This window comes from Rheinheimera sp. KL1 (assembly GCF_001275035.1).
Classification (GTDB): Bacteria; Pseudomonadota; Gammaproteobacteria; order Enterobacterales; family Alteromonadaceae; genus Pararheinheimera; species Pararheinheimera tangshanensis.
In genome coordinates this window covers 1-57,671 of the sequence record NZ_LAMX01000003.1, presented here as the reverse complement: position 1 = coordinate 57,671, position 57,671 = coordinate 1, and the positions used below count along the sequence as shown (strand labels likewise).

The following is a 57,671-nucleotide window of genomic DNA, read 5'->3' as shown; positions in this document are numbered from 1 at the left end:
GCCGGTTTGGTATAAGCATTAGGACCTAACCGCGTTACACTATCCGATTGGGTCATCACTGGTTCTTGCTGTTCACTTTTCATGTAGTCAGTGATATCGCGAGCTTCTACACCCCAAGGAATTTGTGGGTCCCACTCACGACCTGCTATACCATCCAAAAAGCTGTTCAACCCCTCATCCATCCAGGTCCACTGCCGCTCGTCTGAGTTGACCACCATAGGGAAGTAAATATGCCCTACTTCGTGGATCACGACGCCAATCAAAAAGCGTTTTTCTGCTTGCGAGTAGGTGCGGCTGCCATCCTTTTGCAGTTCAGTCCGGGGGCCATTAAAGGTGATCATCGGGTATTCCATGCCACCGACAGGACCATTCACCGACTGAGCAACCGAATAAGGATAATCAAAAGAGAAACGGGAATAGACTTCCAGTGTATGCACAACGGATTCTGTGGAGTATTTTTTCCACAAATCACCACCTTCTTTTGGATAAAACGACATCGCCATGACAAAAGGCTGATCGGCGCCGCCTTGTTGATAGCCTTTGGCATCCCAGATAAATTTACGCGAAGAAGCCCAGGCAAAATCACGCACATTGTTGGCTTTAAAACGCCAGGTCTTGGTGTCGTCTGTGTCGTCTTTTTCGTTCTCCAGCGCTTCTTGCTCAGTGACAATAAACACAGGGCGTTTCGCTGTTTTGGCTTGTTCTAAACGCTGCTGCTGCTGTTTGCTCAGCACTTCTGAGGCATTGGTTAAATCGCCTGTGGAAGAGATAATATGATCGGCAGGCACCGTCATCTCGACCTCATAGTCACCAAACTCCAGGGTAAATTCACCTGAGCCTAAAAACTCTTTGTTGGTCCAGGCTTCATAATCTGTGTAGGCCACTAAACGCGGAAACCATTGAGCAAACAAGAAAATATCATTGCCGCCTTTGCGTGGGTCATCAGGGAAGTGTTCATAACCAGAACGGGCCGAAACCGCGTCTTCTTCAACGATATTAAAGGCAAAATCCATAGAAAATTGCACTGACTCACCCGCTTTCAGCGGTTTAGGTAAATCAATCCGCATCTGGGTACCAACCACCACAAACTTAAGCGCAGTTCCATCGGAAAGTTTAATATTATCCAGCTGATAACCTAATTCGTGATCCGCCAAAAATTGCAGATTACGTAGCTCACTCAAACTAATTTTGGCAGGCTGCTCGTTGCTCGGTACTGAACCACCACCAAAGGTGCTGGTGACTTCCGCCATAGAATCGGATTTAAAAATGTTCTGGTCTAACTGCAGCCATAAATACTTCAGGGTATAAGGCGAGTTGTTTTTGTACTCTATGGTCTGACTACCGGACAAACGACGTTTTTCTTCATCAAGACTGGCTTTGATTTTGTAATCCACCTGCTGTTGCCAATACTGCTGACCGGGCTCACCTGCGGCATTACGATAGATATTGGGCGTTGGCAAAGATTCATCCAGTTGACGGAATTTATCTTCAAACTTGCCTTTAGTTTGGGCAATAGGATCGGCGAATGAGACCTGAGCACAAAGCATCAGAGCCAGAGCAACACAGCTTTTTTTATAGGACATCGTTTTTGGTGCTTCTGTTGATGAAAAGAAATGGGGTTCTGCTCCAGTATTGACTGTTACTGTCAGACTTAAGTTGGAATTACGACAACAGGCGGGAAAAATAAGATAGAAAAATCAAAGGGTCAGAGCATTGCTCCGACCCTGAGTTCAAACATTAGATTTTCTTAAACAAAATAGAACCGTTAGTGCCGCCGAAACCAAAGGAATTGCATAACGCGTATTCCAGTTTGGCATCACGGGCCGTATGCGGCACATAGTCTAAGTCACAACCTTCATCCGGGTTATCCAGGTTAATGGTTGGAGACACTTTCTGATCAATCAGCGACAAAATCGTGATAATAGATTCAACAGAACCTGCAGCACCCAATAAGTGCCCCATCATTGATTTACTGGAACTGACCATTAAACCTTCTGGCTTCGCACCAAAAATTGATTTAATAGCCATAGTTTCAGCAATGTCACCTGCAGGAGTGGAGGTGCCGTGCGCATTAATATATTGCACTTGATCCGCATTAACACCGGCATCACGCAAGGCGTTTTTCATTGCCAAAGCTGCACCACGACCATTTTCTGGTGGTGACGTCATATGGTAGGCGTCGCCACTCATACCAAAACCAACCAGTTCAGCATAGATTTTTGCGCCACGGGCTTTGGCATGTTCGTACTCTTCCAGCACCACAACACCAGCGCCATCGCCTAACACAAAACCATCACGGTCTTTATCCCATGGACGACTGGCCTGTTGTGGCGCGTCGTTACGGGTAGATAAAGCACGAGCCGCACCAAAGCCACCCATACCCAAAGGAGTAGAGGCTTTTTCTGCACCACCTGCAATCATAGCGTCCGCATCACCGTAAGCAATCATACGAGCGGCCTGACCTATGTTATGCACACCCGTGGTACAAGCGGTGACAATACTGATATTTGGACCTTGCAGACCTAACATGATGGATAAATGGCCAGAAATCATATTGATAATGGTAGAAGGTACAAAAAACGGCGATAAACGACGTGGACCGCTGTTCAGTAATTTGGTGTGGTTTTCTTCGATTAAACCTAAACCACCAATACCTGAACCTACAGCAACACCAATACGTTCAGCATTTTCTTCGTTAATTTCCAGTCCGGAATCTTTAAAAGCCTGCACACCGGCAGCCACTCCGTACTGGATAAATAAATCCATTTTTTTGGCTTCTTTGGCCGGGAAAAACTGTTCGACGTCAAAATTTTTGACTAAACCAGCAAATTTGGTGGTGTAAGCCTCTGGATCAAAATGATCAAACAGCGCTATTCCACTTTGACCTTGTAATAAAGCCTGCCAGGTCGACGATACATCGTTCCCCAGGGGCGTTAGCATACCTAAGCCCGTCACAACCACTCGACGTTTTGCCACAGAATCCTCCGCAGTCTAATTTATTCTTTATTGCTGATCTGCTTCTGCTTTCACTTCGTAGCAGACAGCTTCAGAAACAAAAACGGGTAGCAGAGGCTACCCGTTTTGTCAGCTTAACGCTTACTCAGCGTGGGCTTTGATATAGTCGATAGCAGACTGTACCGTTGTAATTTTTTCAGCTTCTTCGTCAGGGATCTCTGTGTCGAATTCTTCTTCCAGAGCCATAACTAATTCTACTGTGTCCAGAGAGTCAGCGCCTAAATCGTCAACGAAAGAAGATTCGTGCTTCACTTCTTCTTCTTTAACGCCTAACTGCTCGATGATAATTTTTTTAACGCGTTCTTCGATGTTGCTCATCTTTTCTTCCTTTTTCTCATGTAAATCGCAACAATTGGTGCAATTTTGTGTGGCGGCTAGTTTATGCGTAAGCCCGGTTTGTTGCAAGTAACGACTTAGTCTTTTCCTGCTGGTCAAACCATTTGCCTTCGTCTTCGAAACCACAGCTTCGTTCACGAAGACCTTTGGCTTACACCATATACATACCACCGTTGATATGGATGGTTTCACCCGTAATGTATGCTGCCGGACCTGAGGCCAAAAAGGCTACAGCGGCCGCTATTTCTTCCGGCTTGCCCAGGCGATTTGCCGGGACCTGGCTGAAAATGGCTTCTTTTTGCTCGTCTGACAATTCTTTGGTCATATCGGTGTCGATAAAACCTGGTGCAACAGCGTTCACCGTGATACCACGGGAGGCCACTTCTTTAGCTAATGATTTAGTAAAACCTAACACGCCTGCTTTGGCTGCAGCATAGTTAGTCTGACCCGCATTACCCATAGAACCTACCACTGAACCTATGCTGATGATCCGGCCGTGACGCTTTTTCATCATGCTACGCAGCACAGCTTTACTTAAACGGTACACTGATGTCAAATTGGTTTGCATGATGTCGAACCATTCTTCTTCTTTCATGCGCATCAACAGGTTATCGCGGGTAATACCAGCGTTGTTCACCAGAATATCAATCTCACCAAACTGAGCTTTAATAGTCTCTAAACACTGCTCAATAGAAGCTGTATCGCCGACATTTAACACCAGGCCTAAACCTTTGTCACCTAAATAAGCAGAAATAGCTGCTGCACCTGATTCAGTTGTTGCAGTTCCAACCACTTTGGCGCCTAAAGCGGCTAATTGTTCAGCAATAGCACGACCAATACCACGACTTGCGCCTGTAACTAAGGCCACCTGACCTTCTAATGAAATAAATGGGGTTGTCATTGTTTCTAAACCTTTTATTCTGCAGCTAAAGCGTCTTTTAACGACGCTACATCTGTCACTGAAGCTGTGTTCAGCTCTTTATTGATACGTTTAATTAAGCCACTTAATACCTTGCCAGCACCCAGTTCAATCACGCTGTCGACGCCTTGCGCAGCTAAAAACTCAATGCTTTCTGTCCAGCGCACCGGACTATACAGTTGACGAACCAACGCATCTTTGATTGCAGCGGCATCGGCAGCAGCCACCACATCGACATTGTTCACTACAGGTATGACAGCTGTATGAAACGAAATACTGTTTAAATCAGCTGCCAGTTTGTCTGCCGCAGGCTTCATTAAAGCGCAGTGCGACGGCACTGACACAGGTAAAGGCAGCGCTCGTTTGGCACCAGCTGCTTTACAAAGTTCATTGGCTCGTTCAACCGCAGCTTTATTACCGGCAATTACCACCTGGCCAGGAGAATTGAAATTGACAGGAGACACCACTTCACCTTGCGCAGCTTCTTCGCATGCTTTGGCGATCAGTGCATCGTCCAGACCAATAATGGCGGACATAGCGCCAGTACCTGCCGGCACTGCAAGTTGCATATACTGACCACGTTTTTCCACCAGTTTGACGGCATCCGACAAGCTCAGTACACCAGCACAGACTAAAGCGGAGTATTCACCTAAAGAGTGACCTGCTAAATAAGCAGGAGTAGCACCGCCCTGCTCCAGCCATACCCTATACACAGCCACAGAAGCTGTTAATAAAGCAGGCTGAGTACGATGGGTTTCGTTTAATGCGGTATCGGGACCATTGGCCACTAAGGCCCATAAGTCATAGCCTAAAGCTGCTGAGGCTTCAGCGAAGGTGTCACGAACTGTTGCAAATTCAGCATGAAGTTCGGCTAACATACCGACGCTTTGTGAACCCTGTCCTGGAAATACCAATGCAAGTTTGTTATTCATCATTTTTCCTGCAAATATTGTCGCACTATCGTTAATAACGTATTAATGCCGAAGCCCAGGCAAAACCACTACCAAAGGCTTCAAGCAATATAGTTTGTCCACGCTGGATACGGCCATCACGCACAGCTTCATCTAAGGCTGTAGGCACTGTCGCAGCAGAGGTGTTGCCATAACGGTCGAGGTTAATGACCACCTGATCCATCGACATCTCCAGTTTACGGGCTACTGCCGAGATAATACGCAGATTGGCCTGATGTGGCACTAACCAGTCAACTTGCGATTTATCCATCTGATTAGCCGCCAGAGTTTGCTCGACCACTTCAGATAAACGAGTGACCGCAACCTTAAAGACTTCGTTGCCTTTCATCGAGCCCCAGGACGTATGCACAGAAGCTTCAACACCCCGTGTAGGATTGTCGACATACAATAATTCGGAGTGTTTACCGTCAGCATGAATATGAGTGGATAAAATACCTGGTTGCTCAGACGCTTCTAAAATAACAGCTCCAGCGGCATCACCAAATAAAATCACCATGCTGCGATCTTCAGGGCTCATTAAACGTGACAGACAATCCGCGCCTATCACCAGCACTCGTTTTGCCATACCACTTTTTACATACTGATCAGCAATACTTAAGGCATAACAAAAGCCGGCACAAGCTGCAGCGACGTCAAAAGCAGGAATGCCAGGAATATCCAGCTCACGTTGCACTTCGCAAGCTGCGCTTGGCAGAGCGCGGGAGGCGCTGGTGGTAGCCATCACTATCATATCGATGGAGTTTTTGTCGATGCCGGCGGCTTCAATCGCTTTTAGTGCAGCCTGAGCCCCCATTGTAGCGACAGTTTCGTTGTCAGCTATAATGCGGCGTTCTTTGATACCAGTACGTTCGATGATCCACTCGTCTGTGGTTTCAACCATGGTTTCGAGATCAGCATTGGTTCTGATCTGAGACGGAAAGTAACTTCCGGTTCCAATAATGCGTGAATACATTGGGCCCTACGCTTTGTCAATTAATACGTGTTCCAGCCTGTCTTTGATCTTCACCGGCACCTGGCGTTCAACCTCGCGCACGGCCTGACGGATGGCACTAAGAAATGCTTCTTTTGTCGCATTTCCATGACTTTTCACTACAATTCCGCGCAATCCTATCAGACTTGCCCCGTTATACTGGTCGGGGTTCACGCCTAAAGACATACTTTTCAGAAAAGGTTTGATTAGCCAGCCGAAAAGTTGAGCAGACATGGAGTTTTTCAGCGCAGTTTCTAAACGTTTTAAGATGAGTTTCGCCACACCTTCACAGGTTTTTAGCGCAACATTGCCAACAAAGCCATCACAGACGATGACGTCGGCTTTGCCGGAAAAGATGTCATTGCCTTCGATATAGCCAATGTAATTAATATCCGCACATTCGGATAAGAGTAAAGAGGTTCGTTTGATTTGATCCGAACCTTTGATTTCTTCTTCACCCATATTCAACAGAGCGACTTTAGGCCTGGAAATACCCTCCACTTCTTCAGCCATCACCGCGCCCATCACAGCAAACTGGAATAAAGTGTCTGAATCACAGTTGACCGTCGCACCCAAATCCAGCATAAATACCGGACTGCCGACAGTAGAAGGCAGGCTGCTGATTAAAGCAGGTCGTTCAACGCCGTTGAGCATCTTCAAGACAAAATGTGCCATAGCAATCAAAGCTCCGGTATTACCGGCGCTAACACAGGCGGCCACTTTATTTTGTTCAACCAGATCCAGCGCAATACGCATCGAGGACTGGCGTTTATTACGCAAAGCCACCGAAGGTTTGTCTGTCATCAGTACGGTTTGAGAAGCATGCGAAATAGAAAGCTGTGGATGATTTAAATATCCAGCCTGCTCTAATTCGTGGGTAAGTAGTTCGGAGTCGCCGCAAAGGACGAGATCTACATGAGGAAATTCACACAGCGCTTCTATGGCTGCAGGAATAGTTGATTGGGGGCCATGGTCGCCCCCCATCATGTCTAAAGCTATTTTAAGTCGTAGTGGTTGCAACGAGTGCATCCAAACTTACTTAATTACTTTACGACCTTTGTAGTAACCATCTTCAGTGATGTGGTGACGACGGTGAGTTTCACCTGAAGTTGCGTCTACAGACAACGTTGGCCCAGTCAACGCATCATGAGAACGACGCATGTCACGTCTTGCACGAGATTTTTTGTTTTGCTGTACAGCCATTGCCTTTCTCCTAAAAAAACTATTTTTTCTTCAATTCTTGCAATATTGCAAATGGGTTCGGTTTTTCTGGTTCTGGTTCTATTTCTCCCCAGCTCATCTGCACTTTGGTTGGATCACAGGATCCTTCGTCGTGCATCGGAAACAAGGGTAAAGCCAGAATTAATTCGTCCTCAACCAATTGCCTCAAGTTAACTTCGCCGTGTTCGTTTTTTTCGACCACTTCGTAGCGCTCTGGAATATCGTCGTGAGCCGAATCTTTGTCACTCCGGATGGGAGTGTATGCAAAACTGCTGTTCAGTTCCAGATTCATATGTTCGCTACAGCGTTCACACTTCACTTGTACCTGACAAAGAGCTTGAGCCTCAATAAAGACCAAACCTTGTTCATCAGTTCCGCAATGTACTACTACGTCTACATCACCCTCAGAACTTACTAACGACTCCGTTAATCTGGTTAAATTCACCAGCGGAATAATGCCATCAAACGTAGAACGTTTTTGTGCAGCACGTGTTGGATCAAGGGTAATTGGAATTTTTACCTTTTGCATAAGGCGCGCATCATATAGATCGAGGCTAAAGCTGTCAAAGGATTCCTGCCTCTTTTTTGTTAATTTTTCCGGTCTAAACCGCCGTTCTGAAGGCCATTGTGACTTAGATAAGCTCAAGGCACTGCTGTTTTGATATACAGAGCCGACAAAGTTGCAACTTCATGCAGGAAATGTATAGTGCGACGCATTGTCCCAACGAGGTGCTTTTATGTCAACCCAAGCTTTGTATTTAGCCTCTACATCTGTATATCGTAAGGCTTTACTGGAGAAACTTACACCGAACTTTTCTACGGCCAAACCTGAAGTCGATGAAACCGCTCTGCAGGGTGAAACACCAGAGCAACTGGTGAGTCGTCTGGCTGTCTTAAAAGCACAAGCAGTGGCTAATCAATTGACTGAAGGGCTAGTTATAGGTTCAGACCAGGTAGCTGTGTTTAACGGTCAAATACTCGGTAAACCTCATACCTCTGAAAATGCTTATAAACAGTTAAAAAGCTTTAGCGGTCATTGTGTGACTTTTTTAACTGGCCTGGCTCTGGTCAACGCTCAAACCAAACAGCATCAGCTCTGTGTTGAGCCCTTTAAAGTGCATTTCCGTGAATTAACCGATGCGGAGATCCTTGCATATATAAAAAGAGAACAACCGCTGAACTGCGCTGGCAGTTTTAAAAGCGAAGGTTTGGGTATTAGTTTGTTTGAAAAGCTCGAAGGCGACGACCCAAACAGCTTAATAGGCCTGCCATTAATTCGTTTGCTTGAAATGCTGAGATTGGAAGGCGTAGATTTATTAACCCAGCCCTGATTTGAACCTGACACGGGCAGGGATAAAACCTGCCCCTACAATGATTTACGGTATACCAGGTATCGAAATCGATATAGATGAAAGATCAAAGCGCTTTTAATAACTCTGGCAGTGAATCAATAATCGCCTTAGGCTGATAACGACTTAGCTCTTCCCTGCCATGCACACCGTGAGTCACACCAATGCGTGGCATTTCTATCGCTTGTGCCATCGCCATATCGTGAATCGTATCCCCCACCATCACAGCACGATGAGCCGGTAAGTTAAGCTCTGTCAGAATTTGCTTCAGCATGTCAGGGCTAGGTTTGGACTCTGCTTCATCAGCACATCGACTGGTGGTGAAGTAAGGCTCCAATCCGGTTTCTGCAAACATCCGCTTTAAGCCTTTACGTGCTTTACCTGTGGCAACAGCCAATATCAAGCCTTGTTGCTTTAACTCCTGCATCACTTGCTCTGCACCTTCGAACAAAGGTGTAGGCGGATGCTCATGTGATAAATACTGGTCGCGGTAATGTTCAAATACCCTCTGGCGCTGTGTGGCATTGATGCCAGGGAATAAAATATCAAATACAGGGTCCAGACTCAGGCCAATAATTTGCTTTACCTGATGTTCTGTTGGCACCACTAAACCAGACAGCTCTGCAGCAGAGCGCATCGAGGAGACAATACGGCCTACCGAGTCCATCACAGTGCCATCCCAGTCAAATACGACTAAAGCTATATCCGAACTCATTATTTTCTCTTCAGTTTTTCCAGTACACTACTTAATGCATTGTCCAAAGGTGCGTCACAGGTGAGTAACTTGCCTGTACCTGGATGAGTGAAAGTCAAGGTTTTGGCATGCAAATACAAACGGTTTAAACCCAGCTTCTGCATTTGTGAGGTAAATTCGTTATCACCGTATTTGTCATCACAGGCAATGGCATGACCTTTACAGGCGGTATGCACACGAATTTGATGAGTGCGTCCTGTAACAGGGAAAGCTTCTACCAAGGTACCTTCTTCGTAACGCTGCAGAATTTTAAAGCGGGTTTCCGAAGGTTTACCTAAAGCCTCATCGACTTTCACCACTCGCTCACCACTTTGTAAGGTGTTTTTGCGCAGAGGTTCTGTCACTTTTTTGATTTTGCTGTCCCACTGCCCTGCCACTAAAGCCCAGTATTTTTTCTCTACTGTTTTTAGCCTGAGCTGTTCGTGCAGATTAGTCAGCACAGAACGTTTTTTCGCGATCAACAAACAACCAGAGGTATCTCGGTCTAAACGGTGTACCAGTTCCAGATGACGGGCTGTTGGACGCAAGGCGCGTAATGCTTCAATTACACCAAAAGATAAACCGCTACCGCCATGCACTGCCATGCCTGTAGGTTTGTTCAGTACTATTAAATCGTTGTCTTCAAAAAGAATATGGCTTTCGAGGTTTTTCACCATTGAGAGGCCCACGGACACTGGTTCTTTTTCCGGCTCGTCATGAACCACCAAAGGCGGCACACGCACCTGATCGCCGGCTTGCAGTTTGTACTCAGGTTTAATTCGTTTTTTGTTAACCCGCACTTCACCTTTGCGCAAAACCCGATAAATCACACTCTTTGGTACGCTCTTAAGCCGCGCCATTAAGAAGTTATCTATGCGCTGACCAGAATAATCTTCTTCTACATCAATATATTGCACTGGAGTTTTGATATTTTCAGTCATGCGTTTCAGTTACTCTGCTAAGCTTAAATTAAGTTGCTATTGGTCGTATATTAGTGGGATAATCACCGGGCTAATTATGCCAAAAACGGCAATTAGGGCGCTCATAGTGACGTAAGAGAAAATGTGAGGCACCGTTCGGGAGGCAGATCATACCGAATTCGTTGGGAAAACCAACGCATTTATCCTCTGCGAACGAGAATAACGCTATTTGTCTGAAGTAATGCTGCGTAATTTATTACTGACAGAGACAAAACACAGCTTCCGGTCACTTAGGCAAAAAAAAATTGCGACAACGCAGCGCGGTATCGCGCGATCTCTGTGTCAGATCACAGCAAAAAACATTTAAGTGCGGCCCTGACAAGGCGGCGCCAAAAATACCTGGACTGTTTTAGGTTCGAGTAAGGTGATAAGCAGGCTAGCCATGAAGGACTAAGATCCTCAGAGCAAGTCGCAGCAAGCAACCCGAAGTAACACAACGGTAAAGGTATTAAATGAGTTAGCTCAAGCATCCCCCAGTCGAGAGACTGCAGCATTGATATGTTTGACCATCTGAAACGCGGACGCAGGATGTCGTTGCGTTGTGGCCTATGTTATAGAGTCACAAAACAATGAAAAGAATGTTAATTAACGCCACGCAGGAAGAAGAAATCCGCGTAGCACTTGTCGATGGACAAAAATTATACGACCTGGATATCGAAAGCCCAGGACACGAACAGAAAAAAGCAAACATTTACAAAGGAAGAATCACCCGGGTTGAGCCCAGTCTGGAAGCAGCTTTTGTCGATTATGGCTCTGAACGCCATGGCTTTTTACCTCTGAAAGAAATCTCCCGCGAATATTTCCCTGCCGGTTATACCTTTGATGGTCGCCCCAATATTAAAGAAGTGGTCAAAGAAGGTCAGGAAGTTATTATCCAGATCGATAAAGAAGAACGTGGCCAAAAAGGCGCTGCCTTAACTACATTCATCTCTTTAGCTGGTTCTTATTTAGTACTGATGCCGAACAATCCTCGCGCCGGTGGTATTTCCCGTCGTATTGAAGGGGATGAGCGTCAGGATTTAAAAGACTCTTTGGATCAATTACAACTGCCAGACGGCATGGGTTTAATTGTTCGTACCGCTGGTGTGGGTAAATCTCACGAAGAGCTGGATTACGACTTAAAAGCCTTGTTAAAGCACTGGTCTGCTATTACTCACGAAGCGCAAAACCGCCCTGCACCATTTCTGATCCATCAGGAAAGCAACGTGGTATTCCGCGCTATTCGTGATTATCTGCGCCGCGATGTCGGTGAAATACTGATCGACAACCCACGCATTTTCGAAGAAGCCAAAGTCTATATTCAGCAGTTCCGTCCTGACTTTGCTCACCGCGTCAAAATGTATCAGGGCGAAGTACCGCTGTTTATGCACTTCCAGATTGAAACTCAGATTGAATCCGCCTTCCGCCGTGAAGTGCGTTTACCTTCTGGTGGTTCTATCGTGATCGACAGCACCGAAGCCTTAACTGCGATTGACATCAACTCGTCAAAAGCAACGAAAGGCGGTGACATCGAAGAAACAGCCTTTAATACCAACTTAGAAGCCGCAGATGAAATTGCCCGTCAGTTACGTTTACGTGACTTGGGCGGTTTGATTGTGATCGACTTCATCGATATGACGCCAGTGCGTCATCAACGTGAAGTAGAAAACCGCTTAAAAGACGCCGTAAAACAAGACCGTGCCCGCGTGCAGATTGGCCGTATTTCACGTTTTGGTTTACTGGAAATGTCACGTCAGCGTTTACGTCCTTCACTGGGTGAATCGGCCACTCACGTCTGTCCACGTTGTCATGGCCGCGGCACTATCCGCAGCACTGAGTCTTCCGCTCTGTCGATTTTACGTTTAATCGAAGAAGAAGCCATTAAAGACAACACCAGTCAAATTCATGCTCAGGTCCCGGTTTCTGTGGCCACTTACCTGATGAATGAAAAACGTGATTCAGTGCGCCGTATTGAAAGCCGTCACGGGATCCGGATTTACATCATTCCTAACGAACATATGGAAACGCCAAACTATGAAGTGACGCGCATCCGTATCGACGAAGAGATTGAAGAGTCCAGCTACAACATGGTGAAAGCTCCTGCTATTGGCAGCGCTGTCTATCACCCTATCGGTGAAAACGTTAAAGAAAAGCCAGCAGTCTCTGCTATTAATATGGCTGAAGCTTCTGCCTCTGCCGCACCAGCTGTGGCTGCTGCAGCTCGCAAAGTTGAAGTGGCTGAAGCCAAAGATACAGGCCCAGGCCTGGTTGATTCTGTGGTGGGTTGGTTTAAATCTTTATTCGCTGCTGCACCTGCACCAGAGAAAAAGGTGGAAGAGGCACCACGCCGCAGTAATAATCGTGATAACAACAGACGTCGTAACAACAAGAATCGCCGCCGTCAGGAAGGGGATGATAAAGTTGCAAAAGACGATAACGCTGCTCCAGCGAAAGCTGAACGCTCAAATGAACGTAATCAGGAACAACGAGGCCCAAGACAGGATAAACCTCGTCAGGAACGTGGTGAGCGCCAGGAGCGAGCTGAACGTGGCGAACGAGCCGAGCGTCCTGAACGTACCGAGCAGAAAAAAGCTGTATCAGAACGTCCAGCGCCGGTTAAAGCCGTAGACCACGACGAAGAGCACAGCACTAAGATTGTGGAACGCCGTCAACGCCGTCAGATGCGCAAGTCCGTGCGTCATGAAAAAGAAGGCGTTGAAGCAGTCGCGGTTTCAACAGCTATCGAAGTAGCAGTTATGGCTACATCAGTGGTTGAAACTCCGGTCGTTGCACCAGTCGCCATTGATACTGCGGTAGCAGAAATTGCTGTGGCAGCGCCAGTTCAGACCGATGTTGCAGTGACTGAAGCACCGGTTCAGACCGATGTTGTTGAAGCTGAAACTGTTGAGACTGAAGCAGAAAGCGCTGATGCAGAGAAAGAAGCCGCCGAAGGCCGCAGCCGCAGCCGTCGTTCTCCTCGTCATTTACGTGCTGCTGGTCAGAAACGTAAAAAAGAGCAACAGGATCAGGAAGCTGAAGAGGCTTTAGCAGCTCGTTATCCTGAAGATCAAAACGAAGCGGTCAGCACTGAACAGCAACTGGATTTGCCAATCGCAGAAGCCGTTGAAGTGACAGTGGCTGCATCTGTCGTAACAGAAACTGCTGCTGTAGAAACACCTGCAGAAACAGCACCTGTGGCAGCAGAACCTGCTGCGGTGGAAACACCAGTAGAAACAGCACCTGTGGCAGCAGAACCTGCTGCGGTGGAAACACCTGCAGAAACAGCACCTGTTGTAGCAGAAACTGCTGCGGTGGAAACACCAGTTGAGACTGCTGCTGTGGAAACAGAAGAGGCACCAAAAGCCAAAACACGTAAAGCTCCTGCCAAAAAAGCAGTAGCGGAAGTGCAGGCTCCAGTGGCTTCAGGCAATAGATACGCCAAAATGATCACTGCGGATATGACCAAACCAGTAGTGAAAGCTGAAACTCAGGCTCAGGTTCAACCTACAGCTATGGATAACAGCGAACGTCCACTGGTGATCAGCTCAGAACGTCCGGCAGGTTCAGCGTCTGCCCGCCAAATGAGTGTCGCTCCTATGACCAAACCTGGTTCAGTGGAATAAACCTCTGTTAGCACAGACGAAAAGGCCACCGCGAGGTGGCCTTTTTTTTAGCTTTTGCTGAGTCAGTTGGCTCAAGCACAGCCAGTTTAATTAGCAGAAAAATGCACTAGCACTTTGTCTAAAACCTGCTGACGAATATGATCCTGCTCAAATAAAAGTTCATGTTTTGCACCTTTGATCAGCTGTACACCACCGACACAGCCTGAATCCGCATTGCTTTCTAATGCTGCACAAAACTGCTGCTGAGCTGACGCCGACACTATGCTATCCAGTTCTGCCTGTAGCACCAACACTGGAATTTTGATCTTGTCTGTCTGCTGCTGCATATCAGGTAAAACAGCACAAGCTTGCTCCAGCCAGCCCCAGGTAGCACCTCCGAGTTGCAGCTGCGGGTTGTGCTGATATAAGTCCTGCATCCACTGGTAGCGCGGTTCTGATCCCGTCAGGTCATTACCAGCAAAAGGCCTCGCGCTATAGGCTTTATCCGCAAAACCAGCATAGCCTTCTGTGGAAAACAACGTAACTACACTGGCCAGACGGCAGGCATCGCTCTCGTCATAAAACAACTTACCATTGATACCATGCATAGGGGCGGACAAAGCCGCTTTTTGAAATACTTGCGGGTGCTGCTGTAAATACAAAGTACTGATAGCGCCGCCCATAGAATGCCCTAACAGATACAAGGACTGCTTTGCCGGCACTGTCGTCAGCACAACACGACTGATCAGCTGATGCATATCATCCACATACTGCTGAAAATCTTCGATATGACCTTTCTGTGGATTGTCAGTCAAACGGGTCGACAAGCCCTGCCCTCTATGGTCAAACATCAGTACCTGATAACCTTGCTGTATCAGCTCATACGCCAGTTCCTGATACTTCAGATAAGATTCGGTCCGACCGTTCACTACAACGACAGTCGCTTTTGGCTTTGTTGTGCTTTGTGCTGGTGACAGCACAACATAATGGATCTGACTACCGTCCTGCAATTTCAGCTGTTGTGGCTGTACATTCTGCCAAAAAGGGGCGATCTGCTGCTGATAACGCTGGCTAAAATCGTCTGCCCCCTGCAATTGAGCTGCAAATAAACTACCGGTCAGCGCGGCACAGACTAAAGAATACTTCAGTTTCATAGATCATCCTTTTTGATTTTGGCTCAGCACTCTGATCACTACTTCTCTTAAACTGTCGTGATAATAAACCGCTCTGGCAAAATCGGCCGGGTCCAGCGATTGATTCTCTAGCACGACCAATGTCAGTTGCTGTTTCGGAAAATGGTTAAATACCGAAACATAACCCGGAATATAACCTCCATGACTCCACTCGGTACCCGCCGCAGTTTCTGTCACCTGCATACCATAACCGTAATAGACCTCGCCCCATCGATGTTGACGCAGCACTCTGGGCCAGGTCATCTGCTGCACGCTGGTTTGACTCAACTCTTGCTGTATACATAAAGGCAATAATGCCACATCTGAGGCTGAAGCAATCAAACCACCACTAGGCTCGGCTTCAACCGGCATAAAACCGCGGATAGATTTCAGTTGCCCCTGATCTTCATGCCAGCCGTCACTGGCGCTGGACGCTTTGTCAGCAAAACCAGAATGATTCATCTGACATTGCAGCAAAAATTGCCTTGCTAAGTCAGCATAGGGAACTTTTGTGACAGCACTCAGAATATCCCCGAGCAACTGGAAATTTAAATTGTTATAACGAAACTGGCCATAGTGTTGCTGAGTACTCATATCGACCAGACCAGAGCTATGGCTCAACAAATCAGCTAGCCGCACTGAGCTCGCCCAGGGCTGTCGCAATTCAGGCAGATACAATTTTACCGGAGCCTGTAAATCCAAAGTACCTTTTTGTACCTGTTGCATCAGTAGAGCTGCGGTCAGCGTTTTACTGATGGAACCTGCGAAGAATGCAGTATTTTGATCAAAAGGCTCCCCTTGCGACGTGCGCCCCTGTTGATACTGCCATAAAATCTTTCTGCCTTGCATCAGTAGCGCTGTGCCCTGAAAAACAGGCCTGCCCGCTACCTTGGTCTTCGCCTGTTGTGTGAGCAATTCAACGTCTGATACTGAAAACACGGTACCAGTTGCCAGCAAAGAGCCTGAAAACAATAAACAAGGGATCACTAAAAATTTAAGCATAAGCGACTGAACTCTCGAACTAAACCATTGTGAAAACGCATTAAAATTCGCACAGAGTCTACCTTGGGCCCATAGTTTTGTAACCAGAATAAAGCCTGAGCTATTCTGTTCATGCCATAAAGTGTCAGAAAAGCCAGCTCGCAGAACGCTAGCTGACGCCTCTATCGAAAAATGCAGCAGGAATACAAGAGTTTCGGCTATTTTTGTGATAAAAAGCTTAGCCTTAAGCTAAGCCAGTTTGCGGATTTTTAGAATATGTCTGAACACCACTCCCCTCAGCGATTTTTGCTTGGTCAACTGACCCTTGACTGCTTCAGCCGCGAGCTTAGCTCTGCGACTGAAACTTTGACTCTGGAGCCGCAGGTCTTTCAGTTGTTATCCCTGTTTATCGACGCAGAGCAGCACCAGTTGAGCCGATTACAAATCACAGAGCAGTTGATGATCAGCGAAAGCACCCTGACTAAGTCTTTGTCTTTATTACGTAAGGCTTTTGCACAGTTAGATCCCCAAACAATCTATATTGAAACTTTACCCAAAGTAGGTTATCGGCTGTGCCAGACTGTAATACCTGATGTTATAACTGCAGCCGAAAAAACAACGGCACAGCATACTCACATGCATTCAGTGACAACTCCTGCACCTTCGCTTCAGCCGGCGGCGCTGCAACATACAGCACCACCACGCGCCGGAGTTAAAACAAAACTGATATTGGCTGTACTGTGGACGGCCCCTTTGTTGTTTTTTGTCCTGTGGTTTTTTATTACGCTCGCGCCTGCTCCCGAAAAATTACCAACCCCATATATCAACCCGCCTGTCCCCATCAGTACAGCACAAGGTATTGACTATGATCTGAGCCTGAGTAAAGACGGCACGACGTTGATGTATCTGTCCAAAGATGCAGAAAAAACCCAGCTGCTCCTGCAGCAGAATCCAGGGAAACCAAAGTTATTAGCTGAAGATAACGCGCTGTCTACCGCCGTGATCAGCCCTGACGGTTTGCAGGTGTTGTCGGTTAAACAAAACTCACAAGACTGCGTCGTCGAGTGGTTTATGCCGGAAAATCCACAACAGAAAAAAACCGTAGCGCAGTGCAGTACGGATGCAATGGTAAAAATTGCCTGGCAAAGCGATAGTAAGGGTTTTTACCTGCGTGACAGAGCAGACAAAACTCAACCTTACGCATTAAGCCGCTATCGATTAGATACCACAACCAAAGAGCAAGTGACCAGACCGCAGAGTGCAGAGAGCCCAACAGGTGACTTGGCTTTCGCCGAATCCGATGATGGTAAAACACTGGCCGTTGTGCGTGATTTACCACAGCAGCACAGCCAGTTATTGCTGCTCGATAGCAGCAGTTTTACTGTTTTGCAGCAAAAAAGTTTCCCCTTTCCGATCAGTAACATCGACTGGTTAGCCACTCACTTAGTCGTAAGCAAAGATGCCGAATTGCTGCAATACAACACCACCACTGATCAACTGGAGTTTTTATTTTATACAGGCCGGACCGTTCAGTCGCTTGCTGTGGTGAACCAACAGATTTACTACGCTGACTATGAGCAGGATGCTGATATCTGGCAGTATGATTTGGCAGCCAACACCAACAGAATTCGTATTGGTAGCAGTAAAGCCGATCTGATGCCTCGTGTGAATCATAAAGGGGATCTGGCCTTTTTGAGCAAACGCGGTGGCAAAGAACAGATCTGGTTGCAACCTGCTGGACAAAACGAATACCAACTGGCTGATGTACCGGGTTCTCCCGCCCTGGTCCGACTGCAATGGTCACCGGATGGCGAGTCACTGCTCTTTAGTAAAGACGGCGCATTATGGCAGTTGATGATTGCCTCAGGTCAAAGCCGTGTACTGGTTGCAGCGGATAAACAAGTGGACGTTGCCAACTGGATGACTGATGGTACAGGCATTATTTACAGCAGCAAACAAAGCGGCGACTGGCAGTTGTGGCAACTGGATTTGAACACCGCAAGCAGCACGCAGCTGACTCAACAAGGTGGTTACAGTGGCTATCGACTTGGTAACCAGCTGTATTTCAGTAAATTTCATCAGGACGGTTTATTTATGCTGACTATCGCCACAGGTGAGGAAGATCTGCTGATTGCCGACTTTGATAAAAGCAACGGGCTGAACTGGCGCTTATCTGATAGCAGCATCTATTATTACCAGCCGGATCAGGGCATTCGTCAGTATCAGTTACAAAGCAAAAATAACAGCCTGCTACTGGCCACGCCAGAGCGTTTTGTTGATCATTACGACATACAAAACCAGCAGCTGTTTTATGTCAAAGCAGGTCTACCCAAAGGTGATGTTTATAAAATTGAGCCTGTAGCAAGCAGCGACATCAACTCAAAATAATACAACCTCTCCGGCCTGAAACAGGGCTTTCACAATAAGGCCCTGTTTCACCTGATAACTACATAACATCTCCATCTGGCCGCGGCCTTCGGGAAAATTGCGTTGAATCACCTCATGATCAATCACCCACTCTCCCATCACCATACGCTTGAGTACGGTTGCTTTTAGATCGGGCTCTGTAAAACGCACACTGATGCGCTGACGCATCTGATCGTGGCCACTGGCCAATACGAAGCCATGAAAATCCAGCTGCACTGCGTCGGAGTGATAGCAGTCCAGCCAGGCTTTGATATCTTTGTTGTTATAAGCTTCCAGCTGCTTTTGCACCAACAGCTCTACTTCTGTTTGTTGAGTTAGGTGAGTCATCAGGATCCTCTTTGGTGATTAAACCCTGATGATCAGCAAAAGTGGCACAAAAGACCAGAGCAGCTTTGGAAACTCAGAGTTGCTGTACTCTCTCTATCTGCGTCGTTACAACCCTGAAGCGACGGACCAGACGAGCCACGCGCTGGCCCAGATAAAATGCAGTATGCAGATCCGGAGTTTCTATAGCACCATCCACTGCTCTGACAATCACCCCAGCCTGAGCTCCAAGCCGGTTGGGCGCTTTCCTGTCGCCAGCTCCAGCCAAATCCAGACCGGCCCAGAGCATACCCTGTTGGGCAGCTAAAATTTGTAAATAATGCAGGCTATGCAAAGTATCACCACAATAACCGGTTCCTACCGTAAAACCTGCTGCAATTTTATCTGCCCACAGCTGCTCTCCCCAGTACTCTCCCGCCGTTGCATCAGCAAAAGCTTTAAACTGTGCTGATACAGACCCCATAAAAGTAGGAGAGCCAAAAATCACCGCGTCGGCTCGATCAATTGCGTTGATCACCGTCCTGTTGTGATAACGTCCTTGCTCTATGTCTGCCGCTTCGATACGAAATAAGGCCGCTGTTACTTCAGGCACAGAATGACAACCATCAGCAACAGCCTCAGCCAATCGGGCAGTAGTACCTGTGACAGAGTGATACACAATAGCTACGTTCATGGGCGAACCTCTGTTGTTACAGGCGCCACTGCAGCTGTCATTTTATACTGCCCCAGCCAGACACCAGTCAGTACCAAAACCATACCGACACTTTGTAACCCGCTCAGTTGCTGATCCAACACTACTAAACCCAGTACAGTGGCACTTAACGGACTCAACAAGCTAAAACCTGTCACAGCACTGGCCGACATCCGCATGACACCACGCAACCAGAACACATAGGTCAGTCCTGTACCAATCAAACCTAACCAGAGATAACCCAGCACCTGAGTCAGGTTAATACTCTGCGGCAAGCTTTCGACACTCAAGGCTAAGGGTAATAAAAATAAGCCGCCTACGCTCAGCTGCCAACTGGTCAGGACCAGCGCATTGGCCGGAGGTTGCCATTTTTTGGTTAATAAAGTGCCACACGCCATAGCCAAGGCGCCACCAGCCGCGGCTATGATACCCAGACCATCCAGTTTCGCTGCAGGTCCCAGCACCAGAAGAGCCACACCCAGCATCCCTGATACAGCCGCAATCCAGCTGAGCCATGAAGTTCGGGCCCCGAGCACTGCCCAGCTTAACATCACCACCACCAAAGGTTGGATCGCCCCGACAGTGGCAGCCACTCCACCAGGTAAACGATAGGCAGCAACAAAAAGTAAAGCCTGAAATACCCCAATATTTAAAAAACCTAACAAAAAGATTTTTCCCCACCACCCCCGGCCGGTAGCTGGCGCAACCACAACAACATCAGCAGCCCGACAGGTAAAGTACGTAACGCAGCGGATAATAAAGGTACATCAGGGGGTAAAAACTCGGTGGTGACTACGTAAGTGCTGCCCCAAATCAAAGGGGCTAAAGCGGTTAACCAGGGATCATACCAACGGGATACAGCTGAACTCATTACAAAACACTCCTTTTACAGTGCTTAGTGCACAAATTTAAAATCTGGCGCCACTGTAAAAGCTCAAGCTAACTTGAGGTCAAGAAAAATTTAACTGATTTATTAATAATTTATAATTTCAGCCACATCAAATAACCAGCCACAGCCTGCCCCTGCACTATGGCCACCTGAGTAATGGTTTCCATCTGTTGAAAACCTGCTTTTCTCAGCACCCGCTCTGACGCAGAGTTTTCTGTTGAAACACAGGCAAATAAAATCATTAATCCCATTTGCTTTGACTGTTGGATCAACTGCTCCAAAGCAAAGCTGGCAACACCTTTTCCTGACCAGTGTTCAGCAATGCGGTAACCGACATAAGCAGATTTTGTTACCTGATCGATGTCTTTGAGATTGGCTCTGCCGATCAGCTCGTTGTCTGCACTAAAAACCAAAGTCGGCAATGCAAGCCCCTGCTGTTGTAGCAGCAAAAACTCAGCGATATGGTGCTGTACAGCGTCAGTCTGATAAAAATCCTCTGGCCTTGCTTCGATTTTTTGCTCAAAAAAGCTCTTGTGGGCTAATTCAAACTGAAGTACTGCATCAACATCCTCTGGCTGTAAAGCGCGGAGCCTATACTCAGACATTTAAACAGGCCCAGTCGCTGGCAGCACGGCTGTGCCCTGATGAAACACCATTTGCCAGCCCTGGCTATTGAGTTGCCATAAAGAGCTGCGTAGCGACACTTTGGTTTGCAGCTCGCCTGCTTTACGTAATTTGGCTTTGTAGAGCACCTGAGCCAGGTCTTTAGATAATAAACGCACTTCAAAATCAGAAGCTTCTACCCAAGGAGCCTGCTCTTCCGGCAGACGCTCCAGTACATGGGCCTTGCCAAAACGCACGCCGGACGCGGCTATCTCTTCAAAACCATTGGCCAGCAACTGGTTCAGCAGCTTTTTATTTCGTCTGGTTTCGGCATGTTGTAGTTGTAACTCCAAAGCAATAAGGTGTTCAGTTAAAGCTTGAGCTTGTTCAGATGTCACTTGAGTAAGCCTTTGATTCATAGTCATTTAGGTTTTCGCTTAGCTCGCCTAGCTAAGGCCATGTTTTAGGCCGCTAAGTTGCGGCCATAACAGAAGTTCGTAGTTAGAAATTAAATAACATGACTCCGAGTCCTATACTATTTTGCCGGAAGTTATAATCCAACAATGTTTCGCCATAACCGGAAAACAGTTGCAGGTGCCAGCGTAAACCATCGATTTTGCTGCTATCCACAGGATAAGTCAGATCCAACTGCCAGGAGCCACGGCTTAAGTAGGCAAAATCATTGCGCCAGGTTAGTTGCGCTGTGGCGTCACCTGGTAACCAGCTGGCACTGATTTCGTGACTGCCTATGTAATCGATTAAATCCGGGTTATCGTCTTCTTCGCCATTTTCTGAAATACGTTGGTTATAACGCCAGTTCAGACCAAACTCCCCCTTATCTATAGCTAAACCGCCGTAGACTTTATTCCAACTGCGCGACAAAGGCTTCGCCTGACCATTGGACTGATGAGCTATACCAAACTGCAGCATACGGACCTGCCAATCCCCAGGTAAATCGCCCCACTGCTCTGCAACAGGTACGACATAAATCAGTTCAGGTTGATAATCGGTATTACGAAAAGGAGCTGAGTCCTGATTATTCCATAGTTGCCACATCGAACGCTGGCTAAACGCAAACCATAAATCAGCACCAGGTAACAGAAACTCCGTCATCAGCTTAGCGCGTAAAGAAATTTGCAGCTTACTTTCCATCTGTTTGTAGTTTTCGCTCTCTTCTGCCTGACCACGGGTTGGGCTCTGTGGAGCTTTATTAATATTGGAGGTGATGTGAGCAGGCAAAAAGAAGTTGGGTTGGTAGGTACGAAATACAAAACGATCGCGTTTTTCTTCCGGGGTCAACTCCCAGTATTTTTGCATCACCGTTGCCACAGCAACAGGCTCCGCCGCCACCTCCGTTTCAATTGCCGCCTGAGGTTTAACTTCAACGTCCGCCTCGGCAGCCGCTGTTGCTGAGGTTTCCGTTTCTGTCAGTACTGTAGCTGTGGTGCCAAATATTCTGTCATAACAAGCTAAACGTTCATTGTTATCAAGAGTCCCCTGACAGACACTAACATCCTGAGCTGAGACGGCTACACTAACCGAGCCCAGTAAAAAAACGCCTGTCAGTCTGGTTAAGTTTGATGTTTTATTCACGCCCTCTCCCGTTCGCAAAAATAATGTACTGTTAGTATAAGAGTTAAATCTAAACAAAGACTTAATGACTAAGCCTTGATGGCTTGCCGTTGGCTCTACCGAGGATTTTCGGCTTAACTAAAGCATCAGCATCAATCTGCAGCCTGAGATCCATACCAGCTGTTTTCTTATGCTTCGCTCAATTTGATTCTTCGGCAAACAAAGCAAAAATCTCATCTCCCGTTAGTTCCGAAGTCTTGTTAGAAAAACAATACCAGTCCGGTTTTTGCTCAATAAAAATCTGATGATCGAACACCAGATCTTTTAACGGTCCAAACAAGCCTACAGGAATAAAGTACTGGCCATTTTGTTTCAACCGATAAAACAAATGAGTACCGCAGTTGTTACAAAAGCCTCGTTCGGCCCACTCCGACGAATGAAAACCAGAAATAAAACAAGCGCCGTCCAGTTTCACCTCTGTGCCGCAATCCAGAGTAAACAGCGGCCCACCCGACCATCTCTGGCAGTACTGACAATGGCAGGCTCCAGCACTTAATGCCACTCCTGTGGCTTTGATTTTTACCTTGCCGCATAAACAGTGGCCATGAATAGCCCCCTGCGTCTGGATCTTCGATGCCGACATAAAAAACCTCCCGATGCGTGGACAATATCAGCCTACTGGAATTATCTTTTGATGTTAAGTCATTGTTGATTCAGTCAGATAAGGACAAGGTACAGCTTGTGTCTTTAGATATAGTTGTTGCGACTTGATAAAAACAGCAAAATCGGCTGGTATCGCGGACAGTTGCTGTACCTTCAGCTCAGCCAAAGCAGTTTTCGCAGCCCAATAAGGCGCCAGCGAACACTGAGCTGAACCTGTTGCAATATCCTCATTTATTCCAATAGCAGGAGCAAAATAACGCAGCACATAGCTATCAGGCGCTCTGAAGGCCGTGACGATCAGCGCGTGTTGAGGGAGTTGGCGGATCTGCTGCATATCAGGCTGGAACTGCCTTACAGCCTGCTCATCAGGGAGGACCAGCACGAGATCACGGGTTTGAAAACACTCCACAGGCTGATAGGTGGTTAAAGCATAGGGTGTATTCACAGAAACTGAGCGCCATTGTGGTAATCGCATCACTAAAGCCTCAGCACTGGCTATCACCTCCAAATCACCACAGTCACTAAAAAACTGATAGTGGCCCGGCCCTTTTAGCTGACGTAATAAAGCTGCCGCCGCCAAAGTACCATGACCACAAAGGTTGATTTCTTGTTGGCAGGAAAACCAGCGGATTTGATACTGCTGAGGCTGAGCAGCAGGCACCACAAAAGCTGTGACCACCTGCTTGGCCTCATAAGCTATACGCTGCAATACATCAGTCTGTGGCCATTCACTGAATAAAGCACAAGCGGCCGGATTACCTTTTGACAGATCGTCGGTAAAAACTTTAAACAGATACAACGGCGCTTCCATGCCTTCGATCCTATCCCTTGTTTTTGACATCAAGACCTTTAGTCTTCAGCACTTTCGCGATATTTAATCTGCACTGCTTTGATAAAGTTTCGCAGAATTTGATCCTGACACTGGCGATAATGATGATGATCCGCACGGCGGAAAAAGGCGCTCAATTCTGGTTTACTGATGCGAAAACCAATATCTGTCATCATTTGCACTATGTCATCGTCTTTTAAATCCAGTGCAATTTTTAACTTACGGAAAATAATATTATTGTTCAGACGCTGCTCGGCTACGGGCTGCTCACCATCTTTGCGCCCTCTGCGTTCAATGATCAGGCCATTTAAAAAAGTAGCCAAAGTCACGTCATCACAAGGCTGAAAAGCTTCGTCTTCGTCTTTTTTCAGCCAGTCACTGACTTGGGCTCTGCTGGCCGTTAAACCGGCATGGGCAAATAAATTCATCATTTGTTGATCGCCAAAATCAAAGGCGTAACGTAAACGGCGTAAAACATCATTGTTATTCATAAAAATTCGCAAAGCGCTCCAGTCAAGTTGCTGACATTTTAACAGACACAAAGCGATGCCTGCTGATTTTCTTTCGCGGTTTCAAACAGATGCCATGTTATAGTCTTTTCAATCTTTATTTTGGCTTTGCTTTCTATGGAAAAAATCGCAGTTTTTGTCGATGTACAAAACATCTACTACACCACCAAGCAGGCCTATGGCCGCTCCTTTAACTACCGTAAGTTTTGGCAACTGTTGCAGCTTAGGGGCGAGATTAGCTACGCCTATGCCTACGCCATAGATAAAAAAGATGATCAGCAGATCAAGTTTCAGGATGCCTTGCGTCATATAGGTTTTGAAGTGAAACTCAAACCTTTTATTCAGCGCGCCGATGGCTCAGCCAAAGGGGACTGGGATGTCGGCATTACGATAGATGTTTTGACCTTAGCCGCCGAAGTCGACACTGTGGTTTTACTCTCCGGCGATGGTGATTTTGATTTGCTGTTGCAGGCTGTCTATAAACAACACGGGGTAGATACTGTGGTGTACAGCGTGCCGGGTTTAACAGCCCAATCGCTGCAACAAAGCTGTGCGCTGTGGCGGCCTATTGAGGCGGACTTACTGCTCTGAGGCTAAAAGCCCTGTAAAAAGTAGGGCCTTTCGGCTACAATGCCGGCCTTTTCAAGCCCTACAGCAATCAATCAGGAATACCATGAGCCAGTTACCCGCCTGTCCACAATGCAGCTCTGCATACACCTACGAAGATAACAACCTGCTGGTCTGCCCTGAATGTGGCCATGAGTGGTCAGCAACCGCCAGTGCAGATGCCGCAGAAGGCGACAAAGTGATCCGTGATTCGGCTGGCAATGTACTGCAGGACGGCGACACAGTGACTGTCATTAAAGATTTAAAAGTCAAAGGATCTTCGTTGGTGGTGAAGATTGGCACTAAGGTCAAAGGCATACGTCTTGTCGAAGGCGATCATGATATCGATTGTAAAATCGATGGTTTTGGCGCTATGAAGTTAAAGTCTGAGTTTGTCAAAAAGCAGTGATGTTAATACAGAGGGGCTCTAACCAGAGCCCTGTTTACCTGATTAGTGTTCTACTGCGGCCAGCTTTTCTGCAGCAAGCAAGTCAGATACCCTGACCATTTTATAACCTTTCTGTTTTAAGCCTTTGATAATCAGCGGTAATGCCGCTCGTGAGGCATCGTAGTTCTTGTACATCAGATGCAGCAACACAATAGAACCGGGCCGAACCTGCTCCAACACTTGCGCTGCCATAGTCTGTGGATCTTCAGAGTCCTCGTCAAAGGTCTCAGGCGCTATATCCCAAGTAATACTGGTTCTGTGGGTCTTTGCCAGATACCAGGGTAGCAATAGCAGTTTTTTACCATAAGGCGGCCGGAACAAAATCTCGCCTTGATAACCTGCATCGCGGATTTGCTGATCCGTGCCTTCAATTTCGCGGTTAATCTCGTCCAACGACATAAAGAGCATGCGCTGATGCGACCAGCTGTGATTGCCAAGCTGATGACCTGCGGCGACAATTTGTTTCGCCTGCGTCATATAACGCTGAGTCTCGGAGCCAGTGACAAAAAAGGTGGCTTTGACCTGATACAAATCCAGAAGCTGTAAAACACCGGCTGTATGATGTGGAGTTGGGCCGTCATCAAAAGTTAAAGCCACCAGTTTTTGTTCTGTGTCTACTTGGTAGATCAGCTCACCAAACAGCTGAAACGTCACGCTGGAAGACAGTTTCCACAGAGCAAAGAAAACAACGAACACCACCGCCAATAACTTCAGCACCAGTTTATTCACTACCTTCCAACTCCTTTCCCTGTTTTTTCTTGTTCGATACACACAATTCAGAAAAGGCTTCTGGTGGACCAAACAGCAGTTTATGTTTATTACGCCAGCCTTTAAGCTGTGGCCATAACAAGACTATTTTGCGCCATTCATAAAACGTAATAGTGATGGGATTATTCGACTGAAAATCGTCGGTGATACCATAACGACAAGCTTCGTCTTCTGGTACAAAAGTGCCAAAAAGTCTGTCCCAGATAATTAGAACACCGGCATAGTTACGGTCTATATACTGGGGATTGCAGGCATGGTGCACGCGATGCCAGGCAGGCGTATTCAGCACTAAGCCCAGAATGCCCCAGTGTTTACCCGACTGGGTGTGGACAAAAAACTGAAAGGCTAAATTAATGGCCACAACAGCCAACACCAGTTGCACCTCAAAACCCAGTAAAACCAGAGGCAACCAGAATAACCACATACCAGAAATAGGGTAAGTTAAAGACTGGCGAAAAGCCGTGCTGAAATTCATTAAACGCGAACTATGATGCGCCACATGAGAAGCCCATAACCAGCGCACTCTGTGCGAGCAGCGGTGAAACCAGTAATACAAAAAGTCTTGGGCGATAAAAAGTACAAACAAATTCAGCGCCGAAAATTCAATAGAAAACAAGGCGAATTGTGATAACCATAACATCAGCGGCAACAGCACCAGCAACGCAATAAAATCACCGGCCTGATGCAAAGCGGCTAAAGCAAAGTTAGCGGCGGTATCGCGCCATTGGTACAACGCCTTGCCACGTTTTTCGCTATGGAGCCATTCAAAAGCAATAAAGATGAAAAAAATCGGGCTCAGCAGCAACAAAATAAATTCTACCGGGATCACACTGGTACTCCTGTGCCGTCATTTTTAAGCTGTTTTTTTGTAAATTAGATCTACAAAAAACTTATCACCTATCTGATAACCATTATGCTGACGTTCGACCAGGTGAAAACCACATTTTTCCAGTACCCGGCCTGAGCCCACATTGCCTTCGGTGACCAAAGCCTGCCACTGCTTGATACCCAGTGTAGCCCCATACTCCAGGCAGGTTTTTAACGCCAAAGTCGCATAACCTTTGCCAAAAAACTCTGGTAAAAACAGATAACCCACTTCGGCGGTTAAAGGCACATCAACATCTAGATCCAGGCAATGAAAACCACACACTCCTGTTGCAGCACCACTTTGTTTTTCTACAACCACCAAACTCAACCAATGCAGAGCACCGGCTTGCCAGGGTTGTAACCTCTCCTCAAAACGCTGACGAATTTGCTGTTCAGAAAAAGGATCTGCCACATACTGCAGCACTTGCTCATGACGATGCAGCTCAAGGAATAATGGCCAATCAGCTTCAGTCAGCAAACGCAGTTGTAAGGTGCCAGCATCGAGCGGTGTCATGCTTTCGCCTTTGGTTCTGGTTTCGTATTGTGGTTTGGCTGCTCTTGTTGAGTGCCTTGTTGATAGTCCCAGATCCCCTGCTCTTCCACTAAAACTCTGCCTGAACGGCCGATCACCTGTAATAAACCCGACTCATGCACCAGATAACGGATTCGGCCATTCTTGAACTGATAGCCTAAAAAACGACAGGGCGTAACGCCATCAGCACACCAACTATGCCAGGCCGTGCCCTTTAATTCGATGCTGGCACCCGATACTTTAGAAGTACCTTTGTACAGCACCTGTTGGCACTGCACTTCACCTTCAGGACAAAGTTGCTGAATTTCAACGGTGTAATTCGGGGTATCCAGTTGCTGTGCAGAGATAAAAGCAGAGGCCAAAAGCAGCAAAGGCAGGAGAATAAGTTTCATCGGTGAGATCCTGTAACCAGATTTTATAAAGGCAGAGTTTATCACTCTGCCTTTATAAAGTTACATACTAATACCGCCATCCACTTCAACGACACGGCCGGTAAAGAAGTCATTTTCAAAGATGTATTTCGCAGTGTGCGCGATTTCTGCGGCCTCACCTAAACGGCCAACCGGTTTCATCGCGACTAAACGATCACGGGCTTCAGGTTTCATCGCGTCGGTCATCGCTGTGCGGATCACACCTGGTGCTATAGCGCCCACACGAATGCCGTAACGGCCTAATTCACGGGCCCAGGTTACTGTCATCGCCACCACTCCAGCTTTAGAGGCTGCATAGTTGGTTTGGCCCATATTGCCGGAGCGGGCTACGCTCGACATATTGATAATCACCCCTTTACAGCCTGATTTCACCATTAAAGCGGCGGCTTCACGGCCACACAAAAACACGCCTGTTAAATTCACGTCAATCACAGACTGAAACTGTTGATGCGACATTTTGCTGACCAGTTCGCCGTCTTTAAATTTCAGCAATAAACCGTCACGCAAAATACCAGCGTTGTTAATCAGGCCATCTATAGTGCCAAAATCTGCTGCAATAGCGGCAAAAGTCGTTTCGACACTTTCTTCATTGGCGACGTTACAGACATAAGTACGCACTGTCACACCAGTAGCCGACAATTCAGCCTGAGCTGCGTTTAATTGTTCTGCATTCATATCCAGCAAAGCTAAATGAGCACCTTCAGCGGACAACATCCGGGCCATTTCTAAACCCAGGCCCTGAGCACCACCTGTCACTACTATTGTTTTATCTTTTAAATTCATTTTCTTATTACCTGCAAAACCTGCATGCTCTCTATAAACAGTCCGCCTCAGAACTCTTAGTTCTTTTTGGCAAACATCTGAAAAATACCTGAGAAATCTTCTTTACCGTGGCCCTGACGCTGATGCGCCACATAAAGGCTACGGGCTAAAGTGCCCATAGGTGTACTGGACTGGCTGGATAAAGCGGTTTCTGTAGCTAAAGACAAATCTTTTGCCATTAAATCCACCATAAAGCCCCCCTGATAACCATTGCTGGACGGTACATTTGGCATCACATCAGGACATGGGTTATACAGCTCTAAAGTCCAGTTGCGGCCTGAGCTTTTCAGCATAATGTCAGATAACACTTTGGGATCCAAACCATTATCTATCCCCAGTTGCAGCGCTTCACTGGTGCCGACCATTAAGACAGACAACAGCATATTGTTGCAAATTTTCGCAACCTGACCTGCGCCTACATCGCCGGCATGAAACAGGTTTTTGCCCATAGCAGACAACACACTCTGAGCACGGTTAAAGTTTTGCTCTGAACCACCGACGATAAAGGTCAAGGTACCAGCTTTGGCACCACCAACACCGCCTGAGACAGGGGCATCGATAAAAGCTATCCCCTGCGCTGCCAGTTCTGCACCCACTTTACGGGCTGTGGTCGCATCAATAGTAGAGCAATCAATGACTAGTGCGTCTTTGCGAAGAACTGAAGCTATGCCTGTTTCGCCTGTATAGGTCATAGCGACATGTTTACCTGCTGGCAGCATGGAAATCACAAAATCAGCAGCTGTGGCCGCTTCTGCTGCAGAAGTACAGGCTTTAGCACCCTCAGCTGCCAGCTGAGCTAAAGCAGTTTCGGATAAATCAAAAGCCTGAACTTTAAAACCCGCTTTGAGCAGGTTGCTGGCCATAGGGCCGCCCATATTGCCTAAACCAATAAATGCAACTGTACTCATGTTAATGCTCCAATGAACCTAAATGTTGTAATGGGTGTAAGTCAGCGGCCCATGGCGAATGAAACAGCTGATTAATCACATCAGCAGGCACGTCAGACACAGTTTTATAACGCCAGTTTGGCTTTTGATCTTTGTCGATCAGCAGTGCCCGCACCCCTTCGGTAAATTCACCCAGTTTGCCGCACTGCACACTTAAGCCCAGCTCCAGCCGGAACGAGTCCGCCAGTATTTTGCTTTGGCCAAGCTCTAACAACCGGTAGACAATATGGGCTGTGATAGGGCTGCCGTACTGCAACGAAGCCTTGGCTTTGGTCAGCCAGGCATCTTCGTTTGGCATAGCCAGAATCAGCTCCACAGCCTGCTGCAGCGAGGTGGCACGACCTACAGCACTGATCGACGCCTGATGCAAACGGATTTGACTTGGGGGCATTTGACTGCGGCACATGTCTTCCATGCCGAGTAATAAGTCCGTCAGCTTTTGATGATTCAGCGCTATGGTATTGCCCCATTTCACCTGAGTTAATTTATCCAGCACAGTAGCTTTTTTATCATGAGTTAAAAAATGATCGGCTAAATCAATCAATTTGGCATCAGCTGAATTGATGGAGGCACCTGTTAAACCGAGGAATAAACCGCAACCTTCTGGCATACGGTTTAAAAACCAGCTGCCACCGACATCTGGGTATAAACCTATGGCCATCTCTGGCATCGCAATACGGCTGCTGGCTGTGACTATACGATGTGACGCACCCGCCATCAGGCCTAAACCGCCGCCCATCACTATGCCATTACCCCAGACCAGCACAGGCTTGTCGAAGGTATGGATTAAATAATCAAGATTGTATTCTTTAGTAAAAAAGTCTTCGACATAAGGCTGGTAGGTATCAGGGGCTGCTTTCATCGCCTGATACAAATCGCGGATATCTCCGCCGGCACAAAAGGCTTTATCGCCAGCGCCCTGCAGTACAACCAAAGCGATATTGTGGTCGTTTTTCCATTGCTGCATTTGTGGCAGCAAGAGTTCGACCATTGGCAAACTCAACGCATTCAGCGATTTTTCTGAGTTTAAAGTGGCGATACCGATAATTTTACCACCGACACAGGCGATTTCTTCAAACAGCACAACATCCTGCGGGTTCGTAGCTTCAGTCATGTTTTGTACCTTATCCGTTAATCCAGCTGGCTTTACGTTTTTGTAAAAAAGCCTGCACACCTTCCACCTGATCTTTGGTATCAAATAACTTCACAAACAGTTCACGCTCTAAAGGCAAGGCACTTTGTACAGGCGCGCTACGCCCCTTTTGGATCAGTTGCTTACAGGCAGCCACTGCAGGCGGGCTTTGCTCCGCTACTTTATCTGCCAGCAGTAAAGCCGCTTCCAGCGCCATGCCAGTGCCTACCACTTCTTCGACTAAACCTATCTGTAAGGCCTTGTCTGCGGTTAAACGTTCCCCACAGAGGATCATACGTTTAGCCCAGCCTTCGCCAACCAATATCGCCAGATTCTGAGTACCACCTGCGCAAGGTAATAAACCGACTTTGGCTTCAGGTAAAGCCATTTGCGCCTGAGTTTCAGCGATACGGATATCACAGGCTAAGGCGACTTCAAGACCACCGCCCATGGCATAACCATTAATGGCGGCAATAGAGACGCCACGAAAGGCAGTTAAGGTTTCAAAGGCTTCACCAAAAATGGCAGACATATCAGCAGCGACAGCTTTGTCACCAGAGGCAAACAGGTTTAAATCAGCACCAGCAGAGAAGAATTTTTCACCTTCACCTGTGATCACCAGGGCATAAATAGTTTTATCCTGCTCCAAAGATTTCACCGCATCACATTGCGTCAAGGTCTCTTTGGTCCAGGTATTGGCAGGAGGATTTGCCATGGTAATTAAAGCGGTATGGCCGCGTTTTTCGAGTTTGAGTTGTGCCATAAAATCTCCATTTTTACCGGTCTTTTATTAACTAATACCGGTTAGCTTTAATCTTTAAATTAGACAAAGCAGGCCAAAAACCTGCTTTGTTTGGGGGCATAAAGTTACAGGATCTCGTTTGCTGCTTCATCCAGTAACCGTCGACCAATGATCAAGCGCATAATTTCATTAGTGCCTTCCAATATCTGGTGCACCCGAACATCACGGAAATGACGCTCCAGCGGGTATTCTTTGATGTAACCATAACCACCGTGCAGTTGCAGTGCCTGGTCACACACCTGGAATCCCACATCTGTGGCAAAACGTTTGGCCATAGCACAATAGGCGGTTTTTTCCGGATCATCAGCATCCAGTTTAAAAGCCGCTAAACGCACTAACTGACGCGCCGCTACCAATTCTGTTGCCATATCAGCCAGTTTAAACTGCAAGGCTTGAAAGGCGGCCAGTGGTTTACCAAACTGCTGACGCTCCAGCATATAGTTACGGGCTGTGTTTAAAGCTTGTTGCGCTGTACCAATAGAGCAAGTCGCAATATTAATACGGCCGCCGTCTAAGCCTTTCATCGCAAAACTAAAACCCTCACCTTCATTGCCGAGCAGGTAATGCGCTGGGATACGTACATTGTCAAAAGTAATTAAGCGGGTTGGTTGGGCATTCCAGCCCATTTTTTCTTCGGCTTTGCCATAAATCACGCCTTGTGCATCTGCAGGTACGATAAAAGCGGAGATGCCTTTAGGGCCAGCTTCACCGGTGCGCGCCATTACCACTAATACTTCTGTTTCGCCAGCACCAGAGATAAACATCTTGGAGCCGTTCAGCACATAGTGATCACCGTCTTTTTTCGCACTGGTGCGCAAAGACGCTGCATCAGAACCTGACCCTGGTTCAGTTAAACAATAAGACGCCAGCTTTTCGCCTGTGACTAACTCTGGGCACCACTGGGCTTTCGCATCTTCCGTGCCCCAGCTTGCTATCATCCAGGTGGCCATATTATGGATGGTTAACATGGCCGTTGTTGCAGTACAGCCCATCGACAGCTGTTCAAAAATAATGCTCGAATCTAAACGGGATAACCCCATACCACCTTGTTCTTCCGGCGTGTATAAAGAACAAAAACCTAACTCACCGGCTTTTTGGATCACATCTTTTGGAAAATGATGATCCCGGTCCCATGCCGCGGCATGTGGAGCCAGCTCTTGTTCAGCGAATTGTTTGGCGACCTCAACAAAGGCCTTTTGATCGTCTGTTAAATTAAAATTCATCACATCACCCTGAGGTTGGCAGTAGAGCCGTGTCTATCGCACTTTAATAGCTCTGCCGCTTTGGTCTTCATGCATTTATACGCATTTGGTCTGGCTTGGTTGTTTGCCTTAAGGCTTTTTTCTAATACTTTGTTAAACAAGCGTTCTGCTTTAACACAGAACGCTTTTATACCGCTCTACTTAACGTAGGTTAATCGACATATTTGGGCCTGACACCGGAATAGAGTCATCAAACCAACGGGCTGTGATAGTTTTGGTTTCTGTGTAGAAACGCACAGCTTGTTTACCATAAGCATGTTGATCGCCGTAGAATGAGCCTTTCCAGCCCGTGAACGAGAAAAATGGCAGAGGCACAGGAATTGGAATATTAATACCGACCTGACCTACTTCAATTTCATGCTGATATTTACGGGCTGCAGCGCCGCTGGCGGTAAAAATAGAAGTACCGTTGCCGTATGGGCTGTTGTTGACAAGCTCAATGGCTTCATCCAAAGAAGCTGCGTTCACAGTCGCGAGCACTGGGCCAAATATTTCTTCTTTGTAGATAGTCATGTCAGGAGTCACGTCACTGAATACGGTAGGACCGACCCAGTTGCCATGTGGATAACCAGCAACTTTGACATCTGAGCCATCCACTAAACAAGTGGCACCTTCGACTTTGCCTTGTTCGATTAACGACAAAATACGGGCCTTAGCTTGCGGACTAATTTGTGGGCCGTAGGCCGCTTCAGGATCTGTATACACACCAGGGCGAACTTTGGCGATAGCAGCTGCTACTTCAGGGATCCACTGCTGCGAATCACCCACAAAAACAGCCACAGAAATAGCCATACAACGCTGACCTGCAGCTCCGACTGAAGCACCAACTAAGGCATTAATTACTTGTTGTTTATTGGCATCTGGCATGATGACCATATGGTTTTTCGCACCAGCAAAGGCCTGTACGCGTTTTAAATGATCGGTGCCGGTTTTATAGATGTACTGGCCCACATTGACAGAACCCACAAAAGAAATCGCTTTGATGTCCGGGTGACGTAATAACACATCCACCTGCTCTTTATTGCCATGCACCACCTGCAGCACACCAGCTGGTGCGCCAGCTAAAGCAAAAAGCTCAGCGATTTTATTCACTGTCATTGGGTCTTGTTCAGAGGGTTTTAGAATAAAAGTGTTACCGCAGGCGATAGCCATTGGGAACATCCACAGCGGGATCATAGCCGGGAAGTTAAATGGCGTAATGCCAGCACAAACCCCTAAAGGCTGAATATAACTGTAGGTGTCAATGCTGCGCGCTACGTTTTCAACAGTCTCGCCCATCATTAACGAAGGAATATTAGCGGCTTGTTCAACCACTTCAATACCACGCCAGACATCGCCTTTGGCATCTTCCACTGTTTTGCCTAATTCACGGCAAATAATGTCAGCGATTTCAGCCTGATGTTCTTTTAATAAATGCGCAAAACGCATCATTAAACGGGCACGTTCTGACACCGGCACTTCTTTCCAGCTTTTAAAGGCTTCTTTGGCTGAGGCAATAGCAAAAGCCATTTCTTCTGCTGTAGTGCAAGGCACCTGAGCTATCACGTCCTGAGTGGCAGGATCTGTCACCGGAATAAAACGCTCGGACTTGGACGGGACAAATTCACCGTTGATAAATAACTGAACCTGATGGGCCATTAATACGTCTCCCCTATTGCTGGTCATGTCTGTTTTAAACACAACCTTTGATTAAACCTGTTGATTTAAATATATTTTTTATTAAATTCTTCTAAGCAAAAGACGCAGTTTTTACCGCGCCTTTTTTATTTATTACGGCAGCTCTACCGCTAAAGCCACAGCTTCGCCACCACCTATACATAAAGTAGCGATACCACGTTTTAAGCCACGCGCTTTTAACGCATGAATTAAAGTCACCAGAATACGGGCACCTGAAGCACCTATAGGATGACCCAGAGCACAAGCGCCACCGTTTACGTTGACTTTGTTGACATCCAGTTTCAGCTCTTTAATCGCCAGCATAGTCACCATGGCAAAAGCTTCGTTAATTTCCCACAGGTCCACATCGGAAGTTGTCCAGCCTAATTTGGCTAACAGCTTAGTCACAGCCCCCACTGGCGCAACAGTGAAAAGCTCTGGTTCCTGCGAATGCGTGGCATGGCCCACCACATGAGCCAATACAGTTTTGTTTTGCGCTTTGGCATCCTCTGCACACATCAAGACTAAAGCTGCAGCGCCATCAGAAATAGAACTGGAGTTAGCCGCTGTGATAGTGCCATCTTTAGCGAAAGCTGGTTTTAGTGTAGGAATTTTGTCGACTTTGGCATTGCCAGGTTGCTCATCTGTGGCAAAGGTCACTTCGCCTTTACGGGTCTGGAAAGTCACAGGAGTGATTTCTTCAACAAAAGCGCCAGAGCTTATCGCTTGCTGCGCACGTGTTAAAGACAACACAGCGTAGTCGTCCATCTGAGCGCGGCTGAAATCATGCTCGTCAGCCGTTTTCTGGGCAAAACAGCCCATGGCTTTACCATCGTAAGCGTTTTCCAGACCATCCAGCATCATATGATCTTTCACTTCAGCATGGCCCATGCGCATACCGGCACGAGCTTTTGGCAGAATATAAGGAGCGTTTGACATAGACTCCATGCCACCTGCCACTACGACTTCAGCAGAACCGGCACGCAGTAAATCGGTCGCTAACATCACAGATTTTAAACCTGAGCCACAGACTTTATTAATAGTGGTCGCACCGGCAGATAAAGGTAAACCTGCTTTTAACGTCGCCTGACGAGCCGGAGCCTGGCCTAAACCAGCGGGTAAAACACAACCCATAATGACTTCGCTAACCGTGGAGCCATCAATAGCAGCTTGCTCTAATGCCGCTTTAATAGCTTGTGCGCCTAAATCCGTGCTGCTGACGTCAGATAAGCCACCTAAAAATCCACCCATTGCCGTTCTTTTGGCTGCCACTATGGCAATTTTTTCGTGCTGCGCCATGTTCATTTCTCCGTCGTTCAGAAGCATGATGAAAAGTTGGGCCACACACTACACCAAATTTACGTTTACGCCAACGTCAACCGCCTAACACTATGGTCCTATGACCAGTGAAAGGTTCAGAAAAATACACGCTCTGTAGCCGTCTTTTGGCACCTTAACTTTACAAAGCGCTAGTCCAACCTGCCGCCAGCCCTTATTTGACGCCAACACAGCTTTACCTTTACGTAAACTTCACTTATAGTTGTCGCCACTTTACCGGAAGGCCACTATGACCGTTCAAGCGACTGCCCAAATGATAGAAAAAGACGACAAAACCTACAGCATCAGCGAGCTGGCAAAAGAGTTTGATATCACCACCCGTAGTATTCGTTTTTACGAAGACCAGGGCTTATTAACACCGTTACGGCAGGGTCAAACTCGTATTTACAGCCGCAGAGACAGGGTGCGACTAAAACTTATTTTGCGCGGCAAACGACTGGGCTTTAGCTTGTCAGAAACAGGCCAGTTATTTGAACTCTACGATGCAGATAAAAGTAGCGTGACTCAATTGAGCACCATGCTGAAACTGATCGAACATAAAAAAGCTGAGCTGCACCAGCAGATGGATGATATCAAAGTGGTGTTGATGGAATTAGTGACAGTAGAAAAACGCTGCCGCGAAACCCTGGATCAGGCCAAGCAAGTCAAAGAACCGAATTAATTAAAAACAAACTCAAATCAAACAGCTTCCAAAGTAGTTGGCGTTGCAGTCAGGCGACGTGATACGAAGGGCTAACGGGGATCAAGAGTCATGATAAGCACATACAAAACATTAAATTACGATCTGGGCGAAACCGTCGATATGATCCGTGAACAGGTCAACAGCTTTGCTCGTGATGAAATAGCACCACGCGCTGCACAAATCGACCATGACAATGAATTCCCGAATGACTTATGGCGTAAATTTGGCGACCTGGGTTTATTAGGCATCACGGTCGACGAAAAGTACGGTGGTTCAGGCTTAGGTTATCTGGAGCACGTGGTGGCGATGGAAGAAATCAGCCGCGCCTCGGCCTCTGTCGCTTTATCCTACGGTGCGCATTCCAACTTATGTGTGAACCAGATTGCCCGTAACGGCAACGAAGCGCAAAAACAAAAGTATCTGCCCAAGTTATGTTCTGGTGAACATATTGGCGCCCTGGCGATGTCTGAGCCTAACGCAGGTTCAGATGTAGTCTCAATGAAATTACGCGCTGATAAACAAGGTGACCGTTATATTTTAAACGGCAACAAGATGTGGATCACCAACGGCCCTGACGCCCATACCTATGTGATTTACGCCAAAACTGACATTAATGCCGGTTCTAAAGGCATGACAGCTTTTATTGTTGAACGTGGTTTTAAAGGCTTCAGTCAGGCACAAAAACTCGACAAGCTGGGTATGCGCGGCTCAAACACCTGTGAGCTGGTATTTGAAGACTGTGAAGTGCCGGAAGAAAACGTATTAGGCAACATAGGCACAGGCGCTCGCGTGTTGATGTCAGGTCTGGACTATGAGCGTGTGGTGTTATCCGGCGGTCCGCTTGGCATTATGCAAGCCTGTATGGATGTCGTAGTGCCTTATATCCACGACCGCAAACAGTTTGGCCAGTCTATTGGTGAATTTCAACTGGTGCAGGGCAAGTTAGCCGACATGTACACCAAAATGAATGCGGCCCGCGCTTATGTCTACACTGTAGCCAAAGCCTGTGACCGCGGTGAAACCACCCGTAAAGATGCTGCTGGCGCGATTTTATACAGCGCTGAGCTGGCCACTCAAATGGCATTGGACGCCATCCAGTTGTTAGGCGGTAATGGTTATATCAACGAATACCCTACAGGGCGTTTATTACGCGATGCCAAGCTGTACGAAATCGGTGCTGGCACCTCAGAAATTCGCCGCATGTTAATTGGCCGCGAGTTATTTAACGAATCGAACTAAGCGCGACCTTTAAAGAGTCATAACCAATAAAGTAAGCCGGACTCCTGTCCGGCTTTTCCTAGACCCTGTAGCCAAAGGTGGTGAACGTGGCCAGACTGAATAGCAAAATTAATCCACGCAGTGACGAATTTATCCAGAATGCAGAGGCGATGCAGCTCTTGGTGGATGATTTAGAGCAAAAAGTACAACAGATCAAATTAGGCGGCGGCGAAGCTTTAATTGCCCGTCATACGTCACGCGGTAAGCTGTTTGTGCGTGATCGCATTCAAAAACTGTTAGACCCGGGCTCTCCCTTTTTAGAAGTCGGTCAATTTGCTGGCTGGCAATGCTATGACGACTATGTGCCCGCTGCTGGTGTAGTTGCAGGTATAGGCCGTGTCAATGGTGTCGAGTGCATGATTGTGGCCAACGATGCTACGGTCAAAGGTGGTACTTATTATCCGCTTACCGTGAAAAAACACTTACGGGCTCAGGAAATTGCCGAAACCTGCAATCTGCCTTGTATTTATCTGGTCGACTCAGGTGGCGCTAACCTGCCCCGTCAGGACGACGTTTTCCCTGACAAACTGCACTTTGGGCGGATTTTCTTTAACCAGGCGCGTATGTCAGCCAAAGGTATTCCACAAATTGCGGTGGTGATGGGCCTCTGTACTGCAGGTGGTGCTTATGTGCCAGCTATGGCCGATGAAAGTATTATTGTTAAAGATCAGGGCACTATCTTTTTAGCAGGCCCGCCATTGGTCAAAGCAGCCACAGGCGAAGAAGTCACGGCCGAAGAGCTAGGTGGTGCTGATGTGCACTGCAAAATCTCTGGTGTGGCCGATCACTATGCACTGAACGATGAACATGCGCTGCAACTAGCGCGTAATGCTGTCAGCCGCTTAAATCATCAAAAACCAGTGCAAGGTGACGTGCGCCCTGTCGAAGCCCCACTTTATGATGCCAGCGAGCTGTACGGCATAGTCGGCACCGATCTGAAAAAACCTTTTGATGTACGTGAAGTGATAGCCCGACTTGTTGATGCCTCTGATTTTGATGAATTCAAACAGTTTTATGGCGCTACCTTAGTCTGTGGTTTTGCCCGAATTTTCGGCCAGCCTATTGGCATAGTAGCCAATAACGGCATTCTGTTTTCTGAGTCGGCGCAAAAAGGCGCGCACTTTATTGAGCTCTGTGCCCAGCGCAAAATTCCACTTTTATTTCTGCAAAACATCACCGGCTTTATGGTCGGTAAAAAATACGAAGCCGAAGGTATCGCTAAACACGGCGCCAAAATGGTGATGGCGGTGTCTTGTGCCAATGTGCCGAAATTTACCGTATTAATTGGTGGCTCTTATGGTGCCGGTAACTACGGCATGTGTGGCCGTGCTTACGACCCAACAATGATGTGGATGTGGCCCAATGCCCGTATTTCTGTGATGGGTGGTGAACAAGCTGCGGGTGTAATGGCCACTGTGACTAAAGACGCCTTAGCCCGTAAAGGCGAAAGCTTAACAGCCGAAGCTGAACAAGCCATACGTCAGCCTATTGTCGCCCAGTACGAACAACAAGGTCACCCCTACTACGCCAGTGCGCGTTTATGGGATGACGGCATTATTGACCCGGCACAAACCCGAATGGTGGTGGGTCTGGCGCTTACTGCCGCGCTGAATGCGCCTGTCGCCGAATCGAAATTTGGCGTGTTCCGGATGTAATGGCAAGGAGTAAACATAATGCAAAACTATAAAACTATTACTACCTCGTTAAACGCATCCGGTGTTGCGGAACTCGTGCTGAACCGCGCTGAAGTGCATAACGCCTTTGACGACAGCATGATTGGCGAATTAATTGACGCCTTAAAAAGCCTGGCCGCTAATCCAGCTGTACGGGTACTGTTGCTGAAATCTTTGGGTAAAAACTTCAGTGCAGGTGCCGATCTGAACTGGATGCGCTCTATGGCAGAGAAAAACTACCAGCAGAACTTAGAAGATGCAGGTCAGTTAGCAGAGCTGATGCGCCAACTGGATTGCTTCCCTGCCCCTACCATAGCTTTAGTGCAAGGTGCCGCTTTTGGTGGTGCTTTGGGTTTAGTCTCTTGCTGCGATATAGCTGTTGCCGAACAAGGTGCCAGCTTTTGTTTAAGCGAAGTAAAAATCGGTTTAATACCAGCGGTGATCAGCCCCTATGTGATGCGCGCTATTGGCGAACGTGCCAGTCGCCGTTATTTCTTAACGGCAGAACGTTTTGATGCACCTACTGCGCTGAATTTAGGTTTAGTGCATCAATTAGTAGACGCTGGTGGTCTTAGTAGCGCAGCAGAGCATTTTGTTGGCATTTTACTGAATAACAGCCCTGCAGCTTTGCGCTGTGCGAAAGAACTGATGGCCGCTGTGAATCATCAGCCTATTAATCAGCAACTGATAGACAGCACTTCAGCTCGTATTGCCGCCATTCGTGTCTCGGCTGAAGGTCAGGAAGCTTAACCGCCTTTTTACAAAAACGTACTCCGGCCTGGATCCGGTCAGAATAAGGAAAAACAGACTGATGTTTCGCAAAATTTTGATCGCCAACCGGGGCGAAATCGCCTGCCGAGTGATAGAAACTGCCCATAAACTAGGTATTCGTTGTGTCGCTGTCTATTCAGAAGCTGACGCCAATGCCCGTCATGTGCATATGGCCGACGAAGCTTTTTTATTGGGCCCTGCACCCAGTAAAGAATCTTATTTACGGGCAGACAAGATTTTAGAAATCGCCAAATTAAGTGGCGCCGAAGCTGTGCACCCAGGTTATGGTTTTTTATCTGAAAACGAAGGATTTGCCGAAGCTTGCGCCAAAGCTGGTGTGGTTTTTATTGGCCCACCAGTACCTGCCATTGCGGCTATGGGCAGTAAAAGCGCCGCCAAAGAGATTATGACTCAAGCAGGAGTACCTTTAGTACCGGGTTACCATGGTGACAATCAAGACCCTGTCTTTTTACAGCAACAAGCTGATCTGGTGGGCTACCCACTGTTACTAAAAGCCGCTTATGGCGGTGGTGGTAAAGGCATGCGTGTGGTCTGGAACAGTGGCGAATTTGCTGAAGCTTTGGCTGGCGCCAAACGTGAAGCCTTAAACGGCTTTGGCAATGACAAAGTGCTGATGGAACGCTACCTGACCAAACCTCGCCATGTTGAAATTCAGGTCTTTGCCGACAGTTTTGGTAATGCGGTGTATTTAGCTGAGCGCGACTGCTCTATTCAGCGCCGTCACCAGAAAGTGATTGAAGAAGCACCAGCACCAAATTTCAGCGCAGAGCAACGCAAAGCCATGGGTGAAGCGGCAGTCAAAGCAGCCAAAGCTATTGCGTATCAGGGCGCTGGTACTGTTGAATTCTTATTTGATGAAGACGGCTCTTTCTACTTTATGGAAATGAATACCCGTCTGCAGGTCGAACATCCAGTCACTGAAATGATCACAGGTCAGGACTTAGTCAAATGGCAGCTGTTGGTCGCCAGCGGTCAGCCTCTGCCTTTAACTCAGGATCAAATCACCATAGATGGTCATGCTATTGAAGTGCGGGTGTATGCTGAAGATCCGGATCATGATTTCCTGCCAGCCACAGGTAAACTGACTTATCTACGCCAGCCTGAAGCCAGTCGTTATGTGCGAGTGGATACAGGTGTGGTCGAAAACGACGAAGTCTCACCATTTTACGATCCTATGATTGCCAAACTCATTGTCTGGGATGAAAACCGTGATCGCGCCATAGCCCGTATGTTGCGAGCTTTAGATGATTACCGTATTGCTGGTGTAAAAAACAACCTGAATTTCTTAACCCGTTTAGTAGAGCAACCTGCTTTTGCCAAAGCGGAGCTGGATACGCATTTTATTGAACGACACAAAGAATCCTTGTTTGCACCAGGTCAGTCTGAAACCGAACAAGCCAGCTTATTGGCTGCCTTGTATCTGTTACTGAAAGAGCGTTCAGACAATGTGGATGATCAAAGCCCATGGGCTTTGTGTTCAGGCTGGCGTTTAAATGAAGTTCCAACTGTATCTTTCCCGCTGATTTATCAGAATGAACCCCGTCTGGTTAGCATCAGCTCTGAAGGTAAACAGCTTAGCTTAACGCAACAAGGCGTAACAACCTCAGCTACAGCCAGCTTACAAGGCGATGAACTGCAGGCCAATTTAAATGGCCATCAGGTGAAAGTGCGGGTCAGCCAGTATCAGGACATCGTATCGGTGTTTATCAAACATCAACGGTATGACTTTATTTACCAGACCCAAGTGCAAACGCAAGTCGATGACAGCGCAGCTGCAGGCAGCCTGACAGCCCCTATGAACGGCACTATTGTCGCTGTGATGGTGGAAAAAGGTGCGCAAGTCAATGCGGGCCAGACGCTCTTGGTGATGGAAGCGATGAAAATGGAATACAGCATCAAAGCGCCCAAAGATGGTGTGGTCAATCAGCTGTTTTATGCCGCTGGAGATCTGGTGAAAGACGGCGCTCAGCTGCTGGATTTTACAGCCGCTGACTAACAGGCCCATTTGGAGATTTTTATGTCACTGACATTAAACCCACAACACGCAGCTGGTTTGCCCAAAGCCGTGCGACTTGTTGAAGTAGGCCCACGCGATGGTCTGCAAAATGAAAAAGCCGTGTCGCTGGAGGCCAAAGTCGAGTTGGTCAACCGTTTAGCAGAAACTGGCTTGCGCACCATTGAAACCGGCGCTTTTGTCTCGCCAAAGTGGGTGCCACAAATGGCCGACTCAGCAGCTGTATTTGCACAAATCAGCCGTACAGCAGGTATTCAGTACACAGCTTTGACCCCTAATCTGCAAGGTTATGAAGCAGCCAAAGCTGCGGGAGCTACTGAAGTTGCGGTATTTGGCGCTGCTTCAGAGGCTTTTACCCAAAAAAATATCAACTGCAGCATAGCGGAAAGCCTTCAGCGTTTTGCCCCTGTGATGGCGCAAGCCAAACTGGATGGAATTCAAGTACGGGGTTATGTCTCTTGTGTGGTCGGCTGCCCTTATCAGGGGGAAGTTGCGCCAGCGGAAGTAGCACGGGTTGCTAAAGCTCTGCTGGATATGGGCTGCTACGAAATTTCGTTAGGCGACACCATAGGCGTTGGCACACCAGCTAAAGTCAATGCCATGCTGGACGCGGTGCTTGAAGTTGTACCAGTGGCCCAACTGGCTGTGCATTTTCACGATACCTATGGCCAAGCGTTAAGTAATATTTACGCGGCGCTACAACGTGGTATAGCTGTGGTGGACAGCTCAGTCGCAGGTTTAGGCGGCTGTCCATACGCTGCCGGTGCGTCAGGCAATGTTGCCACTGAAGAAGTAGTGTATTTGCTAAACGCCTTGGCATAACGACTGGTGTTGATTTACAACGGCTGGCCCCTATTGGCTGGTTTATCAGCGAACAGCTGGGGAAAGCTCCTAGTTCTAAAGTAGGATTGGCGCTTAAGGCCAAATGCCAGCAGAATTAATGATTGATAGCATCTTTTAAGGATACAAAATGGCAGGGTTTAATAAAGTTGTGACCAGCTACGAAGAAGCGCTGGCAGGCCTGACCGATGGCATGACAGTGATAGCCGGTGGTTTTGGTTTATGTGGTATTCCTGAAGGTCTGATAGCTCAGATCAAAAAGATGGGCACCCGGGATTTAACAGTGGTTTCAAACAACTGTGGTGTCGATGGTTTTGGTTTAGGTGTTTTATTAGAAGATCGCCAAATCAAAAAAATGGTCGCTTCTTATGTTGGCGAAAACGCCTTGTTTGAAAAGCAGCTGTTATCAGGTGAACTTGAAGTAGTACTGACCCCCCAAGGCACGCTGGCTGAAAAAATCCGCGCTGGTGGTGCTGGCATTCCGGCCTTTTTTACTGCGACTGGTTACGGTACTCCTGTGGCTGATGGCAAAGAAACCCGTGAAATTAATGGCCGCCATTATGTGCTGGAAGAAGCCATTACCGGTGACTTTGCCATAGTGCGCGCCTGGAAAGCAGACCGTTACGGCAATCTGGTGTTCCGTCATACCTCCATGAACTTCAACCCTATGGCGGCCACTGCTGGTAAAATTACTGTGGCTGAAGTGGAAGAGATAGTTGAGCCTGGTGAACTGGAACCAAGCCAAATTCACACCCCAGGTATTTATGTGCAACGTGTGATCAAAGCCAGCTTTGAAAAACGCATTGAACGTCGTACGGTCCGTCAGGCTTAAGGAGCACAGCAAATGGCATTATCACGTGAACAAGTCGCTATGCGGGTGGCTCAGGAATTACAGGACGGCTATTACGTCAATTTAGGTATAGGTATCCCCACCTTAGTGGCCAACTATGTGCCTGCAGGTATTGAAGTGATGCTGCAATCGGAAAACGGTTTATTAGGTATGGGCCCCTACCCAACCGAAGCAGAACTGGATGCCGATATGATCAACGCAGGTAAAGAAACAGTCACCGCCATTAAAGGCGCGGCGATATTCAGCTCAGCTGAAAGTTTTGCCATGATCCGTGGCGGCCATGTCGATTTAACCGTCCTCGGCGCTTTTGAAGTGGATCAAAACGGCAATATCGCCAGTTGGATGATCCCGGGCAAACTGGTCAAAGGCATGGGCGGCGCTATGGATTTAGTAGCTGGTGCACAAAATATCATTGTCACTATGACGCATGCTGACAAATACGGCAGCTCCAAGTTACTGGAGAGCTGTACTTTGCCTTTGACAGGCGTGAACTGTGTGAAAAAGATAGTGACAGATTTAGCAGTGCTGGAAGTTCGGGACGGCGCTTTCCATTTACTGGAACGTGCGCCTGGCATCAGCGTAGAAGAAATTCAGCAAAAGACTGCGGGTAAGTTAGTGATCTCTGGTGATATTCCGGAAATGCAGTTCTGATGTAAAACATGAAAGGGTCAGAGCCAAAGCTTCTGACCCTACCGAAACGCCTTAGCCTGCATACCAGCCCCAGCATTATCTCTGTTAATATCACCGCTAATTAAGGCTATCGCATTTTTAGTGCTGACTACTGTCACTTTGTCTATATCGCCAATGAGCATTACAAAAGCAGTTTGCTGGTTGGCCAGCCTGTACCAGCCTACTTTGTAGTTAGGCAGATTGATTGCGTTGACAGCAACTACAGGTTTGAATTCTCCCAATTCATCACAAAATACCACTGACACTTTACTTTGCGCTGAGTGAATATCATCAATTTTCGTCTGGTATAAACCCGCTTTTAGTTCCAGCGAGTTCTCAGTCATTAACAAAGTGTTATCACTAAACTTCAGACTGAGCAGTAAGAAACACAAACTGCAAAAGCTGAATAGCCACAAGGATTGTCTTAACCAAAGAGGTTTAAAATACACTAGCGCCCATAAAATAAGCGCCGGAAGCACTAGGCAGACAATAAAAAGCAGTGCATAAAGATGCCAGCCGATCTCAGATAAATACATTTATTTTACTTTCATCAATGAATTGGCCACATGATAATAGCACAAAACAAACTTTTCCTGATTCATTTGTTAAATTTTGTTAACTAAGAGTGCCGTCATTGATTATGCTGCGGACTCCCGCTCCCGGCCACTGACTGGGCAGCAGTTAATTTGTGGCTCAAACATAAACTTTTGCCGATAGGCTTTGGGCGTCAGACTGGTGTAATGCACAAACAACTTACGAAAAGACGAAATGTCCTCATAGCCTACCTGCTGCATAATATCTTCCGCTGTCCACAAGGTATTCTCCAGCAACGACTTCGCTCTCTCAATACGCAAACGTTGCAAATAGGCCATAGGCGTTTCATCCAGATGTTGCTTAAAACGCCGGATCAAAGTGCGGGGGGTCATTGCAAAGGTTTCTGCTAATTGCTCCAGGCTAACAGGCTCCGCTAAATGAGCCTGCAAGTACTGCTGAATCTCGGCGAGCTTGGCATCTTTGTGTTGCGGCGCCAGCTGCAAAGACAGATAAGGCAGCTGTGAGGTTCGGTTTGGGTCAGTCAGCATAATTTTTGCCATTTGCTGAGCAAAAGCCGTATCCATACACATCTCAACAAACCGCAGGCACAAATTCAGGTAAGAAGTGGTAGCACCGCCCGTTAAAATGGTTTGCTGCTGCACTACCAGCTGCTGTAAATCCAGTTTGACCAGCGGAAACATCTGGCGGAAATAATCTTTAAAAAACCAGACCGAAGTCGCCTGCAGGCCATTTAACAAGCCCGTTCCGGCCAGAGCAAAAGTGCCATTACAAAAAGCGCCCAGCCACTTGCCCTGTTGCAGCATCTGCTGTAACTCTGTCTTGTAAGGCAGCAATTCCTGACTGACTCGCTGCAGGTCTTTTGAATTATAGGCGTAAAAGCCGGGGATCAACAGAATATCAATCTGATTAAAATCAACAGCTTCAACCTGCAGTGTAAAAGGCCCTTGCTGTAGCTGAGGATGAGGCCCCATCAATACAGTTTCAAATAACAGCTGATCACTTTGCTGGATCAGTTGCCAGTATTTATTGCAGTAGGTAAAAAAATCCATCACCCCTGTCACACTGCTCATCACTACGTCGTGATCGACCCAAATACCGATGCGTTTCATATTGTCACTTTCAGCCACAATTGCGTCATTAGTGACACTTTAGACCGCTTTCATACCGGAGTAAAGTACCAGCATCAAAAACAGGAGGTGGTTATGTTTCAACTGTCAAAACGCACTACAGTATGGGCTTTATTGGCTCTGGTCTGGGCTATGGTGGTGGGACTGGCGCTGCAGATAAGCCCGGATCCTATGCTGCATCTGGTGCACATTCCGCTGTTACTGGTACTGACTTTAGGTTTAGCCAGTACCAGTCTGGATGACTAGAAACGTGGAAGAAAGCTAAACTTTACGCTGCAATACAGTCAGCAAACTGGACGTATCCCAACGCCCACCACCCATGGCCTGCACTTGGGCATAAAACTGGTCGACTAAAGCAGTCAGTGGCAAAGTGGCACCGTTGTGGCGGGCTTCGTTTAGCGTAATAGCTAAGTCTTTGCGCATCCAGTCGACCGCAAAGCCAAAATCGTATTTGCCTTGCAGCATAGTGGAACCTCGGTTTTCCATTTGCCAGGATTGAGCTGCACCTTTGCTGATGGTATCCAATACGGCCTGACCATCCAGTCCGGCCTGTTGGGCAAAATGCATAGCTTCAGCCAAGCCTTGTACTACGCCGGCAATACAAATTTGATTGACCATTTTCGCCAGTTGTCCTGAACCTGCAGGCCCCAATAAACGAGCGCTGCGGGCGTATTTCATCAATGTGGCTTCCGCTTTGGCAAAATCAGCAGCCTCTCCACCCAGCATAATGGTTAATAAGCCATTCTGAGCGCCCGCTTGTCCGCCTGAGACTGGTGCATCTAAGAAGCCTATACCTTTCTCTTTACAAGCTAATGCCAGTTCACGGGCTAAATCAGCGGAGGCTGTGGTGTGGTCTATCAGTAAAGAGCCTGGGCGCATCGCAGCTAAAACGCCCTGCTCACCATAGACCACAGAACGTACATCGTCGTCATTGCCTACACATAACATCACCAGATCAACTCCAGCAGCTGCCTCTGCTGGAGTTGATGCACAGGTCCCGCCATACTGCTGCACCCAATCCTGCGCTTTCTGCTGAGTTCTGTTGTAGACACAGACCTGCTCTCCTTTGTGCTGTAAATGGCCAGCCATAGGAAAACCCATAACACCTAAGCCAACAAAGGCAACTTTTTGTTGTGATAATTTTGACATAATTTTGACTTATTTCTGTGACAGACTTGAATACCAAGAAGCTTACTAGAATCAGGGCCTCTGACGCAAAAGCATCAGACGAGTTGCACAAAAGGACAGTTATGCCAAAGGTTCATCATTTTAAAGTGAAGGATAGTCAGGATCAGGTTGTGGATTTAGCCCAATACAGGGATAAAGTGGTGCTGATCGTGAATACCGCCAGCCAATGTGGTTTTACCTCACAGTATCAAGAGTTGGAAGCTTTGTACCAGCAATACAAAGATCAGGGATTTGTAGTACTAGCCTTTCCATGCAATCAGTTTGGGGCACAGGAACCAGGTTCCAATGCTGAGATACAACAATTCTGCCAACTCAATTACGGAGTCAGCTTTCCGGTTTTTGGCAAGGTGCAGGTCAATGGCCTGGACTCGGAACCTTTGTTTGAATATTTAAAAGATCAGGCTCGTGGCTTGATGAAAACCCGCGCTATTAAATGGAACTTCACTAAGTTTTTAGTCAATCGCCAAGGGGATGTGGTGAAACGTTATGCACCACGAACCAAACCATCCAGCCTGCATCAGTCTATTGAGGAAGTGCTTGCCAGCTAGACGAGCAACTGGAACTTGATTAAAAACAACAAAGCTGACGGCTTTTTGCGTTACTCTGAGTGTCAGAGCCACAGCAAGGAGCCCCACAATGAAAATTGCAGTTTTTAGCGCGCAAAAATACGATCAGGAAAGTTTTAGACAATGGGCTGATCCCAGCCTTGAGTTTAGTTTTTTTGATGTGCCTCTGAATCAACACAACGCAGGATTAACCAAGGGGTATCAGGCGGTCTGTGTATTTGTGAATGATGATTTATCAAAATCTGTGTTAGAAGAGCTTAAAGCTATGGGTGTGGGCATGATTGCCTTGCGCTGCGCAGGCTTTAATAATGTTGATTTAGCCGCAGCCGAGGAGTTAGGGCTACGAGTAGCCCGAGTACCGGCCTACTCACCTGAAGCTGTCGCTGAACATACAGTCGCGATGATCCTCTGCTTAAACCGCAAATTACACAAAGCCTACAACAGAGTGCGGGACGATAATTTTGCGCTGGATGGCTTGCTGGGATTTAACCTGCATGGCAAAACTGCAGGTCTGATTGGTACTGGTCGTATAGGGGTAGCGACAGCCAAAATTTTACTTGGTTTTGGTATGCAGCTGCTCTGTTACGACATCAAAATAGATGATGAGCTGGTAAAAGCCGGTGTGCGGTATTTGCCTTTGGACGATCTCTGGGCCCAGTCCGATATAATCAGCCTGCACTGCCCTCTGACTCCTCAAACCCAACACCTGATTAACGACCACAGCCTTGCACAAATGAAAGATGGTGTGATGTTAATCAACACCAGCAGAGGTGGCCTGATTGACACCAAAGCGGTAATCAAAGCACTGAAGAGTCGTAAGATTGGTTATTTAGGCCTGGATGTGTACGAGCAGGAAGCCGATCTGTTTTTTCAGGATTTATCAGGGCAGCTGATAGACGATGAAGTCTTTAAACGTCTGCTGACTTTCCCTAATGTATTAATCACCGGACATCAGGCATTTTTCACCCAGGAAGCGTTACAACAAATTTGTCAGGTCACCAGCGAGAATCTACTGGCGTTTAAAACCAACAAATTAAGCGGCAATGAGCTTTGATGATAAGGGCGGGTTTATGCCCGCCCCTTCCACATTATTGTTTTAATTGGCGTTCAAAAAACGCCGTAATGGTTTTATGTAAATGGGTTTGCACTGGCTGACCAAACATCGAGTGTTTACTGCCAGGATAATCCATGCTGTCGAATAATTTCCCTTGTTTTTGCAGCTCAGAATATAGCTTGGTGCTATGAGTAAAGAGCACGTTGTCATCTGCCATGCCATGATAAATCAGCAGGTTGCCCTGATAATCTTTCACGTAAGGGAAAACCGAGCTCTGCTCATAACCCGCTTTATTGCTTGCAGGGTGGCCTAAATAACGTTCTGTGTAATGGGTGTCATACAAAGCCCAATCGGTCACCGGAGCGCCTGCGACACCGGCTTTAAAATAATCACCAGCCTTAAACATCGCCATAATGCTCATATAGCCACCGTAACTATGCCCATAAATACCGATACGCCCCGCATCGACATAAGGCAGGCTGCGCAGATACTCCACGCCGGTAATTTGGTCTTCTAGTTCAACCACAGCCAGCTTTTTGTAGATTGGATCTTCAAAGGCTTTACCACGGTTTTCCGAACCTCTGTTATCCAGTTGGAATACGATATAGCCGTTTTGTGCCAGGTATTGAAAATACAGGTCTTTCGCGCTCCAGCTATTAGTAACACGCTGTGCACCTGGTCCACCGTATACACCGACGATAACAGGATATTTTTTGCCCTTTTCAAGCTCTGCGGGTTCAAAGGCACGATAATGCAAGGTTTGGCCATCTTTGGCTTTTAACGTGCCAAAACGTGGTTTTACCAGTTTATCTTTGTACTGCGCTAATGGATGCGAGCCAGACACCTCATTCGACTCCAGTACCGTCAGCACTTTGCCATCGACTGCCTTCAGTTCTACTTTAGTTGGCTGTAACACACTGGAATAGCTATCGATAAAGCTCTGGCCGGTTTCAGCCATGACCACAGCATGAGAAAACTCAGCCTGAGTCAGTCTCTTACTTTCACCACCTTTTACGTCTACCGAATACAGATGACTTTCCAGCGGCGTATCTTTGCGGCCAGAGAAATAAATGATGCCCTGCTCTTCGTTAATGGCTTCTATCTTATTTACTATCCAATCGCCTTTGGTCAGTTGACGAACCAAAGTGCCATCAAGTTTGTAAAGATACAGATGTTTGTAACCGTCCCGCTCAGATGCCCAGACAAAATGCTGCTTATCTTTTAAGAAGTGCAAATCGTCATTTAAATTTAACCAGGTAGGACTTTGCTCTTTCAACAGCACTTTGGTTGTGCCTGATGGTAATTCGACAGCACGTAATTCCAGATGCTGCTGATCACGACTTTGCCACTGATAAGTCAGTAAAGACGCGGATTTACTCCAGTTAACCCGTGCCAGGTAAATATCCTGTTCTTTACCTAAGTCCAGCCATTGCACCGCAGGTTGTTGTACTGCAACCACACCCAGCTTCACTTTTACGTTGGCGGTGCCGGTAAATGGGTAACGCTGATTAAAGAGTTTAATTTCATCCGCATAAATTTCATTACGCACAGCTTCGGCCACAGGCGATTCATCAATCTGGCTAAAAGCAATTTTGCTATCGTCAGGCGCCCACCAGTATCCAGTCATTCTGCCCATTTCTTCCTGGGCAACAAATTCAGCCATACCATTTTTAATCAGACCCTGACCATCTTGGGTCAACTGAGTTTCTTTGCCAGATTTTAGATCCAACACAAAAATATTTTGTTCCCGAATAAAAGATACGTACTGACCTTTGGGCGATATTTGTGCATCGGTTTCGAACGCTTCGGTGTTGGTTAACTTGCGTGCTTTCTGGCTGGATAAGTCGTAATAATACAAATCACCGTTCAGTGGAAACAGTAAAGCTTTACCATCTTTTGACCAGTTATAGCTGACAATTCCACTGGCAAATAAGCGTAACCGCTCTCGTCTGGCTTTTTCTTCATCAGAGAGCAACTCAGGGCCGCTAAATAATTGATTTGAATCAACTAAAATGCTGTGTTTGTCTGTTTTGATCTGGTACTGCCACAGATCTAATCTATTGGCATCTGTGTCTTTGCCTTTGAGGTAAGTCACACGGCTGCCGTCGGGAGAAAAGCTTAAAGAACGTGGCGCTGTGCCGCTTAATGCAGGTTCTGCAAACAGACGTTCCAGAGGTAAATTAACGTTTGCCTGAGCTGTTGCAGAGAGTAATACAGTTGTCAGGCTTACCGGAGTCAGAATTTTTTTCACAACTAGAAATCCTTGAGTAAATGAACCCAGCTATCTGAATCGACTTTGATTAAAACAGCAAGTCGGATCAGACATTTTTCAGTTATTTAGGCCCAATTTTTTAGTCACACTTCTGTAAAAAATCAGTCCAAGGCTACGTAAAGCACCAGGATGGTGCGATGATTCACCAAAAAGGAGCGATCAGTTCACAGAAAATCACGATAGACAAAGCTGAACTTTTCAAATATGGTCATATTAGAGCTCGTAGATAAAAATGAGCCAAAACAAAAATCCAGATGAGAAGGCAACATCCATGAAGAAAGAATCAATCCACTACCATCCCGTTGCTGCCGCTATAAAAGTCGCTTTATGCGGCAGTTTATTGATCAGCACCTCTTTGTTAGCACAAGAAACCACTGATGCAGTAGCAGAAAAGAAAGCTGAAGATGCAGCTGTCGAGAAAATTGTTGTGATAGGTGCCCGTGGAGCGCCGCGCTCTGTAGGCGACTCTGCAGTGCCTGTGGACGTTATAGGTGGCGAAGAGTTCTCAAAAACCGGCACCAGCGATATGGTCAGCTTAATGACAGCTGCAGTACCTTCATTTAACGTAAGTGCTCAGCCCATTAACGATGCTTCAACCTTAATCCGCCCGGCAAACTTACGCGGATTGCCACCAGACAGCACCCTGGTATTAGTCAATGGAAAAAGACGTCACCGTGCTGCTGTCATCACCTTTTTAGGTAGCGGTATTTCGGATGGTTCTCAGGGCCCGGATATTTCAGTGATTCCATCCATTGCACTAAAACAAGTTGAAATATTACGGGATGGCGCGGCAGCACAATACGGTTCTGATGCTATAGCTGGTGTGATTAACTTTCGCTTAAAAGATGCTGCAGAAGGTGGATCTTTTGAAGTAAAAAGCGGCCAATTTTATGAAGGCGACGGCGATTTGCGCCAGGTGTCAGGCAACATAGGTTTGCCATTTACCGACAACGGTTTTGCCAATATCAGTGGTGAGTTTAAACAGGCCGATCCAACCAGTCGCTCTGTGCAGCGTGATGATGCAGCAGCTTCAGCGGCTGCAGGTAATCCATTTATCGAAAATCCTGCTCAAGTCTGGGGTTCACCTGAATTTAAACGTGATGCGAAATTATTTGCCAATCTAGGCTTGGAAGTAGCGAAAGACCGAGAGTTTTATTTATTCACTAACTGGGCAGAACGTGACGTAGAAGGTGGCTTTTATTATCGTCACCCAACCACTCGCAGTGGTGTCTACTCCAATGACGAGGGTAAAAATCTACTGATTGGTAACCTGGATGAAAGCTTAGGTGCTTGTCCAAGTGTTGCAGCTCAAAACCCTGATGGCTCAATTCGTAACCATGGAGCTATACAAGGGGACGTCGATGCGCTTCCTGCTCACTGCTTCACCTATTACGGTATGTTACCTGGCGGTTTTACACCTAAGTTTGGTGGTGTTATTACTGATACGGCCATAGCTTCAGGTGTGAAGGGTGAACTAGACTCCGGCTGGGCTTTTGATGCCAGTATGTCTGTAGGCCGCAGTGAAGTGGAGTTTTATATTAAAAACACACTGAACGCGTCCTTAGGCCCTGATACCCCAAGAGCTTTTAGTCCGGGTAAATATGTACAGCTGGAAAAAGCGGCTAACTTAGATTTTAACAAGCCATTTGAACTTGATTCGCTGCCATACCCATTAAATGTCGCAGGTGGTGTGGAATATCGTGATGAAACCTTTGAAATTTATGCCGGTGATGCAGCCTCTTTTGAAGTGGGTCCTTTGGCTTCACAAGGTTTTGGTATAGGTTCAAACGGTTTCCCAGGTTTTAAACCAGAAGATGCGGGTTCATTCAATCGATACAGTTACGCTGCTTATACAGAGTTAGGTGCAGAATTCAGTGACAGTTTCCGTATGGATTTTGCGCTGCGTTTTGAGGACTTTGAAGACTTTGGTGATACCACCAACGGCAAAGTGACCGCACGTTACCAGGCTACAGATGAAATTGCTTTCCGTTCTGCAGTCAGTACGGGGTTCCGGGCACCTACAGTAGGTCAAAGTAACGTACGTAATGTGACTACATCATTCAGCCCTGCAGGTCTGGTTGATACAGCCACTTTACCGCCAACTCACCCTATTTCAATCCAAAAAGGTGGTAAACCGTTAACTCCGGAAGAGTCGAAAAACTTCTCCATCGGTACAGTACTTGAAGTGAACGATTGGTATGTGACTTTGGATTATTTCCATATCAAAGTAGAAGATCGTATCAGTCAGACTTCTTCTCTGGATTTAACTGCCGAAGACATTGAAGCGCTATTAGCTTTGGGTGTCAAAGATGCCAGCAGCTTACTGGCGTGAAGTACTTCACTAACGATTTTGATACCACAACTCAAGGTTTGGACTTAGTTGCTAACTATAGTTTTGATCTGTGGAATGGCCGCACTGGTTTAGCTTTTGCGTATAACTGGACAGATACAGCAGTAGACAGCTACTCAAGCAATATCAGCGAAGCTAAAGTAGAGCAATTAGAACGTGGTTTACCTAAAGTTCGTGGCAGCTTCACCGTCAATCAAAATTATGGTGATTGGAAAGGTTATGTCCGTATCAATCACTTCGGCTCTTTCTATGAAGACCATTTAGACAGTGGTGTATTGACAGCTGCGGACGGTGGTTTACCTATTGAAGTGGGTTCAGCAATCACCACTGACGTAGAGATCAGCTACAGTATTAACGACAGTTATGAAATCAGCGTAGGCGCTCAAAATCTGTTTGACGAATACCCTGACGAACACGAATGGCAAGGCGTTGCTGGCTCAAAATACCCGACTACGGCTGTTATGGGAATCAACGGCGGTTTCTACTACGTGCGTTTAAACTATAACTTCTGATAGACGTAAATAAACTCAAAAGCCCGGACTAAAGCCGGGCTTTTGTATTTGCAGATCTGGTATGACCATGGCAAAGTACGTTCAGGTTTGCCCAATAAAGATAAATGATGGATTTAATCCCCTGGAGTTACTCGACTCGGCACGGTTTTACCTTACGTGGATTTTATACCCCGCCAAGCGGCAAAGCAGTACTGCATATTTTGCACGGCAATGGCTATTGCAGCCGAATGTACCAACCTTTTTTAGCTCAATTACTTCCCCACTTTGATTTGTTTTTATCGGATGCTCAAGGACATGGGGACAGCGACCATGGTGGCGTTTTTGTCGGCTGGAATCAAAGTGCAGATTTGGCTTTAGAGGCTTGGCTTGCTCACAGACACTTATTTGCTGATGTCGCTTGTTATGGGCTAGGCCATAGTTTTGGTGGTGTATTGACAGCCCTTATCAATAGCAAACCAAACAGTCCATTCGATGCGGTAGTTCTACTTGACCCAGTGTTGTTTACACCCGGCATGCTGGCGCTGATGCGCACCCTCGATTGGTTTGGTTTATACCAAAAGAATCCACTGGCTAAAAAAGCATTAAATCGCCGTCAACATTGGCCAGACAGAAATTCGGCTTACAGTTATCTGCATCAAAGGGGAATGTTCAAAAACTGGCAGGATGAGGCCTTAGCAAGCTACATCGACCACGCGTTACATCACACTCAACAAGGTTTGACGTTGAAATGCAAAGCGGAGCGCGAAGCCGAAATATTTGCATCTTACCCAGCGCAGTTGTGGAGACAACTCCGGCAGTCCTGCGGCCCAACGCTTCTTATCCATGGCCACGATACCTACCCTTTTGTCAGCAAATCAGCTAACAAATGGCACAAGATAAATCATGCTATCCAATTGCATCAGGTGAAAGGTGGGCATTGTTTTATGCAGGAAAATCCAAAGGATAGCGCATCTATCGTTTTCAACTTTCTACGACAGCAAGCTAAAGAATAAAATATGACAATTTTTAATCAGTAATACCATTCGACTGTCTGCTTAGTTGCTTTATAATGGCGCCAATTTTCTTGGGATCCAGATGAATATGAAGCAAAGTTTTATTTTAAGCGCTTTAGTCCTGGCTTTGGCTGGTTGTAGCCAGTTACCAGAGCAAGCGCCAGCCCCAATCAGTGAAGTCAGTGAGCCTGTTGTAGCTGCTGAGCCTGAACTCGTTGAAAATGAAGTATTAAATGATCATATAGCACAAGCTCAGGCTACTGATTTTGGTCATATTTTTATTGATCGTGATATGAGTTTTATAGGCACCTTGCCCTGTGAAGGTTGTCCTGGCGTAAAGTACCATGTGAATTTATTTCAGGATGGTAAGTTTGAAGCTCGTCAGGAGTTTATTGATCGCCATGAAGTGAACCTGGTTAAAGGTACCTGGTTGTTGGAAGGTCGGGTTATTCACTTGATGTCTCAGCAAACTAAAATTCCTTCATTTCAATTTGTCAGTAATAACAAAGTAGTGCTGTTGGATGAAGCTGGTAAACCTGTCATTTCCAGAGATAACTATGAATTAGTACGCTCCAACAACTTTGTGAAATTGGATACCAGCATGCAAATGTTAGGTATGTATCAGGTTATTGATAATAATGCAGTTTTTACCTCTTGTACTAGCGGCGAGAAATCAACCATAGCCATGACTCAGCATCATATTCCTATGCTGCGTAGTTATCAGACAGACAAAAACCTAAATGGCAAACCAGTGATTGCCACTATGATTGCGCGTCAAAGTCAAAAAGAAGACAAGATGCTGTTTGTTGAAAAATTTGAACAGTTTTGGCCTGGCGCTACCTGTCCGAACACACTGAATATAGCCAAAGTACAAGGTATTGTCTGGCGGGTAGAACGTGTGAAGTTTATTCAGGTACCACAACAATATAACTTACGTATGCTGTTTAACGATAATGCAAAGTTGTATGGATTTTCTGGTTGCAACGTATTTAACGCCAGTTACAGCCAAAGTTCTAACTTGTTGAAAGTGAATCCTTTAGTGAGCACTAAAAAGTACTGTGCTCAGAGTAACTACTACGAATCAAACTTTACTCAGCACTTACAAATGGCTGATCGCATTGAATTAAATGGCGATAAGCTGCAGTTATTCCATAACAATGAAGTGGTTGTGGAGATGAAACCTGCGTTAAATTAATCCCTCCGAGTACCTTTGTGGTGTCATGTGATATCACAAAGGTTCTATTTTTATCGCCTTGTCTTCTGTTACAGCCTTTATCGCCAGCTGGTTTTTGTCCGTATCCCATCGTATTGCCAACTCACAATGATCCTGTTGTAGCCAGAATAGGCTGTTAATCAACCATCTCCGTTGTCTCCATTACCCTCTCCTGTAGTGCAGGCCTGCTCTTGCGCTTAAGGTTAAACTTGGATTACCTCCGAGTATGGCGTTTAGTAACCTACTTAAAGCGATAAATACGTTATTGCTGTAGTTGCGTAACTTGCCTGACATCTGTTGGCCTTGAAATTGTATATCTGTTTGAATTGGAATACTTTTGCATGAAAGTGCGTAAGGTGCAATTGTCAAAGGTATTGCGGTGATGGGTAATAGTTGGTTAGTTTAAAAGCATTTCTGCTCTGAATTCGGGCGGTGAGGTGGCAGCGGGGCCACTTGTCCGCCTGGCGGTGAACTTGCAGTGCTCACCCCATCCTTGGGTTCGTCCCTGCGGGACCCGCCGTTGGCGGTCCAAAAACGTTCCAGACGTTTTTGTCGCATGGGGGATGCCCTGCTCGAATGGCTCACCACCGATTTCGAAGTAAATAAAAAAGCCCCTCGCTTGCGCGAAGGGCTTTTCCATTTAATTGGGAGCCTGGCGGTGAACTACTCTCGCATGGCATCTGCCACACTACCATCGT

At 46.9% G+C, this 57,671-nt stretch carries 58 protein-coding genes (1 of these 58 running past the window's edge); 20 read left to right on the top strand and 38 right to left on the bottom strand.

Going from position 1 to position 57,671, the window contains the following annotated elements:
• The 9 genes from WH43_RS01005 to yceD form a co-directional block, all read right to left on the bottom strand.
• Positions 1-1,583, bottom strand: the 5' portion of a protein-coding gene (locus WH43_RS01005; RefSeq protein WP_053422796.1) for a M1 family metallopeptidase. Its footprint begins 835 nt before the window's first position; 1,583 of the gene's 2,418 nt are visible here — the first part of the coding sequence; its start codon is at positions 1,581-1,583; its stop codon lies off the left edge, out of view.
• A gap of 154 nt (positions 1,584-1,737) precedes the next feature.
• A complete protein-coding gene (gene fabF, locus WH43_RS01000) occupies positions 1,738-2,976 on the bottom strand; it encodes a beta-ketoacyl-ACP synthase II (RefSeq protein ID WP_053422795.1) in 1,239 nt (412 codons plus the stop codon).
• Positions 2,977-3,096: 120 nt separating this feature from the next.
• Positions 3,097-3,333, bottom strand: coding sequence for an acyl carrier protein (acpP, locus tag WH43_RS00995; RefSeq protein ID WP_008898948.1), 237 nt, complete (start codon positions 3,331-3,333; stop codon positions 3,097-3,099).
• A 169-nt stretch (positions 3,334-3,502) separates the two neighbouring features.
• On the bottom strand, positions 3,503-4,252 hold the full coding sequence (gene fabG / locus WH43_RS00990; RefSeq protein WP_286049382.1) for a 3-oxoacyl-ACP reductase FabG: 750 nt from the start codon (positions 4,250-4,252) through the stop codon (positions 3,503-3,505).
• Between the two features lie 14 nt (positions 4,253-4,266).
• Positions 4,267-5,202 (bottom strand): ACP S-malonyltransferase, encoded by a 936-nt coding sequence (gene fabD, locus WH43_RS00985; RefSeq protein ID WP_053422794.1) that lies wholly within the window; start codon positions 5,200-5,202, stop codon positions 4,267-4,269.
• Positions 5,203-5,233: 31 nt separating this feature from the next.
• Positions 5,234-6,193, bottom strand: coding sequence for a beta-ketoacyl-ACP synthase III (locus WH43_RS00980; RefSeq protein ID WP_053422793.1), 960 nt, complete (start codon positions 6,191-6,193; stop codon positions 5,234-5,236).
• Between the two features lie 6 nt (positions 6,194-6,199).
• Positions 6,200-7,240, bottom strand: a complete 1,041-nt coding sequence (gene plsX, locus WH43_RS00975) for a phosphate acyltransferase PlsX (protein ID WP_286049381.1) — start codon at positions 7,238-7,240, stop codon at positions 6,200-6,202.
• 6 nt (positions 7,241-7,246) lie between these two features.
• Complete coding sequence (gene rpmF, locus WH43_RS00970) at positions 7,247-7,414, bottom strand: 50S ribosomal protein L32 (protein WP_008898943.1); 168 nt, start codon at positions 7,412-7,414, stop codon at positions 7,247-7,249.
• 19 nt (positions 7,415-7,433) lie between these two features.
• Entirely contained in the window at positions 7,434-8,078 is a 645-nt protein-coding gene (gene yceD, locus WH43_RS00965) for a 23S rRNA accumulation protein YceD (RefSeq protein ID WP_286049380.1), read from the bottom strand.
• Positions 8,079-8,169: 91 nt separating this feature from the next.
• On the opposite strand from yceD, the gene WH43_RS00960 reads away from it, so the two are divergent.
• Positions 8,170-8,763, top strand: a complete 594-nt coding sequence (locus tag WH43_RS00960) for a Maf family protein (RefSeq protein ID WP_053422791.1) — start codon at positions 8,170-8,172, stop codon at positions 8,761-8,763.
• Between the two features lie 85 nt (positions 8,764-8,848).
• Here the strand turns inward: WH43_RS00960 and WH43_RS00955 are convergent, their stop codons facing one another.
• On the bottom strand, positions 8,849-9,496 hold the full coding sequence (locus tag WH43_RS00955; protein ID WP_053422790.1) for an HAD family hydrolase: 648 nt from the start codon (positions 9,494-9,496) through the stop codon (positions 8,849-8,851).
• Positions 9,496-10,455, bottom strand: a complete 960-nt coding sequence (rluC, locus tag WH43_RS00950; RefSeq protein WP_053422789.1) for a 23S rRNA pseudouridine(955/2504/2580) synthase RluC — start codon at positions 10,453-10,455, stop codon at positions 9,496-9,498. The genes WH43_RS00955 and rluC overlap by 1 nt, the downstream gene beginning before the upstream one ends.
• 608 nt (positions 10,456-11,063) lie before the next feature.
• Between rluC and rne the strand changes: the two genes are divergently transcribed.
• Complete coding sequence (gene rne / locus WH43_RS00945) at positions 11,064-14,096, top strand: ribonuclease E (RefSeq protein ID WP_082335617.1); 3,033 nt, start codon at positions 11,064-11,066, stop codon at positions 14,094-14,096.
• 86 nt (positions 14,097-14,182) lie between these two features.
• Here rne and WH43_RS00940 read toward each other — a convergent pair whose 3' ends face one another.
• Complete coding sequence (locus WH43_RS00940) at positions 14,183-15,229, bottom strand: alpha/beta fold hydrolase (RefSeq protein ID WP_053422787.1); 1,047 nt, start codon at positions 15,227-15,229, stop codon at positions 14,183-14,185.
• 3 nt (positions 15,230-15,232) lie between these two features.
• The gene (locus WH43_RS00935; RefSeq protein ID WP_053422786.1) at positions 15,233-16,249 is read right to left on the bottom strand and encodes a serine hydrolase domain-containing protein; all 1,017 of its coding nucleotides are present in this window, start codon (positions 16,247-16,249) and stop codon (positions 15,233-15,235) included.
• 255 nt (positions 16,250-16,504) lie between these two features.
• Here WH43_RS00935 and WH43_RS00930 point away from each other — a divergent pair, with 255 nt between their 5' ends.
• Complete coding sequence (locus tag WH43_RS00930) at positions 16,505-18,616, top strand: winged helix-turn-helix domain-containing protein (RefSeq protein WP_053422785.1); 2,112 nt, start codon at positions 16,505-16,507, stop codon at positions 18,614-18,616.
• Here the strand turns inward: WH43_RS00930 and WH43_RS00925 are convergent.
• The 10 genes from WH43_RS00925 to WH43_RS00885 form a co-directional block, all read right to left on the bottom strand.
• The gene (locus WH43_RS00925) at positions 18,608-18,982 is read right to left on the bottom strand and encodes a nuclear transport factor 2 family protein (RefSeq protein WP_053422784.1); all 375 of its coding nucleotides are present in this window, start codon (positions 18,980-18,982) and stop codon (positions 18,608-18,610) included. The genes WH43_RS00930 and WH43_RS00925 overlap by 9 nt on opposite strands.
• A gap of 73 nt (positions 18,983-19,055) precedes the next feature.
• Positions 19,056-19,652, bottom strand: coding sequence for a flavodoxin family protein (locus WH43_RS00920; protein WP_053422783.1), 597 nt, complete (start codon positions 19,650-19,652; stop codon positions 19,056-19,058).
• Positions 19,649-20,335 carry an EamA family transporter gene (locus WH43_RS00915; protein WP_286049379.1) on the bottom strand — a complete coding sequence of 229 codons (687 nt, stop codon included), beginning with the start codon at positions 20,333-20,335 and terminating at the stop codon, positions 19,649-19,651. The genes WH43_RS00920 and WH43_RS00915 overlap by 4 nt, the downstream gene beginning before the upstream one ends.
• Positions 20,329-20,541 carry a hypothetical protein gene (locus WH43_RS20165; protein ID WP_286049378.1) on the bottom strand — a complete coding sequence of 71 codons (213 nt, stop codon included), beginning with the start codon at positions 20,539-20,541 and terminating at the stop codon, positions 20,329-20,331. Before WH43_RS20165 ends, WH43_RS00915 begins: the two co-directional genes overlap by 7 nt.
• 110 nt (positions 20,542-20,651) lie before the next feature.
• Complete coding sequence (locus WH43_RS00910) at positions 20,652-21,164, bottom strand: GNAT family N-acetyltransferase (protein ID WP_053422782.1); 513 nt, start codon at positions 21,162-21,164, stop codon at positions 20,652-20,654.
• Positions 21,165-21,587, bottom strand: a complete 423-nt coding sequence (locus tag WH43_RS00905) for a nuclear transport factor 2 family protein (protein ID WP_286049377.1) — start codon at positions 21,585-21,587, stop codon at positions 21,165-21,167.
• Between the two features lie 76 nt (positions 21,588-21,663).
• The gene (locus WH43_RS00900) at positions 21,664-22,755 is read right to left on the bottom strand and encodes a phospholipase A (protein WP_053422781.1); all 1,092 of its coding nucleotides are present in this window, start codon (positions 22,753-22,755) and stop codon (positions 21,664-21,666) included.
• A gap of 178 nt (positions 22,756-22,933) precedes the next feature.
• Positions 22,934-23,377, bottom strand: coding sequence for a GFA family protein (locus tag WH43_RS00895; protein WP_053422780.1), 444 nt, complete (start codon positions 23,375-23,377; stop codon positions 22,934-22,936).
• 54 nt (positions 23,378-23,431) lie between these two features.
• Positions 23,432-24,208, bottom strand: coding sequence for a PhzF family phenazine biosynthesis protein (locus WH43_RS00890; RefSeq protein WP_053422779.1), 777 nt, complete (start codon positions 24,206-24,208; stop codon positions 23,432-23,434).
• Positions 24,209-24,246: 38 nt separating this feature from the next.
• Positions 24,247-24,717 (bottom strand): YehS family protein, encoded by a 471-nt coding sequence (locus WH43_RS00885; protein WP_053422837.1) that lies wholly within the window; start codon positions 24,715-24,717, stop codon positions 24,247-24,249.
• A 135-nt stretch (positions 24,718-24,852) separates the two neighbouring features.
• On the opposite strand from WH43_RS00885, the gene WH43_RS00880 reads away from it, so the two are divergent.
• Positions 24,853-25,326, top strand: coding sequence for a LabA-like NYN domain-containing protein (locus WH43_RS00880; RefSeq protein WP_053422836.1), 474 nt, complete (start codon positions 24,853-24,855; stop codon positions 25,324-25,326).
• A gap of 82 nt (positions 25,327-25,408) precedes the next feature.
• Positions 25,409-25,750, top strand: coding sequence for a zinc ribbon domain-containing protein YjdM (locus tag WH43_RS00875; RefSeq protein ID WP_053422778.1), 342 nt, complete (start codon positions 25,409-25,411; stop codon positions 25,748-25,750).
• Between the two features lie 42 nt (positions 25,751-25,792).
• On the opposite strand, the gene WH43_RS00870 is transcribed toward WH43_RS00875, so the two are convergent.
• From WH43_RS00870 to WH43_RS00820, 11 genes are all read right to left on the bottom strand, one after another.
• Positions 25,793-26,518: a polysaccharide deacetylase family protein gene (locus WH43_RS00870; protein ID WP_053422777.1), complete on the bottom strand. Its 726-nt coding sequence runs from the start codon at positions 26,516-26,518 to the stop codon at positions 25,793-25,795.
• A complete protein-coding gene (locus tag WH43_RS00865; RefSeq protein ID WP_286049376.1) occupies positions 26,511-27,386 on the bottom strand; it encodes a sterol desaturase family protein in 876 nt (291 codons plus the stop codon). Before WH43_RS00865 ends, WH43_RS00870 begins: the two co-directional genes overlap by 8 nt.
• A gap of 24 nt (positions 27,387-27,410) precedes the next feature.
• Complete coding sequence (locus WH43_RS00860) at positions 27,411-27,938, bottom strand: GNAT family N-acetyltransferase (RefSeq protein ID WP_053422776.1); 528 nt, start codon at positions 27,936-27,938, stop codon at positions 27,411-27,413.
• Positions 27,935-28,348, bottom strand: coding sequence for a hypothetical protein (locus WH43_RS00855; protein ID WP_286049375.1), 414 nt, complete (start codon positions 28,346-28,348; stop codon positions 27,935-27,937). Before WH43_RS00855 ends, WH43_RS00860 begins: the two co-directional genes overlap by 4 nt.
• 60 nt (positions 28,349-28,408) lie before the next feature.
• On the bottom strand, positions 28,409-29,170 hold the full coding sequence (locus WH43_RS00850; RefSeq protein ID WP_053422775.1) for an SDR family oxidoreductase: 762 nt from the start codon (positions 29,168-29,170) through the stop codon (positions 28,409-28,411).
• Between the two features lie 56 nt (positions 29,171-29,226).
• Positions 29,227-30,117 (bottom strand): 3-hydroxyisobutyrate dehydrogenase, encoded by an 891-nt coding sequence (gene mmsB / locus WH43_RS00845; RefSeq protein ID WP_053422774.1) that lies wholly within the window; start codon positions 30,115-30,117, stop codon positions 29,227-29,229.
• Between the two features lies 1 nt (position 30,118).
• Positions 30,119-31,270 (bottom strand): enoyl-CoA hydratase/isomerase family protein, encoded by a 1,152-nt coding sequence (locus WH43_RS00840; protein WP_053422773.1) that lies wholly within the window; start codon positions 31,268-31,270, stop codon positions 30,119-30,121.
• Positions 31,271-31,280: 10 nt separating this feature from the next.
• On the bottom strand, positions 31,281-32,051 hold the full coding sequence (locus WH43_RS00835; protein WP_053422772.1) for an enoyl-CoA hydratase: 771 nt from the start codon (positions 32,049-32,051) through the stop codon (positions 31,281-31,283).
• Positions 32,052-32,155: 104 nt separating this feature from the next.
• On the bottom strand, positions 32,156-33,313 hold the full coding sequence (locus tag WH43_RS00830) for an acyl-CoA dehydrogenase family protein (protein WP_053422771.1): 1,158 nt from the start codon (positions 33,311-33,313) through the stop codon (positions 32,156-32,158).
• 180 nt (positions 33,314-33,493) lie between these two features.
• On the bottom strand, positions 33,494-34,990 hold the full coding sequence (locus tag WH43_RS00825; RefSeq protein ID WP_053422770.1) for a CoA-acylating methylmalonate-semialdehyde dehydrogenase: 1,497 nt from the start codon (positions 34,988-34,990) through the stop codon (positions 33,494-33,496).
• 132 nt (positions 34,991-35,122) lie between these two features.
• Complete coding sequence (locus WH43_RS00820; RefSeq protein WP_053422769.1) at positions 35,123-36,307, bottom strand: thiolase family protein; 1,185 nt, start codon at positions 36,305-36,307, stop codon at positions 35,123-35,125.
• A 268-nt stretch (positions 36,308-36,575) separates the two neighbouring features.
• Here WH43_RS00820 and WH43_RS00815 point away from each other — a divergent pair, with 268 nt between their 5' ends.
• From WH43_RS00815 to WH43_RS00780, 8 genes are all read left to right on the top strand, one after another.
• Positions 36,576-37,007 (top strand): MerR family transcriptional regulator, encoded by a 432-nt coding sequence (locus tag WH43_RS00815; protein WP_286049374.1) that lies wholly within the window; start codon positions 36,576-36,578, stop codon positions 37,005-37,007.
• Positions 37,008-37,097: 90 nt separating this feature from the next.
• A complete protein-coding gene (locus WH43_RS00810) occupies positions 37,098-38,267 on the top strand; it encodes an isovaleryl-CoA dehydrogenase (protein WP_053422768.1) in 1,170 nt (389 codons plus the stop codon).
• An 86-nt stretch (positions 38,268-38,353) separates the two neighbouring features.
• Positions 38,354-39,961: a carboxyl transferase domain-containing protein gene (locus WH43_RS00805; RefSeq protein WP_053422767.1), complete on the top strand. Its 1,608-nt coding sequence runs from the start codon at positions 38,354-38,356 to the stop codon at positions 39,959-39,961.
• 18 nt (positions 39,962-39,979) lie between these two features.
• Complete coding sequence (locus tag WH43_RS00800) at positions 39,980-40,729, top strand: enoyl-CoA hydratase-related protein (protein WP_286049373.1); 750 nt, start codon at positions 39,980-39,982, stop codon at positions 40,727-40,729.
• A 61-nt stretch (positions 40,730-40,790) separates the two neighbouring features.
• Positions 40,791-42,767: an acetyl-CoA carboxylase biotin carboxylase subunit gene (locus WH43_RS00795; protein ID WP_053422766.1), complete on the top strand. Its 1,977-nt coding sequence runs from the start codon at positions 40,791-40,793 to the stop codon at positions 42,765-42,767.
• 21 nt (positions 42,768-42,788) lie between these two features.
• Positions 42,789-43,607 (top strand): hydroxymethylglutaryl-CoA lyase, encoded by an 819-nt coding sequence (locus WH43_RS00790; protein WP_353504742.1) that lies wholly within the window; start codon positions 42,789-42,791, stop codon positions 43,605-43,607.
• 148 nt (positions 43,608-43,755) lie between these two features.
• Positions 43,756-44,457, top strand: coding sequence for a CoA transferase subunit A (locus WH43_RS00785; protein WP_053422765.1), 702 nt, complete (start codon positions 43,756-43,758; stop codon positions 44,455-44,457).
• 12 nt (positions 44,458-44,469) lie between these two features.
• Positions 44,470-45,126 (top strand): CoA transferase subunit B, encoded by a 657-nt coding sequence (locus WH43_RS00780; RefSeq protein ID WP_053422764.1) that lies wholly within the window; start codon positions 44,470-44,472, stop codon positions 45,124-45,126.
• Between the two features lie 38 nt (positions 45,127-45,164).
• Here WH43_RS00780 and WH43_RS00775 read toward each other — a convergent pair whose 3' ends face one another.
• A complete protein-coding gene (locus tag WH43_RS00775) occupies positions 45,165-45,680 on the bottom strand; it encodes a hypothetical protein (protein ID WP_053422763.1) in 516 nt (171 codons plus the stop codon).
• Positions 45,681-45,782: 102 nt separating this feature from the next.
• On the bottom strand, positions 45,783-46,826 hold the full coding sequence (locus WH43_RS00770; RefSeq protein WP_053422762.1) for a GlxA family transcriptional regulator: 1,044 nt from the start codon (positions 46,824-46,826) through the stop codon (positions 45,783-45,785).
• Between the two features lie 75 nt (positions 46,827-46,901).
• Between WH43_RS00770 and WH43_RS20160 the strand changes: the two genes are divergently transcribed.
• Positions 46,902-47,072: a hypothetical protein gene (locus WH43_RS20160; RefSeq protein ID WP_185148669.1), complete on the top strand. Its 171-nt coding sequence runs from the start codon at positions 46,902-46,904 to the stop codon at positions 47,070-47,072.
• A gap of 15 nt (positions 47,073-47,087) precedes the next feature.
• On the opposite strand, the gene WH43_RS00765 is transcribed toward WH43_RS20160, so the two are convergent.
• Positions 47,088-47,975, bottom strand: coding sequence for an NAD(P)-dependent oxidoreductase (locus WH43_RS00765; RefSeq protein ID WP_053422761.1), 888 nt, complete (start codon positions 47,973-47,975; stop codon positions 47,088-47,090).
• A 101-nt stretch (positions 47,976-48,076) separates the two neighbouring features.
• Between WH43_RS00765 and WH43_RS00760 the strand changes: the two genes are divergently transcribed.
• Both WH43_RS00760 and WH43_RS00755 read left to right on the top strand, forming a co-directional pair.
• Positions 48,077-48,562, top strand: coding sequence for a glutathione peroxidase (locus WH43_RS00760; RefSeq protein ID WP_053422760.1), 486 nt, complete (start codon positions 48,077-48,079; stop codon positions 48,560-48,562).
• A gap of 88 nt (positions 48,563-48,650) precedes the next feature.
• On the top strand, positions 48,651-49,634 hold the full coding sequence (locus WH43_RS00755; protein WP_053422759.1) for a 2-hydroxyacid dehydrogenase: 984 nt from the start codon (positions 48,651-48,653) through the stop codon (positions 49,632-49,634).
• 34 nt (positions 49,635-49,668) lie between these two features.
• Here the strand turns inward: WH43_RS00755 and WH43_RS00750 are convergent, their stop codons facing one another.
• Positions 49,669-51,885: a S9 family peptidase gene (locus tag WH43_RS00750; RefSeq protein ID WP_053422758.1), complete on the bottom strand. Its 2,217-nt coding sequence runs from the start codon at positions 51,883-51,885 to the stop codon at positions 49,669-49,671.
• Positions 51,886-52,177: 292 nt separating this feature from the next.
• Between WH43_RS00750 and WH43_RS00745 the strand changes: the two genes are divergently transcribed.
• The 4 genes from WH43_RS00745 (at position 52,178) to WH43_RS00735 (ending at position 56,955) form a co-directional block, all read left to right on the top strand.
• Complete coding sequence (locus WH43_RS00745) at positions 52,178-54,238, top strand: TonB-dependent receptor plug domain-containing protein (protein WP_286049372.1); 2,061 nt, start codon at positions 52,178-52,180, stop codon at positions 54,236-54,238.
• A complete protein-coding gene (locus tag WH43_RS20155) occupies positions 54,235-54,768 on the top strand; it encodes a TonB-dependent receptor domain-containing protein (protein ID WP_286049371.1) in 534 nt (177 codons plus the stop codon). The genes WH43_RS00745 and WH43_RS20155 overlap by 4 nt, the downstream gene beginning before the upstream one ends.
• A 107-nt stretch (positions 54,769-54,875) precedes the next feature.
• Positions 54,876-55,760, top strand: coding sequence for an alpha/beta fold hydrolase (locus WH43_RS00740; protein WP_053422757.1), 885 nt, complete (start codon positions 54,876-54,878; stop codon positions 55,758-55,760).
• Positions 55,761-55,842: 82 nt separating this feature from the next.
• Complete coding sequence (locus WH43_RS00735) at positions 55,843-56,955, top strand: META domain-containing protein (RefSeq protein WP_286049370.1); 1,113 nt, start codon at positions 55,843-55,845, stop codon at positions 56,953-56,955.
• Positions 56,956-57,671: the final 716 nt, after the last annotated feature.

Excerpts from the sequence above, each read along its gene's own strand:
- acpP (WP_008898948.1), bottom strand. The coding sequence starts at position 3,333 with ATGAGCAACATCGAAGAACGCGTTAAAAAAATTATCATCGAGCAGTTA.
- fabG (WP_286049382.1), bottom strand. The coding sequence starts at position 4,252 with ATGACAACCCCATTTATTTCATTAGAAGGTCAGGTGGCCTTAGTTACA.
- fabD (WP_053422794.1), bottom strand. The coding sequence starts at position 5,202 with ATGAATAACAAACTTGCATTGGTATTTCCAGGACAGGGTTCACAAAGC.
- WH43_RS00980 (WP_053422793.1), bottom strand. The coding sequence starts at position 6,193 with ATGTATTCACGCATTATTGGAACCGGAAGTTACTTTCCGTCTCAGATC.
- plsX (WP_286049381.1), bottom strand. The coding sequence starts at position 7,240 with ATGCACTCGTTGCAACCACTACGACTTAAAATAGCTTTAGACATGATG.
- rpmF (WP_008898943.1), bottom strand. The coding sequence starts at position 7,414 with ATGGCTGTACAGCAAAACAAAAAATCTCGTGCAAGACGTGACATGCGT.
- WH43_RS00960 (WP_053422791.1), top strand. The coding sequence starts at position 8,170 with ATGTCAACCCAAGCTTTGTATTTAGCCTCTACATCTGTATATCGTAAG.
- WH43_RS00955 (WP_053422790.1), bottom strand. The coding sequence starts at position 9,496 with ATGAGTTCGGATATAGCTTTAGTCGTATTTGACTGGGATGGCACTGTG.
- rluC (WP_053422789.1), bottom strand. The coding sequence starts at position 10,455 with ATGACTGAAAATATCAAAACTCCAGTGCAATATATTGATGTAGAAGAA.
- rne (WP_082335617.1), top strand. The coding sequence starts at position 11,064 with ATGAAAAGAATGTTAATTAACGCCACGCAGGAAGAAGAAATCCGCGTA.
- WH43_RS00940 (WP_053422787.1), bottom strand. The coding sequence starts at position 15,229 with ATGAAACTGAAGTATTCTTTAGTCTGTGCCGCGCTGACCGGTAGTTTA.
- WH43_RS00935 (WP_053422786.1), bottom strand. The coding sequence starts at position 16,249 with ATGCTTAAATTTTTAGTGATCCCTTGTTTATTGTTTTCAGGCTCTTTG.
- WH43_RS00930 (WP_053422785.1), top strand. The coding sequence starts at position 16,505 with ATGTCTGAACACCACTCCCCTCAGCGATTTTTGCTTGGTCAACTGACC.
- WH43_RS00925 (WP_053422784.1), bottom strand. The coding sequence starts at position 18,982 with ATGACTCACCTAACTCAACAAACAGAAGTAGAGCTGTTGGTGCAAAAG.
- WH43_RS00920 (WP_053422783.1), bottom strand. The coding sequence starts at position 19,652 with ATGAACGTAGCTATTGTGTATCACTCTGTCACAGGTACTACTGCCCGA.
- WH43_RS20165 (WP_286049378.1), bottom strand. The coding sequence starts at position 20,541 with ATGAGTTCAGCTGTATCCCGTTGGTATGATCCCTGGTTAACCGCTTTA.
- WH43_RS00910 (WP_053422782.1), bottom strand. The coding sequence starts at position 21,164 with ATGTCTGAGTATAGGCTCCGCGCTTTACAGCCAGAGGATGTTGATGCA.
- WH43_RS00905 (WP_286049377.1), bottom strand. The coding sequence starts at position 21,587 with ATGACTATGAATCAAAGGCTTACTCAAGTGACATCTGAACAAGCTCAA.
- WH43_RS00895 (WP_053422780.1), bottom strand. The coding sequence starts at position 23,377 with ATGTCGGCATCGAAGATCCAGACGCAGGGGGCTATTCATGGCCACTGT.
- WH43_RS00890 (WP_053422779.1), bottom strand. The coding sequence starts at position 24,208 with ATGGAAGCGCCGTTGTATCTGTTTAAAGTTTTTACCGACGATCTGTCA.
- WH43_RS00885 (WP_053422837.1), bottom strand. The coding sequence starts at position 24,717 with ATGAATAACAATGATGTTTTACGCCGTTTACGTTACGCCTTTGATTTT.
- WH43_RS00880 (WP_053422836.1), top strand. The coding sequence starts at position 24,853 with ATGGAAAAAATCGCAGTTTTTGTCGATGTACAAAACATCTACTACACC.
- WH43_RS00875 (WP_053422778.1), top strand. The coding sequence starts at position 25,409 with ATGAGCCAGTTACCCGCCTGTCCACAATGCAGCTCTGCATACACCTAC.
- WH43_RS00860 (WP_053422776.1), bottom strand. The coding sequence starts at position 27,938 with ATGACACCGCTCGATGCTGGCACCTTACAACTGCGTTTGCTGACTGAA.
- WH43_RS00855 (WP_286049375.1), bottom strand. The coding sequence starts at position 28,348 with ATGAAACTTATTCTCCTGCCTTTGCTGCTTTTGGCCTCTGCTTTTATC.
- WH43_RS00850 (WP_053422775.1), bottom strand. The coding sequence starts at position 29,170 with ATGAATTTAAAAGATAAAACAATAGTAGTGACAGGTGGTGCTCAGGGC.
- mmsB (WP_053422774.1), bottom strand. The coding sequence starts at position 30,117 with ATGAGTACAGTTGCATTTATTGGTTTAGGCAATATGGGCGGCCCTATG.
- WH43_RS00840 (WP_053422773.1), bottom strand. The coding sequence starts at position 31,270 with ATGACTGAAGCTACGAACCCGCAGGATGTTGTGCTGTTTGAAGAAATC.
- WH43_RS00835 (WP_053422772.1), bottom strand. The coding sequence starts at position 32,051 with ATGGCACAACTCAAACTCGAAAAACGCGGCCATACCGCTTTAATTACC.
- WH43_RS00830 (WP_053422771.1), bottom strand. The coding sequence starts at position 33,313 with ATGAATTTTAATTTAACAGACGATCAAAAGGCCTTTGTTGAGGTCGCC.
- WH43_RS00825 (WP_053422770.1), bottom strand. The coding sequence starts at position 34,990 with ATGGCCCATCAGGTTCAGTTATTTATCAACGGTGAATTTGTCCCGTCC.
- WH43_RS00820 (WP_053422769.1), bottom strand. The coding sequence starts at position 36,307 with ATGGCGCAGCACGAAAAAATTGCCATAGTGGCAGCCAAAAGAACGGCA.
- WH43_RS00815 (WP_286049374.1), top strand. The coding sequence starts at position 36,576 with ATGACCGTTCAAGCGACTGCCCAAATGATAGAAAAAGACGACAAAACC.
- WH43_RS00810 (WP_053422768.1), top strand. The coding sequence starts at position 37,098 with ATGATAAGCACATACAAAACATTAAATTACGATCTGGGCGAAACCGTC.
- WH43_RS00800 (WP_286049373.1), top strand. The coding sequence starts at position 39,980 with ATGCAAAACTATAAAACTATTACTACCTCGTTAAACGCATCCGGTGTT.
- WH43_RS00795 (WP_053422766.1), top strand. The coding sequence starts at position 40,791 with ATGTTTCGCAAAATTTTGATCGCCAACCGGGGCGAAATCGCCTGCCGA.
- WH43_RS00790 (WP_353504742.1), top strand. The coding sequence starts at position 42,789 with ATGTCACTGACATTAAACCCACAACACGCAGCTGGTTTGCCCAAAGCC.
- WH43_RS00785 (WP_053422765.1), top strand. The coding sequence starts at position 43,756 with ATGGCAGGGTTTAATAAAGTTGTGACCAGCTACGAAGAAGCGCTGGCA.
- WH43_RS00780 (WP_053422764.1), top strand. The coding sequence starts at position 44,470 with ATGGCATTATCACGTGAACAAGTCGCTATGCGGGTGGCTCAGGAATTA.
- WH43_RS00775 (WP_053422763.1), bottom strand. The coding sequence starts at position 45,680 with ATGTATTTATCTGAGATCGGCTGGCATCTTTATGCACTGCTTTTTATT.
- WH43_RS20160 (WP_185148669.1), top strand. The coding sequence starts at position 46,902 with ATGTTTCAACTGTCAAAACGCACTACAGTATGGGCTTTATTGGCTCTG.
- WH43_RS00765 (WP_053422761.1), bottom strand. The coding sequence starts at position 47,975 with ATGTCAAAATTATCACAACAAAAAGTTGCCTTTGTTGGCTTAGGTGTT.
- WH43_RS00760 (WP_053422760.1), top strand. The coding sequence starts at position 48,077 with ATGCCAAAGGTTCATCATTTTAAAGTGAAGGATAGTCAGGATCAGGTT.
- WH43_RS00755 (WP_053422759.1), top strand. The coding sequence starts at position 48,651 with ATGAAAATTGCAGTTTTTAGCGCGCAAAAATACGATCAGGAAAGTTTT.
- WH43_RS00745 (WP_286049372.1), top strand. The coding sequence starts at position 52,178 with ATGAAGAAAGAATCAATCCACTACCATCCCGTTGCTGCCGCTATAAAA.
- WH43_RS00740 (WP_053422757.1), top strand. The coding sequence starts at position 54,876 with ATGGATTTAATCCCCTGGAGTTACTCGACTCGGCACGGTTTTACCTTA.
- WH43_RS00735 (WP_286049370.1), top strand. The coding sequence starts at position 55,843 with ATGAATATGAAGCAAAGTTTTATTTTAAGCGCTTTAGTCCTGGCTTTG.